This is a genomic window from Lactobacillus sp. ESL0791 (assembly GCF_029433255.1).
Classification (GTDB): domain Bacteria; phylum Bacillota; class Bacilli; order Lactobacillales; family Lactobacillaceae; genus Lactobacillus.
In genome coordinates this window covers 2,305,410-2,363,080 of sequence record NZ_JAQTHU010000001.1, presented here as the reverse complement: position 1 = coordinate 2,363,080, position 57,671 = coordinate 2,305,410, and the positions used below count along the sequence as shown (strand labels likewise).

The following is a 57,671-nucleotide window of genomic DNA, read 5'->3' as shown; positions in this document are numbered from 1 at the left end:
TAAAATTTATTGGGGAGAAAAATGGCTAAACTAATTTTTTCAGACATTGATGGTACTTTACTTAATTCGGATTTACAGGTTACGCCAAAAACACGCATCGCGCTTCGTCAGCAAATAATTGCTGGCAATGTCTTTATTCCCGTATCAGGACGAATGCCCCAGGCAATCATGACGGCTGCTGGGCAAGTAATGAAAACCTGTCCGATGATCGCATATAATGGTGCATTAGTCATAGATGAAATGGGTCGTCCGCTAAGTTCACAATTTATGACCGCAAAGCAGGCACTGGAAATTTGTCAGTATGTTGAAGAAAATGCTATTGAAAGCTGCTCGTGGAGTGTTTATAGTGGCAATGACTGGTATTGTTCAATTCATAAAAGTCAGTTGATTAGGCAGGAAGAAAAAATAGTTGCGGTTCAGGCTAGACCGAGCTCTATCGCTGAAATTAAAAATTTACGCGGTGTCCATAAGGTTTTGATATTGGGTAAGCCAGAAAAACTTGATCAGATGAAAGATGAATTACAGCCGCGTTATCCAAAACTTTGTTTGATTAAATCAGCACCTAATTTGCTTGAAGTTGTGCTTAAGGGAGTATCCAAAGGTGACGGTATCAGGGTAATGGCGCAGGAATTTAACGTCCCGCTTGAAGATTGCTGGGCTTTTGGCGATAACTATAATGATGAGGCAATGCTTAAAGTAGTGGGGCATCCGGTCTTGATGGCGAATGCTCCAAGCGAGTTAAAGAAAAAGTTTAGAGTGATAACTTCGGATAATAATCATGATGGAATGGCAGTAATACTAAATAAACTAAAATAATTGTTGCCCTCTAAAAATATTAAGAATGAGTGGATAGTTAATCCCGTTGATAATACCTTGTAGCGTTATGCTAACAGGGTGTTTTTTTCCTTTATATCAAAAAAAGACAGAATTTACTGCCTAAGCTTAAGTAATAAATTCTGTCATAATTATTTCTTTACGTTTAAAAATTGATCAACAATTTTTTGAATTTTATTCTTATTCTTTTTTAAAAAATCAATAAAATCAATAATTTCTGGTGAAAATTGTTGCTGGGAATCATAAACCAAATATACCTGCCGTGTATTTGGCGGCAGTGTTACTTTGATTTTATGGATATCAAAACCACTAAGATAAATGGTGTTAGCCACTATCCCTACGACATTATTTGTTAATACTTGACCTGTAATAGCTAGCTCATCATGCAAGCGATTGATAATGTTTAAGTCAGAGGCATTTGCCAAAAGTGCATTAGTAACGTCTTTACCAATTTGAATTTTTTGGGAATAGGTAATAACAGTCTCACCGTGTAATTCTTCAGGGGAGATTTCAGTGAGTTGAGCCAGATCATTGTCTTTAGAAACAATGGCAATAATTTCTTCAGTGTAAAGCGGAACATAGGTAAAGGAACTATATTCGGGAACAAAAGAGCAAATACCAATGTCATACCACCCATTTTTAATTCCTTCACAAATTTGGTATGAAGGATTGTCATGATAAATAAAATGAGGGGCAACAGTACTTTCTTGTTGAAATTCTTTAGTTAGATACGGTAATAATGTCCCGATAGCTGTGGGAATAGCAGCGATATTAATATTACCCTGATCTTGACTAACTTTTTGCTTGATTTCTTTTTTTCCATTGTCCAGAACATTTAATGAGTTAATAACAGTATTGTAAAAAATACGACCATATTTCGTTAATTGAACATATCGGCCAGAATGTTTAAATAATTTACAATGTAATTCCGTTTCTAGCTGTTTTATTGAAACGGATAAAGTAGGCTGGCTAATGAACAAACTGTCTGCTGCCTTGGTGTATTGTCTTTGTTCGGCTAGTTCACGAAAATAATAGAGTTGATTCAAATTCATAATTTTAACCTCAGAAGCAATAATTGCTTAAATAGCTCACGGTTAAATACTATTTCTTCTTTCAAAAAAGCGCTTTCGTTTTTATTTATAAACATATAGCTGAATTTTATAGCACTTTTAAACTGTATGGTTATTAAGTTATGAGCGATAGTCAACTATGAGCTTTTCGATATTTAAGTGATAAAAACATTGTGATTTGCAAAAATATTGTTATTTAGATTTATAAATATTAAAAAAAATAATAGTTACGACTTTGTTATCAATTTTACAAACTTAATTTTTGCTTAGATAATGAATCTTGTCAAGATGAAATACGCAAAAATTTGCGTAATAACACTAAATTATTAAAAGGAGACTATTATGTCTGAGCAAAAAAAGTTGCACACAATGCCACCGTATGAAGAAACACCGATTATGCATAAGGCAAAGCCGGGTGAGTCGATGTCTGATGAAGATTTTCAAAATTATTTGAAAGAGATTAGACACCTGGCACAAAACGAATTTGATCGCATGACGCCATACATTGAAGAAAACCGGAAGTTTCCTAAAGATTATTTTCCGATTGCGATTAAGCATGACCTGTATCGTTTTGCTTTACCTAAGCAATATGGTGGTTGGGGATTAAGTGAAAAACAGATCTTGCAAGTTCAGGAAGAATTTTCTAGGACGCAAGGTGGTATTAGAATGCATTTGCATCATGCTTCTGATATGAATTGGCGAATCTTGGATAACTTTGGTAGCAAAGAACTTAAAGATAAGTATATGAATAAATTTCAAGATAAGACAATTTTTGCCAATTTTGCTTTAACTGAAAAAAGCGGCGGTACCGGCGCTGATTTGCATACTTTAGCAGTTAAAGATGGTGATGATTGGGTAATTAATGGTGAAAAAACGTTGATTTCTCACGCCGATGTTGCCGACTTTACATACTTAATTGTTGTTACCGATCCAGATAAGGTTGGTGATGAACGGTTATCTGCATTTTGGGTACCAACCAATACGCCAGGATTTGAAGCAAACGAAATGCCTTTAATGATGGGGTGCCGTGGTGCCGGACACGCTGATCTTAAATTTACTAATATGCGTATTCCTGACAAATATATGTTAGGGAAACGTGGTGAAGGGATGAAAGTGGCTATTTCATCACTGTCACTTTCACGCGCTCATATTGCTGATTCCAATTTAGGAATGGCACAAAGAATGTTAGAGATGTCAATTGCATATGCAAAAGACCGTGTGACTTTTGGCAAACCGCTATGTAAACGGCAATCAATTATTTTTGAAATAGCTGATATGGGTTCACGTATTCATGCATTGCGCCTAATGCTTTGGGATATAGCAAAAGATTATGACGAAGGTAAGGACATTACTAAGAAAGCATCGATGGCAAAATTAGAAAGTATCAATACCGTTAAGCTTGTTTCTGATTACATGATGGAAATATTCGGCGGAATTAGCTACTTCCAAGACAACCCTTACGGTCCAGCTGAACGTTTGTACCGTGACTGTCGTGCTATGTGGCTTGAAGAGGGACCACGTTCAGTTCAACGGTTAACTGTGGGACGCTTGTTAATTAAAGATGGTGGTCATACGCCAATTACTAGTCTTTAATTTTAAGTAATTAAGATTGATATAGTAAAAGGAGGTTGAATTCAAAGACAAGAAGTTTTTTGATTTGACCTTCTTTTTAATTAAATATAGATAAATTTGGAGATAAATATTATGGCTAATGAAATTTTAAAAGGTATAAAAGTTATTGATCTGACACAATTTTTAGCAGCACCAACTGTTGGTCGAGTATTAGGCGAATGGGGGGCCGATGTTATTAAAGTTGAAGCTCCTAAGGGTGATGCTGGCCGTACACAAGGCGCAGTATTTGGAATGAAGTATGAGGATGACGAAAACCTGGGCTTTGATGTTTCAAACATGAACAAGCGCTTTGTGACACTAAACATGAAAACTGAGGAAGGAATGCAGGCATTTAAAGACTTGCTCAAGACCGCGAATGTGTTTTTAACTTCAGTTAGAACCAAAAGTTTGGAACACATGGGGATTACTTGGGAAGAATTGCATAAAGAATTTCCTAAATTAGTTTTTGCTCAAGACCGTGGCTACGGAGAATTTGGTCCTAAAAGGGATGCTGCCGGTTATGACGCTACTGCTTACCAAGCTCGAGGTGGTGTTCAAGGAACCACTGTAGATAAAGGCGGCAACCCATATAATCCGGTAAATGGCTATGGCGATTTTCAAGTATCGATGACGCTAGCTGCAGGGATCTGTGCTGCCTTACTTCAAGCACAGCGGACCGGTCAGGGTGATAAGGTTACTGTTAATTTGAATCATGCGGCAATCTTTATGCAAAATATTGCGATGGTTTCTGCGCAGTATGGTAATGAATATCCTAAGAGCCGTAAAGAAGTAACCAATCCGTTCAATGATACTTACAAAACTGCAGATGATCGCTGGTTTGTACTTTGTGTTCCTGAATATGACCGTGACTTTGACAAAGTTATGCACGACATTGGTCGGGATGATGTTAAAGGTGATGCGCGTTATAACAAAATGGACACGCTAAATGCCAATGGTACAAGCAACGAAGTAATTGCGATTTTGGAAGATGCATTTAAGAAAAAGCCATTAAAATATTGGATCGATTTATTTGGCAAAGAAGATTTACCACTTGAAGCATGTCAAGTTCCGGAAGAAATTTATCAGGATCCGGAAGCATTAGATAATGACGAAATTAGATTGATGGAATTCCCGTCTGGTGCCAAACGGTTTATTCCGACTAATCCAGTTCGTTTTAGTTCTCAAGGTAAGCCTAAGCTAACTCCTTCGCGTGCTCAGGGCTCTGATACCTGTGAAGTTTTAAAGGATGATTTGGGCTACAGTGAAGAAAAAATTGCGCAAATGCTAGCTGATGGAGCTGCATACGGAGTTCATCATCTCGGTGAGCCAATTAAGTAAAGGATAAGGATAGATGGCATTACAGTATACAGAAAAAGAACGAGAATACATTCACTTAGCCCAAGAATTTGGCGATCGCTTTTTAAATCCCGAATTCGTAAAAAAATGTGATCAAGCAGGTGATTGTCCTAAAGAATCATTTGTACCTGCCATGAAATTAGGACTTCACATGTTAGAGATACCTAAAGAATATGGCGGAGCAGGTCTGTCTTTTGAAGATTCAGCCTTAGTTTTTGAAAAATTGGCAGAATACGATGCAGGCTATGCGTTAACGTTAATTACCTCATTTGTCGCCTTAAGATGTGTGATGCTTGCTGGGACAAAGCAGCAGGCACAAAAACTAGCGGATATTCTAAAACCCGGCCGTTTTGCGGCATTTACAATGTCAGAAGCTGATGCCGGTTCTGATGCCGGTTCTGTGAAGGCTACCGCCCGCCGTCAAGGCGATGAGTATATTTTAAATGGAAATAAAGCTTTTGCAACTAATGGTGGAATAGCAGACGTTTATATTGGCATTTTTAGAACGTCGAATAATGGCAATCGCGGCTTGTCTGCTTTTATGATTGATCGGAATACGCCCGGAATTTGGGTTGGCAAACATGAAGATAAGATGGGATTGAGACTGTCAAATACGGTGCCTTTAGGTTTTAAAGACGTTCATGTTCCTGCGCAAAATTTACTTGGGCAGGAAGGCCGCGGAATTAATATTGCATTAAGTAGTTTGAATTTATCACGGGCCTATGTGTCTACGCTTACTGTTGGAATCATGCAGCGAGCACTAAATGAAGCAGGCAAGTATGCTAATGAGCGTATGCAATTTGGACAAGCAATTGGGCAGTTTGAGTCAGTGCAAAATATGTTAGCAAATATGGCTACTGCGGTTGAAACCTCACGTTTGCTAGTTAACAACACGATGAAAATGATGGATAGAAACCAGTCAGTTCGAATGGAAGGCGCAATGACTAAACTTTATGTGACGGATGTCGCACAAAAAGTTACATCTGATGCTGTTCAAATTTTGGGCGGCTATGGCTATACAAAGGCTTACCCTGTTGAAAAACTGATGAGAGATGTCAAGGGATTTCAAATTTTGGAAGGAACAAATGAAATTCAGAGAATGACGATCGCTCGAGAAGTTCAGAAACATTATCAGGATTAAGAAATTGAGGTGATGAAATTGAAAATTGCGGTTATTGTGAAAACTGATGTGGCAGATAATAGCGCATACACAACTCACAAAAATAAGGTGACTTTTCATTCGGAAAATTTGTTTTTAAGTTCAAGTGATAAAAGTTCACTTGAGTATGGTTTGCGGTTGACAGAAGCAAATAATGGTCAAATTGATGCTTATTCTTTTGAAAAGGGTATTCTGGCTGACCGCTGCTTGCACGAAGCACTGGCATTAGGAGCAAAGCAAGCCACTAAGTTTACTGGATTGGACGTTAATGATCCTTTGCAGGCAAATGAAATGGCCACTGAATTTGTGGAGTATTTGAAGAGGCAACATAAGAAGTATGATTTAATTCTGACAGGCGATACTAAAAATATGATAGATATTTCTGCGTTAATTGCACAAAAATTAAATTATAACTATTATGATAATATTATGAAAGTAGAAACAAGTTTTGACTTTGAAGCCGAATTTGATAAGGGTAAAGTCAACGGCAAGTTTAACTTACCTGCAGTGATTTCATTATCAAGTGCAGTGAATACCCCCCGTTTGCCGAATTTCTTTTCTTTGGAAACAGCTTTAGATACACCGATTGAGGAAATTAACTTAAAAAACGCTGCAAAAGAGCATAGTGAAATTAAGGCTAATCAGGATAAAAATCAAAAAGTGCTCTTTGATTTAAATAATGATAAACAAGCTGTTGAAAAATTAATTTCTGTTTTACAAGAAAACGGTGTTCTTAAGTGAGGTTAAAAATGACTCCTATATATTATATTCAAATAGAAGATAAGAATATTGATGAAGGGCATAATACTAATACTTTAGCCGGATTAAGCAGTAATTTTGCTAATCCTGTGAAAGTTTTAGTTTTTAGTAATCATGCGGCGGATATCAAAGACAAATATGCAAAGGCAGGTATTCCAGCAACTATTTATAACAATGAACAATATTGTCTGACAGATTTCAAGGCCATGCTTGCAACTTTAAAGAATATTTTTATGGATAAAGAAGAATATTTTTTAATTACCGATGATAATAAGCTGGGTAATAGTGTTGGGCAAAGGCTGGCCGCGGTTCTTGAAACGGCTTTTGTGCCGCATGTGAAAAAAATCAATCAAAAGCCTAATGAAACAAGTGTTGACCGCATAATTAATCAAGGCAAGGTGCTTTGTGAAACTCCTTTGAATAAAAAAGCCATTATTTCTGTTGCACTCAATGGCTTGACGCGCAATGGCAAAACTGCGGATGTGAATGTGGTTGATTGGCAGGTAAATCATAACGCTGGGGCAGTTTATACTGCTAATAATAATTCTAATAATGACTTAGCTTATGCAAAAGTAATCGTTGCTGGGGGTAAAGGCTTGGGTGCAGCCAGCAAGTTTGATGCGTTAAAGGTGCTGGCCCAAAAACTTAATGCCAGCGTTGGTGCAACTAAGGCTGTTACCGATCAGGGCTGGGTAAATTCTAGCAAAATGATCGGAATATCTAACCTGACTGTTAAGCCGGATGTTTATTATGCCTTTGGTATTTCTGGTGCAATCCAGCATACAATTGGCATGAATAAAGCAAAATGTGTAGTTGCGGTTAACACTGATAAAACAGCGCCAATCTTTAAATTAGCTGATTACGGAATAATTGGCGATGCTAATGAAGTAATAGAAAAATTAATTGCTCTTTTATAGGTATAAAAATGAATGGTGAGAATTATGTAAAAACTGTTGCTGCTTTATGGGATAAGAGAATAGAAGCAAGTGCGGGAAATACATTTTTAATAAATGAAGCTCGGAGTTATTCTTATGGCGAAATTGCTCAGTTAGTTGATGAGCAAATGAAATTTTTACTTAGTTTAGGTATTAAGGCAGGCAGCTTGGTCGCTTTACAATTTGAGTTGGATGTAGAAAATATTGTAATGATCATTGCCTGTATAAAATTAAAAGTGATAATTAACCCGTTGAACCCACATTTTGATGTCGAAGAAATAAAAAATTTGGTCAAGCGGTTTAATCCCTTTGCAATTATTGCCCAAAAATCAATTCGCGGCCGTGATACATTATGTAACCTCAACGAAATACCCCACTATCAAACTTGTGAGTCTGGTGATCTGAAAATATTTGTTAAAGACAATCAGTCTCTTTCTGCCATTAATGATAATTCTAGTGATGAGGATGCAGCGCTTGTAATTCTAAATACTTCAGGAACAAGCGGGGCACCTAAAGGGGTTGTATTAACTAACAAAAATGTTTTAGAGGCAGAATATGGCTATAACAAAGCTTTTGCCATTAAAAGTAGTGATATGATTTTAATGCCGTCGGGAATGTATCATGCGATTGGCTTTCATCATGGCTTGATCTCTACAATAATTGCGGGCAGTACGATAGTGATTATGAAACACTATCAAGTTGACAAATTAGCGCAATTAATTGCTAAGTATCCGATCACGTATATTGATAGTTTACCTACGATTATGTATGACATCTTGTTTAAAGTTAAAAATTTGGGTAAATTAAAGCAGTTAATCTGTGGTGGTGATAAAATTAAGCCTAAACTTTTGTTGAAAGCTAAGGAAAGGCAAATTCCTTTGTATAATTGCTACGGTCTGACTGAAGCTGTTCCATTTAGTTACACACCAGCAGAATATTTTGTAAGTCAAGGACAGATGACAACGGCTGTCAAACCAATTGAGAAGGTTAAAACAAGATTAGTTGCATCTGGCAAATTAATTACCGAAAGCAATGCTCAAGGCATAATCGAAGTAGCTGGGCCGGTTATTTTTAAAGAGTATTTTTTGGATTTAGAAAAAACAAAGCAGTCATTTGATGGCGAATGGTTTGTCACCGGGGATGTGGGCCATTACAATCAGCAAGGACTGTTAGAAATTGATGGTCGCAATAGTGATAAAATTATTCGTGGCGGTGAAAACATTTCTGCACAAGTAGTTGAAGATAAGATAAAAAAATGCAAAAATATTAAAGAAGTGGCAGTATTGGGGGTTCCTGATGAACGCCTGGGTCAAAGAATAGGTGCTTTTATTGTCTTGTTGGATGCTAACATCACGTTAACTAAAGAAGACTTACTGGTTGAATTAGCAAATCATAATGTAGATAAAAAATTTTGGCCGGAAAAATTATGGGTACTTGCTTCTCTGCCTAGAACAGCAAATGGTAAAATAAAAAAGTACATTTTAAAAGAAATGGCTGAAAGGTAGGCAGTGCACATAATGAGTAATAAATTTTTTAAACGACAAATGGGAGATTATTTTGTGACAGCAAAGATGCTGAACCATATGAATATTACTCATGGAGGAACAATCTTAGACCAAGTTGATTCAGCAATGGGATTGTTTGCTAATTCGTATTGTCATACACGAATTTTAACTGGACGAATTGATAAATTTGTTTTTTTGAAAAAAAGTTATGCTGGCGATCACCTTAATTTTTGTATTTCGCTTATAAAAACAACCCCCAAAACGATGACGATTTATGCGGCTGTTAATCGGGTAAATCTTACGGAAGATAAAACTGAGCTAATTGGTGAGGCTGTATTTACTTATGTGGCTGTTGATGAAAATCTGCGTCCGATTTCAGGAACAATAAAGCAGTTTAAAATTACCGATCCCGCTCAGAAAGAATATGTTGATTTGATCATTGAGAGATTTAATTTAAAATAAGAAATTTGAAAAATGCGACTCTGATAATAATTGCCGGTGAAGATATTGTTTCTTCACCGGTATTTTTATGCTGCCTAAACCTGCCGCTTATTGTTCGCTCCCAGTTTTATCATTTAAGTATCAAGAAAAATTATAATAGCTTAAACAAAAGCAATAAAGATAAGTAATAAAAAAGTGAAGTTGTACCATTCATGGCTAGTTAAGGAATAAATGAGTAAGGGTTAACCTCGTTTTCGCTTTAAGTTTGGCCTAATTTAACCTGTTTACTAACAATTGTAGTAACAATTTTTAATTTTTGGTTACATAAGTATTATTTAGTAAACCTGTTTAATTAAAATTTGGGAAATGGTTGTTCTTTTCTTTAGTTATTCAATAAAAGATTAAGTCAGAGCAAGAATGATGGCGCTTTTAAATATAGTTATAATATATATTTATTAAGGGATAATCAATTATTCTTATTATTGAAATTGGGGTATATTAACTTGTGTATGCGTTAACAAAGTTTTGATTTAAGAGGGTAGGTTTATGAAAGAACATAAAAGTTATATAGGTGCTGCAACGTCTGTGTATTTGAATTACGCAGCAGTTGGAGCAGCCACTATTTTTATTAGTCAGTACCGGCAAGTATTAGCTAAAGCTTGGAATGCCAGTGGAATGGCAATTTCGATTGTCATGGCGATGGTTGGACTTGGCCGGATTATCACAATTTTATTTGCTGGAGCAATTTCTGATAAGATTGGTCGTAGAAAAACGTTACTTATTGCACTAGGCTGCGATATCATATTTTTACTTGGTGCAGCTTATGCCAATAATGTTTGGATTGCTGGAATTGCTGCCATGTTTTTCGGCGCTACTAATTCTTTTGGCGATACTGCAGGCTATCCGGCTTTGGCAGATGCGTTTCCTGATAAAACTGCGACGATGAATTCATTTGTAAAGGCTGCAATGCAGATAATGCAAATGCTGTTTCCGTTTTGGGTAAAGCTAGTTAAAGATCCTAAGGTTACTGCTCTTGCTTTAACAGCACTTTTGGTTCTTGACGGCATAATTACGTTAAGAGCGGCTTTTGCACCGCAGGCTGAAACAGCAAAGGAAACTGCTGCAAGTACTGCTGAACAAAGTGGCAAGCAGCCTAAATTAGCAGTTGATGGCGCAATGATTATTACACTTGGTTTTACTCTGTGCTTTACTTTTTATATTTTTTCATTGTATGCACCGTATTATGGCCAATATGTGTTAAAGGAATCGGCCATTAATGCTAATCAATTAGTTTCTTGGTATTCAATTGCATCATTAATTTCAGTATTTGTGACCTCGGCCTTGGTTACAAAAATTAAACGCTTGTACTTAATTGCAATTTATTCTACTATTTCCGCTCTAGGATTACTGTTTATGGTATTAAAACCTTCACTGCTTGCAGGTGAAATTGGGGCGCTGCTAGTTGGCTTTTTTGCGGCAGGTGGAGTTTGGCAAGTTGGTCTATCAGTGTTAACGTCGTACTTTCCACAAGGACACGGGAAGATCACTTCTTACTACAGTTTTGCACCCGCAGTTGTTTATTTTGTGGCACCATTAGTGGCAGCCTTTGTGTTAAAAGCTAATGCAGTCAGTACATTACTTGTATTTTGGATTACTGCAATTATTACACTTATTTCAGTAATTTTGGCAGTTGTTTTAATTAGCCGTAGCCGTCAGTTTAATATTGAAGGATAGATAAAAATTTTGTAAAAAAGGAGCTTCTTTAATATGACAGATAAAAAAATAAAGGCGCAAGCAACTGGACGTAATGGCCAAATAGACTTTGAAATTGATGTTACTAAGCAGCATATTGATGATCTTAAGGTGACTAAAAGTTCAGAAACACCGGCAATTTTTGATCAGGCATTTGCAAAATTAAAAAAAGAAGTTATTGCTAATCAAAGTTTTGACGTAGATGCCGTTTCTGGTGCATCAATTATGACTGAAGCGATAATTGATTCCGGTAAAAAAGCATTGGCTGAAAATCACTTTCAAGCAGCAACAAGTTCGAAGAATGCCGGTTATGAAGAAAAAACACTTACTGTTGATGTTGCGGTAATTGGATCGGGAATGGCTGGATTGATGGCTGCAGCACGTGCATTATCATTAGGTAAGAGTGTTGTAGTTTTAGAGAAGAATGGCTACCTTGGCGGTGCGACAATTTTAAATGGCTCGAACGTCGTGGCAACAGATTCGAAAATAGCAGAGCAGTTGTTTAAAGAAGATGCTAAAAAAGATTCACCTGAACTTTTGCTTGCAGATATCACGCGTGAGAGCCGGGGAACTAATTATCCAGAATTATCTAAATTACTGGTTAATAATATTGGCAAGGCGATTGACTTCATTTCTGAATTTGCCAATTTAAAGTATCAAAAAGCCGAAACGCAAACGGTTGAACACACTGTTGACCGGCAAGTAGAAATGCCAACGCAAAGCTCTTATGAGATTGTGACCAAAGTAGCTAAGGCTTTTGAAGAAAAAGGCGGCAAAATTTTATTTGATGCAAGAGTGGAACAGTTAACTAAAGATAGCACGGGTAAATTGGTTTCGTTAGTTGCTAAAGGCAAGCACCAAACAACCACCATTAATTTTAAATCATTAATCATGGCTGCCGGTGGCTGGGGCGCAAGAGACTACAAGCAGCATAAGACAACGATTCCGTATTACGGTCCGATGACTTCAACGGGAGATTACTTTGATTTCGCTAAAAATATGAACCTGGCAACGCGTAATCTTGACTGGTATAAGATTTACCCGCATGGATTGGAAGTTACACCTGGAATTGCCAAGCTGACAACCTATTCAACAAAAGAAGCAACTGACATGGGTGCGATTTTTGTTAATCATGCAGGTAAGCGGATTGTCAATGAATCGGCGCCATATACGCATTTCAGGGACGCAATTGCCGCGCAAAAAGATCAAGTTGCCTTTATTGTGATGGATCAAAGAACGTGGGAGCGGTTTTACGAACTGCTGCTTAAGTATGGATTTACCGCAGATGAAGTAGAAGGGTTCTTTGCTTTAGAGGGACAAAAGAGTCCGGTACTGGTTAAGGGAAGCTTGAAAGAAGCTGCACAAAAGTCTGGTATTGATTATGCTGATTTGAAAACTACGCTGGATAATTATGAAAATTATGTTAAGACGGGAAAAGATCTGGAATTTGGGCGCCCTGCTCAGTTTATGCATACATTTGAAGGTGATACATATTATGTGATTGAACAAAAGTTACGTTTTTGTACTACTTTGGGCGGCTATGAAACAACCGAAAAAATGCAGTTACTCGATACTGCGTTTAAACCAGTTGCCAATTTTTATGCTGCTGGTGAAATTGTTGGTGGTGCTAATGGCCATGATTCGATGCCAAGCATGATGAATTCATGGAGTTACGCATCTGGTTTTGTTGCTGGAACTGAAGCAGCTGACAATACTAATTGTTATAGTGCAAAATAAAAAATAGTGCAGCGGCAGTTTCTGGTGTGTTGAGTAAGTAAGATTAAATTTATTAAGGAGAAAAATAATGACTAATAAAATTACAGGTGTAAATGGACCGATTACAGGCTGGTTAGATGGACATACTTATTTAATTGGGTTAATGGCATACCCTATTCGGCATTCAATGTCACCGACAATGCATAATAATGCTTTTGCAAAATTAGGATTGAATTTTGCCTATCTTTGTTTTGAAATTGGCAATGATAAGCTTAAAGGAGCTGTTGATGCAATTCGTACATTAGATATGCGGGGCTCAAATGTCTCAATGCCTAATAAAAAAGAGGTTATCAAATATTTGGATAAATTATCACCGGCTTCAGAAATGTGTGATGCTGTCAACACGATTGTTAATGATCATGGGATTTTAACTGGTTATACAACAGACGGCATTGGTTTTGTTCAATCACTTAAAGATGAAGGAATTGATATTAAAGATAAGGTCATGACTTTGGCTGGTGCAGGCGGTGCCGCAACGCCAATTGCTGTTCAATCAGCTTTAGACGGTGTTAAAGAAATTAAAATTTTTAATATTAAAGATGATAAATGGGCTCGGGCTGAGAAGACAGTCAAAATCATTAGAGAAAAAACAGACTGTAAAGTTTCTTTGACGGATTTAGCAGATCAAGCTGCCTTTAAGGAAGCAATCGCCAGCAGTGATATTTATTGTGATGCAACTGGTGTTGGTATGAAGCCGTTAGAAGATAAAACTTTGGTTGAAGATCCGTCATGGTTCCATAAGGATATGGTTGTCTTTGATACGGTTTATGCGCCAAGGACAACTAAGTTAATGAAAGTTGCCGAAAAAGCTGGTGTTGAACATATCTTTGATGGAATCGGCATGATGATTGACCAAGGTGCCGCTTCGTTTAAGTTGTGGACAGATAAGGACATGCCGACTGATTATATTCGTGAAATCATGTTCTCTGATGAAAATAAATAATTGAGGCTAAGATAATGTCAACAGTAAAAATTAGAAATATTGTCTTGGGTGAAGGCCAGCCGAAAATAGCAGTTCCTAATGTGGGTACTAATGAAGAAGAAATTCTTTCTTTCGCCAAAGAAATTGTTGCTGCCAAACCAGATCTGATGGAATGGCGGATTGATTATTATGCTGCAGGAATTAGCGACATCAATAAACTCATTTCTACTTCTAAAAAAATACGGCAAATTGTTGACAATTTACCTATTCTAGTGACTTTTAGAACTAAAAATGAAGGTGGTGTTTTAGAATTAAGCGATGATAATTATTTAAACTTATTACAAGCAATTATTGAAAATCGCTTGGGTGATGCAATTGATATTGAATTGTTTCATGAAGAAGAAAAAATAAAGTCGCTTGTTCAGTTGGCACATAACTATAATCTAGTTGTAATTATGAGTAATCATGATTTTGAAAAAGTTCCCCCTAAAGATGTTATTGTATTCCGCTTGAAGAAAATGTCGGAATTACAGGCAGATGTTGTGAAAATGGCCTGTATGCCGCACACTGCAAAAGATGTTTTGATTTTGCTTGAAGCAACTAATGAGGTTCATCAGGCAATAGAAAACCCATTGATTACAATGGCAATGGGTGACCTAGGCAAAGTAACACGCGTCTCTGGGCAGGTATTTGGTTCTAGTTTGTCATTTGGTGCAGTAGGAAAAACTTCTGCTCCAGGACAACTTTCGATTACAGACCTGCGAAACGCTGAAAATTATTTAGCACTTCATAATTGATTAGTATTACGAAAATAATAAGTGTCTAGGAAAAAAACTCAAATCAAAAAGGAATGTTAGAATAAAAAACTAACATTCCTTTTCTGATACAATTTTTTGTCTAGATTACACTATAAAAAGTTACAAAATTTAAAGATATTTATAATAATATTCGACTTTAATAATTGCTCTTAAATAATATTTTTTAAAAGCACAGTTTTCCCAGACACTTATATAAAAAATTATGATAAATATTATTCTCCATCAGTTGGGATTGACAAGGAATCAAAATAAGGAGAAGTAGTATTTAAAATTTTATCACTTTCTTCTTGATCAATTGTCATATTAAGTAATACAGTTTGCGCTTTATTTAATATTGAGCTTACGGTTTTAACTTCAAAAATAGTTGATGTAGTTGACTGATTAATGTTTTTTGCAAGTTTTAATGCAGCATCATACTGAAACGCATAAGAATCATAGAATGAGTTGGTATAGTTAGCATTTGCCTTAACTGTTTTTTCTTGATCAATCAATTTTTGTAATTCCTGTTTGTCTACCTTAGTTGCTACTGCAGCATCTGTTTTTGCTTGTTCAGTTGTATTAGTTGGTACCAAGTAGGGTCCTGAATAATATGTAACATCTGTTGCTTTGATATATATTAGACCGCCAAAGTCATTTCCTGCATAATTTGCAAAAAATCGAGGTGTACCCCATGAATCTTTTAATAAATAAAATAATTCAGCCTTATTTTCATTAGCAACCCATAGGTATACTTCATCTTCTACAGGATACAAGTCATTCTTTAAAAATGTTGAACGTGGACCAGTAACTTTTTGAGCAATGCCGTGACTATCATAAGTACCTGCATGTTTCTTAAAAGTAACATAGGTATAATTAGTATAGGCTCTTAGTCTTTGCCTAGGCTTATTTGTGACGATGGATGCTTGAAAAAGAGCATCTGTGGTACCGCTAATTTTATATTTAAGAATATTCGTCGGATCACTTATTGCTGAAGTAATGCCATCTATTTTGACAGATTCACCATTTTTTATAGTACGAGTGTCTTTGCCAGTACCAACAGTATACGGTTTAGTTGAACGGGTATTAGTAATTTTAACAGTAGCATTTGCCACGTAGAGCGGCTGACCATTAATTTTACTGACATTAGCAGCGTTAATGTAGCCGCCATGACCAATGCTGTAATAATATTTACCCTTGACTTTTCTATAAGGCAGCCATGACTGATTGTAATTATCATCATTCAAAAGATAGTATTGCTTACTATCACGCTTAATTGATTCAACTGTACCTGCATATTGCACATTAGCACCTTTACGCAAATGGGTTTTATATCGGCTGCCACGATATTTTTTAAGCCTTTTTCCATTTTTATTGTAAACATAAGCACCATGAGCTAGCTGCATCGTATTAGTACTTGAAGTAGCAGCCAATGCAGAAGTAGCAGAATGTTCAATTACTGGTACACTAACACCTAAGGCTAATATAGCAGCAGTTGTAGTAATTATTAGTTTCTTGTTCAGTTTCATAAAATTCACCTCAAATACAAATTAATTATTATGGTAATTTAATTGTAAGCTATTTATCAAAACCATGATTAAAGAATAATAAAATTAAAGATAAATTTATTATTTGATAACATATATTTGTATAAAAATAAGAAAATATGAGCTATGTTTATTTAGATCAAAAAGGAAGCCAAGAAATGTCGATAATTATGGGGAATATTGTTTTAATGGTTTATCTAGCGAGTTGCTTTTTTATTTTTTAATAATGGTGTATCAGCCTTGTTGCCGAACCATTTGTGGTTGATCTTGGCAAGTGTGCCATTTTGTGCGAGTTTTTCCAGTCCTTGGTTAATTTTTTTTCGTAGGGTGACATCACTTTTACGGATGCCGACACCGAATGCATCTCTTTTAAAAATTCCGGAAACTTCCGTATAATTTTCGGGGTGTTTTTGACGGGAAATATAATAATCGGCATATGTACTGTCAATTAGCAAGCCTTGAATTCGGCCAGCATTCAGATCGATAAAGGCATTTGTAAATGAATCGTAGAGGATAGGCTCATGGTCTTTGATCCGGTTTTTAAAAATTTGCGGATATTTCATAATATCGTTGTAACCAGAAGAACCGTTTTGTGCCCCTAAAGACTTGTCTTTCATTGCAGCGGGTGAGTTGATCTTATTTTTTTTCAGTGAGACAAGATTTTCACTGGCATAAAGGTAGGTTTTGCTGAAACTAACCTTGGCCTCACGTTCAGGAGTTTTGCTGAAACCGTTCCAAATTAAGTCAATTGTGCCATTGCGCAGTTCGGTTGTGTTCATGGACCAATCAATTGTCTGAAAACTGACCTTCATGCCGTATAATTTGAAAACTGCATTTGCCAAATCGACATCATAGCCGACCAATTGTCCGTTTTTTTGGCGAAAGCCCATTGGAATAAAAGTGTCATCAACACCGACGGTGACATAGCCCCGTTTTTTCAAGCGCGTCCAGTTGTCGGTTGCGCTTGCCCGCTTGCCAACGGAAATATCACGACAGCCGGCTAGACAAAACGTACAAAGTAAAATAAGTAAAAAGGATAAAAAACGTTTCGCTTTCAATTAATTTACCTCCTCATTGTCTAATGCTTTCACTGTAAAAATTTTATCGGCGACCTGACTGGCAAAATCCATATCGTGGGTGACGATAATCTGGGTCATGTTATTGTTTTTCTTTAGCTGCAGGATGATTTCACCAACTTTTACGCGCAGACTTGGGTCTAAGGCTGAAGTGGGCTCATCGTAACATAAAATTTGCGGCTGCATTGCTAAGGCGCGGGCAATCGCTACCCGCTGCTGCTGACCGCCAGAAAGCTGAAATGGGTACAGGTCTTCCTTGCCCTCTAGGTCAAGCTCTTTCAATAATTGTCTAGCTCTTTTCTGTGCTGCTGTTTTTGTTTCTTTTAAGACAAGAGTCGGCGCTAGGGTAATGTTGTTAATGACGGTTAAATTAGGGAAAAGTTGGTAACTTTGAAAGACCACACCAATGATTTGTTTGCTGCTGTCAGGATTTGCTGGATCGAATTTTTCTTTGTTCCATAAAAACTCACCAGAATCAATTTTTTCGAGGCCGCTTAAGCAGCGCAGCAGGGTGGTTTTGCCAGCACCTGATGGCCCCACAATTGCAAGGATTTGTCCATCGGGGATGACAAGGTTGAGCTTATTTAAAATTATCCGTGAACCAAATTTTTTTGTGATTTCTTTTAATTCAAGCATATTTTTCTCCTTAATTATTTCCACTTGGAATAACTGCTTTCAATTTTACGCAATAAGTATGAAGCGATCCCCGTCATCATTAGGTAAACAATACCGACTAAAACTAGCGGAATTAATGTAACATCACGCGCCGTTGCAACATTTCCTGCACGGAGCAGATCGCCCAAGCCGATAACATAAACAAGTGAGGTGTCTTTTACTAGGTTAATAACTTCGTTGCCGATTGACGGGATAACAATTTTTATTACCTGGGGAATAATAATGTGGGTTAGTGTCTGCCAGCGATTAAGCCTTAAGACCCGTGCACTTTCGTATTGCCCGACCGGAACAGATTGAAACCCGCCCCGGAAGATCTCTGCGAAATAAGCGGTATAGTTTAAAATGAAGGCAAAGAGAGCAGCGTTGTAACGCTGAAAGATAATGCCGATAATTGGCAGACCATAGAAGATAAAAATCAACTGTAAAAGTAATGGCGTGCCGCGCATGATCCAGATATAGAACTTCAAGATCACTTGTAACGGCTTGAAATGTGAAATTAGCCCTAGACTGACAATTATTCCGAGCGGAATTGAAATGATTAATGTCCAGAAGAATAAAACTAACGTTAATTTTGCTCCTGAAAGCAGTGCAGGCATGATTGAATTGATATAATTCATATTTTTCTCCTTAATAAGTAAAAAACGCCCTCTAGGTTAATACCTAGAGGGCGCTATAACGTGGTTCCACCTCAATTTACTGTCTACTCGCGTAAAACAGCCTTAAGCGGTTTTAGAAAACAAAATGCAAATGCTAAAATCGCAGCGATAACGGGACTACCGGAATTTCTATAATTTATTGAAATAAAAAAGCCGCCTTCTTAGACAATTTGTCTAAGAGGACGACATAGCGTGATTCCACCTCAGCTTCGTTACTTGCTCACACAAGTAACCTCAGCCAGTCAAAAACTAAAAAACTAATCTTTAACTGAAGTGATAACGGGACCACCGGTATTTCTTACTAAATTCAGAAAAACGGTTCGCAGGTGTGATTCATATTGTGAGATTGATGCCTTTTCAGCAACCGGCACTCTCTGTCAATCCAAGTAATATTACTAGTCTGCTCATAACCTTTTAATTTAACTATAATTATAGACGCTAAAAAATATATGTCAAGTAAAAATAAAAATAATATTAAAACTAAATTTGAACCCTGGTGGACTTATCCCAGCTTGCGGGAAGTTTGCCAACTTCTTTTAATTTGGCAACAATTTGTTTCAAGACCACTTGCCGGTCGTCTTCGTTAGCGATGAAGTCGTACTTGTCACCGTCAATCTGCATTTTAGGTGAATAATCGTATTTTTTGTACCATGGCTTGTAATAACGCAGCAAACGTTTGTAATAATCTTCCAGGGTGGCATCATAGCTCAACTGTTCGTACGGCCGGCCTCGTTTTTGAATACGCTTGATCATTGTTTCGTATGAAACGTTGATGTGCACCAGTAAATCTGGATTCTTTTTTGGCATATGTTCAAGTTCACGCATCATACTATTGAGCAATTCATAATAGGTATCGACTTCTTCGGACGTTGCCCGCCCGATATCGGCATTCATTTGGAAGAAAAGCGCATCTTCATAGATCGACCGATCCAAAACATTGTTGTCCTCGGTTAAAGCATCTTTGATGCTGCGAAAACGCGTGTTTAGGAAGAACACCTGCAACAAAAAGGCATATTTTTTGGGATCAGCGTAGAAAAGCGGCAAAACGGGATTGTTATCAACGCTTTCGTAGAATGGTTTTGTTCCTAAATACTTTGCTAAAATACTGGTTAGACTGGATTTACCGGCTCCAATTGGCCCGCTTAAAACAATAACTGTCATCACGTTCCTTCTTAAATTATAACTTCCCTAGTTCTTGCAGTTTATTATCAACTGCGGCTAAAACTTCTTTTTTCGCATCTTCATCAATAATAAAATCATACTTGTCACCATCAATTGCCATCTTGGGTGAAGCATGATAGCTTTCGTACCACGGTTCATAATAGCTGATTAACCGTGCATAATAATCTTTCAAACTTGGATCGGTACTGATTTGTTCAAAAGAACGGCCGCGCTTCTTGATGCGTTTAAGCATTGTTGCAAGTGAAACGTGAATGTAGATTAAGAGATCTGGCTTTTTACTCTGGTTACCAGGGGTATCTTCCATCATGTTTTCAAGTAAACTATCGTAAATTTTAAATTCTGTTGGATCAGCTACCTTGTTGTCAGCATTCATTTGGAAAAAGAGTGCATCCTCATAGATTGATCTGTCTGAAACACTATTTTTTTCCTGAACGGCTTGGTTGATTTGTGCCATTCGGTGGTTGAGTAAATAAATGTTCAGCAAAAAGGTATACCGCTTCATGTCTTTGTAATACAGAGGAAGAACAGGATTATTATCAACACCCTCGTAGAAGGCCTGTGTTCCCAAATGCTCGGCTAAAATACTGGTTAAACTGGATTTACCGGCTCCAATTGGCCCACTTAAAACAATAACTTGAATCACGCTCTTTCATAAAATACAACATCTTGACACTTAACTAGTTTAATACGACATCTAGGGGTAATACAAGAAAAAAGTTAATTAGCTTTTTAAAATAAAAGTCAAGTGCTTTTGTATGATACAGAATAAATTTATGAGAAATTGAGTCCTGCTTAATGTGAAAAATAGTAATAAAATTATATTATGAGGGTGAATAATACTTTAGATATTTGTAAATTTAATAATAAAATTAGCTCCTTTAATAATGGCAGCGCTGAATACACTAACTTTGAATTGACAAAAATACAAATGAAGTATTAATAAAAATTATTTGATATGTAATTTTAAAATGCAATGAATACATTGTTAGCTGCTTTTCTTGTATTGTTCATATAAAAAATTATCTTTGCTAACAATATCAAGAGCCGTAATTCTACGGATTTCAAGCGGTTTGTTTTGGCTGGGGAAATCGTAATCTAGATCTTTGTCATGCGTCATTTCATCAAGGGAAACAAAATTATCGCTGACAGCAATGACTTTACCGCTGTTAGGATAATCGTAGCCGGCAATACTAAGTGTAATAACATTACCATGTTGGCAATAATAATTAAGCAGGCTGGCAGGAGTAAAATTTGTTTTTTGCAAGATATGGTTATACTTTTCTTTTAAATTAAATGGATCAAAGGCGTTGAATTGTTGATAAGTCTTGATATTACTTTCGAAAATTTTAGTGTAGCTTGTATTAGTAAGAATTTTGGCGATATCTGCTTTAGCATAGAGGCTATAACCATCGAGAGCACCGTATTCATCAATACTTTCAAAAATGCAAAAATTGCCTGCATCTTTTACCAGATAGCCGAGTAAAAACCTATCTGGATCACTTGTTTTGGAATAGACTTCTAATAAAATATTTTGTTTCAGATATTTATTTAAAATTTCTTGTTTCATTTTAGTTTCTCCTTGAATTGTCTTTTATTCGAAATATATTAAAAATTTTTATTTTACTTCTTAGTTTTCCTAATCAATAATACTACTTATATTGTATAGGAGTATAGAATGAAAACAAACAAAGAATTGTCGGCACATCAGCGTTTACGTTTAACTACAAGTTTATATTTAAATTATTTGGTTCATGGCTTTAGCTTAATTATTATTGCGCAAAACATGTCCAACTTAAGTCATACATTTAATACAACCATTGCCCAGATTTCTTTTATCATGTCTGGCACAGGAATTGGGCGACTACTAGGTTATCTTTTAACTGCTTATCTTTCAGATCGTTATTCGCGTAAAACAACGATTGTAAGTGGCATGATCTGTTATTTGCTCTTTGCCTGGGGAGTAATTCTTTCACCTAACTTAACCGTTCTATATTTGATAACGGCTTTAGCAGGACTAGGGAATTCGCTGCTTGATGCAGGAACGTATACCACGTTAGTTGAAATTAATCATGGTGAGGGCTATGCGACAATTTTAATAAAAGGCTTTGCATCAATCGGTGAATTTATCTTACCTCTGCTGGTTTCTGTTCTGCAGCAAAACAGACTTTGGTATGGCTGGTCATTTGTAATAATGGGAATTTTAATTTTGATCAATATGCTTTTATTAGTGCCAATTAAGTTTCCTAATATGCAGGTTGAAATTCAAGAAGAAGCCCAAAAAGCTTCCAGGATCACAAAAACCAAAAATATCGTTTTAACTGTTTTACTCAGTATTTATGGCTATATTTCAATGGCTCTTATGATTTGGTTTACTCAGTGGATTACAATTTATGGTAAAGAGACTTTACATTATTCTAATATTATTAGTCATGGCTTAATGTCGGCTTACAGTTTAGGCTCAATGCTTGGAGTAATCAGTTTATATATTTTATCACGTAAAAAGGTTAGTAACACTAAACTGCTGATTAGCTGTAATGGCATTGCTCTAATTGCAATGACCGTTGTTTTAATCAGCAAACAATCTGCTATTGTTAATCTTGCCAGTTTAATATTTGGCTTTAGCTCTGCTGGCGGAGTTATGCAGATCGGCTTAACTGTATTAATGAATTTACATCCTGCACATCGCGGTTTAATGACTAGTCTTTTCTATTTGTTTGGTAGTTTCGCTTCAATTTCTGTACCAATAATTTCTGGTCAATTTTCTAAAGTTAGTTTGCATTTAGCATTAGGTGCAGACTGGGGCATAGCGCTTTTAGCTACAATTATAAGCTGCTTAATTGCTCTTATTTTAAGACAAAAACAATCTAAATAATAAGCGTCCAAAACTCTGATAACATAGTTAGTAAAATAGCTCAGTTAGCAGGGCTTTTTTATTTTCTGCTTGATCTTTTTTCTAATTGAGGCAATATTAGATTAAAGTGCTGGTAAATTCGTTATCATAATTATTGCCTGGAAAATATTTTTAGATTTGAGGAATGGAAATGACAATCGGCGAATTATTGAAAAAGTACCGCATTGATAATGCAAAAACTCAGAAAGAGTGGGTTAACGGGATTGTCAGTCCCTCATATTATGCAAAAGTCGAAAAGGATCTGCACCGAATTACTGCTGAGGATTTAGCGGCTATTTTAACCGCAAATAATATTTCGATTGCTGATTTTTTTAATCAGTTAGGCAATAAAAAGCAGACAGAAGAGGATATGGAAGCTGCAATTACTCGTCTTATTACCCAAGCTTTCTATCATAATTCAGTTGCTGAATTAGAAAAAATCAAGCAGTTGGTAAATGAAAATAAGTTGTCTCATAGAGAAGATTGGCTGCTTTACATTGATGCTTTCATTGCTTTGCTTGATGATAAAGAGCTAGCTGAGTCTAAAAAAGCTGCATTAAAGGAAAAGATTTTTAATTTAGCTGATTATAATGATTTGAAGCTCGTTTTGTACTGCAATTTTCTCCCTATTTACGATTTTGACAGTAATTTATTGATTTCTGAGAGAATCATTGCGCAGCATAAAGACGATAAAGATTTACGAACGCAAGAAGAATTATTGGTAATTATTGGCAACATGACAATTGTTTGCATTGAAAATAATCGGTATGAAGAAGCACAGTATTACGTGAAAGTTGCTGATCAGCTGCCGGTATGGGCAGAATCGTTTTTCTATAAAAATCTTATCGTAATCATTAAAAACCTGCTTAAATATCATGATGAGAAAAAGCCAGAGTATTTGGATACCTGCAAGTTAGTGATTAAGGATATTGAGTTGGTGGGAATGCCCGCTTATGCTAATGAAATTAAAAAATTCATTTTCAAGAATAAAAGGTAGAAAAAATGAAAAGCAAAGTTATTGTCGTTAGCGGTGTCACCGCGAGTGGAAAAACAACGTTGGTTAAGTGTTTGCATCAGAATTATTCAGATAGTAAAATTATTTCGTTTGATAATTATGATATTGATCAGTTGCCAACCACACCGAGTATTGATGTACCTTTAAAAGAAGCCGTTAATCAATATGATATTACCGCTTTGATGAAAGATCTGCGCAAGATTTATGGAACGGTGCCGTTAATTTTGGTGGACTTTCCTTTTGGTTACCAGCACCAAATTTTGCGTCCGCTGATTGACCGGGTGGTTTATTTAAAAACGCCGCTAGATGTTGCTTTTGCAAGACAGATCATCCGTGATGATGCAGATAAATCTGTTGAAGAAATAATTTCTTGGGCCAAAACTTATTTGCGGATCGCCCGGCCATATTTTGTCGCCAATCAGGAATATATTGCTGAAAATGCTGATCTGGTTTTGGATGGAACTTTGCCGCTTGCTGAAATGGTCGAAAAAGTGCAAGCCATAATTTGATTTTCAAAAATATTCTTGCAAAAAACAAAAAAGGTGTTAAAGTTAATTTCGTAAATAAGTAATTATTAGTCGAAAAGGAGTTTCATCGTGCGTAAAGTATTTCTAAATTTGAATATTAAAACTTTACGAATAGAAACTCCCAAAATGGCGACGTTAGTCTAAATGACTTCGTCTTGTCGTTTGACGATCAATAACGAATAACTAAAAGCAAAAATTTATTGAAGAAGAGAATTCTATGCGGAATTCTCTTCTTTTTTTGTGCTTTAAAGGAGGTCAAGGATGGGAAAATACAGCATTATTAGTAATTTGCGGTGGCTAATAAGCTACATGGGAAAAGAAAAGAAATGGCTTTGTTCCTGGCCGGTTGCTGTTACTGTGATTAAAGTGGTCAATACCTTGCTGACAGCAACCTTGCCGGCATTCGTGGTTTGGGCTTTTACAGATAAGAGCAGATATAAAATAACGCTGCCTTTATTGGTTTTAGTCAGCCTGCTCAGTGGCTTCTTATCGTGGTTCAGCAACTGGTATAACCGAAAAATGTTTTGGGAAAATACTAAACTGCGCTGGCATCTGAGCCTAAAAGACGATGAGCTTTATTTGCAGCAGCCATTTGCCGACAGTTTGTCACACGTGAAACAAGATGAACGTTTTGCGGCAACGCAGTATGCTTTTTCCGATGAAAATACAGGAGTAAGTAATTTTATTTCTTCATTAGCGAACTTTACAGCAACATTAGTGACATTAATCGTTATTTCGCTTTTAACGATTAAGATTAGCTGGCTAGTATTTTGCTTAATTTGGCTTAGCATGCTTCTCACTGATTATCTTCTGCAGCAATTAGCAGTCAAAAGACGCCATTTTAGGAAGAAGATTGACGAACAACAATATGCAAGGGAATATTACAACAAGATCTGCTTTGCGGAAAACGCGAGTGCCGACATCCGGCTGTATAACTTGGCGCCAGGAATTACTGCCAAAATAGAGGCGATTCAGGCACAAGTTGAAAGTAGTGAACAGCAGATTTCCCAAGTGAAAGTTAATTATCAAAATTTAATTCAGGTTATTAGTTTTTTACGGTTCGCAGTGAGTTTTTGTTGTTTGTTGCTTGCCTTGAAAAATGGTCGCTTAAACATTACCGAATTTACCTTTTATTTTGGCTTGCTGAGCAGTGTAGAACTGCTGCTGCGTAATAATTGCCAAAACTTTATGGATTTAACGGCGGCAAACAGTGACATTAATTCTGGGCGTAAATATTTTTCCAAGGTTGAGCAAACAATAACGAAGCAAAATGAACAGATGCGGGCATTACCAACCAAATTTAATATCAAGTTTGATCATGTTAATTTTGGTTACCAGCCGGATAAGTTAATTATTAAAGATTTTACGCTGGAGATTAAACAGGGCCAGCAGTTGGCACTGGTTGGCCTAAATGGCGCAGGGAAAACAACGCTGACTTTACTTTTAATGGGCTATCTGCAGCCCCTTAGTGGTGAAATTTATGTTGGCAATTGCCCCTTAAGCGAGCTGAGTAATAAGCAGCGCCTAAGTTTTTTTTCGGCAATGTTTCAAGAAAACACAGTGCTGGCAACGGATGTTTTGCATAATATTACGGTTAATAGAGCTGCTTCTGCCACCAAAGTAGAGCAATTACTTGTTCAAACCAAATTTGCTGAAAAAGTTGCCCACTTAAAGGCGGGTCTTAAGACGCAATTAACCCATTATGTCAGTGATGATGGGCAAAACTTTTCTGGTGGTGAATTAGAAAAGCTCATGCTGACACGGGCACTTTATAAAAACGCACCGATTATGATTTTAGATGAACCAACAGCGGCACTTGATGCACTTGCTGAAAAAGATTTGTACCAACAGATTGCTAGTTTGACTAAGGGCAAAACGACAATCTTTATTTCACATCGTTTGGCGTCCACGGCAACCAGTGACCAAGTTTGCTTCATGAAAGCTGGGCAGATTATTGGCTTAGGAAGTCATGAAGAACTGCTGCGCACAAATCAAGCTTATCGCAATCTCTATGATAGCCAAGCTAAATATTATCGGGAGGAACAGCATGAAAGATAAACAAGAAGTAAAGTTACTTTTGCATGAAACCAATAAATTGTATCCCCATGTGCTGGCCGTTCAGGTTATCCGGGCGGTAATTAACAGCTTAATTGACATCTTAAACGTTTTATTTTTGGGACTTGAAGTAAATATTTTAGTAACCAAGCAGAATTGGAGTTTAGCGTTAAAAGTGGGTTTGTTATTTTTAACTATTAAATTTATATTGAATATCGCGGATAATTATTTTAGCGAGCTGGCAGATCGGCACAGCCGCCTGCTCAATCAGCGGGCCCAAGCTCAGATTTCGCGGCATCTTGTTCAAGTTGATTATGAAACTTTTATGTCGCCTAAATTCCGCCAGTTGTATAGCGATATCAGTGAGGGGATGCAATTTACCGGTGGCTTTCAACAGTTTATTGCCAATGTTGTTAATGATTTTGCCAGTTTTGTGGTGACACTGCTGACTTCTGGTACGATTGTCTGCTATATTTTAGTTAAAGGCTGGCAACAAGCGGCAGTTAACGGTCAAGGCCCAATTTTCCTTGTCTTTTTATTAATGGCAGTTATCTTGCCGCTCTATCTTTCGGAGAAAGTTGGAAATTGGTCTGGGAAAATTTTTCAGCAGTTTTTCGCAGTAAATATTAAATTTAACCGGCTGTTGTCCTATTATTTGGAGTATGCTTTTACCGAAATCAGTGTTAACAAGCTGCTGCGCTTGTTTGACCCTGAGAATACTTATTTGCAGCACGCCAAAAAGCAAATAATCAATGGCACTGATCGAGATGAAAAAATTCAGAGTAAAGCATTGGGTGTTTATGTTGTGTCTGATTTGGCAACGAGCCTAGCAATTGGTTTGCTGTATGTTGTTATCGGTTTGTTCATTGTTCAAGGCGGGCTTAGCATCGGTAATCTGATTTCAGCGGTTGGTACGCTTGAGTTGTTGATTACTAGTTTAGGTAATTTGTTCAGTTCATGGGGCAAACGTGCGGGTTCATTTAAAACAATGGAACAATTTAGTGAATTTATGCAAATGGGTGAGGAAAAATCTGCGGATAAGCCGAAACTATTAAAAACGACAGATTTTACGGTTGAGTTTGTTCACGTTTCTTATCGTTATCCAGGACAGGAAACTTATGCGCTGCAGGATGTAAGTTTAACTTTGAAGAGTGGTGTTAAGACGGCTTTGGTGGGGCAAAATGGCAGCGGTAAAACAACTTTGGTAAAGCTACTATTGCGACTAGTCAGGCCGACAGCTGGGAAAATTTTATTTAATGGTCAGGACATTGCCGACTTAGATTTAAAAAATTACCAGGACTTTTTTGCGGTGGTTTCACAACACTTTTTCTTAACAGCAGAATCACTGGCTAAAAATGTGGCAGCTGATCGAAAAATTATTTCTGCCAAGGTGCAGAATGCACTAACAGAGGTAGGCTTAGATAAAAAAGTTGCCGGGTTAGAGCTAGGAATAGAGACACCGGTGTCAAATGTCTTGAGTGAGCAAGGAGTCAATTTTTCCGGTGGCGAGCAGCAAAAGCTGGCCATTGCTAGAGCGGTTTATCGTGACAGCAAATTTTATGTTTTAGATGAGCCAACCGCAGCACTTGATCCCTTGGCTGAAGCCGAAGTGTTTGATCAGTTTGCTGACTTAACGCATAAACAGACGGCGCTCTTTATTTCGCACCGCATGAGTTCGACGCGAGCAAGCGACTATATTTATGTGCTGGATAAGGGGCAGTTGGTTCAGCAGGGGACGCACGCGCAGCTAATGAAAAAACCGGGAATTTACTCTAATCTGTACAAAGCACAGGCAGAATTTTTTAAGAAGTAAAATATCTGTGATAACTATAGTATTCATTAGTAAATACATTGAATTATGCATAAATTTTTCTAAAATACTAAGCCAACCATAATTGCTGGTTAAATTTAGTCTAATTTTGTTAGTTATAATGTTATTTATGCTGTTAGATCAGCCACCAATCCCAATTTTTGCTAAATTGCTAATACTTCTTACCTAACCTATAATTATCATAATTTAATTGTTCAGCTGCAAGAAATGAGGTTTAGTTAATGACTTACATAAAAAGCTGCGTAATTTTATATATTGAAGATAATGAGGACATTGGTAAGTGGGTCAAGGATGAATTAACCCAGCGCGGCTATCAAGTTTATTGGCTTTTATCGGGTCAAGATGCGCAAAAATATTTTGATTTGGCTGATATTGTTGTACTAGATATTATGCTGCCTGGTCTTGATGGTTTTACTCTTGGAAAAAGATTTAAAAAATTGCGGCCACAGGTACCAATTCTTTTGTTGTCTGCACGAACAGCACTTGAAGATAAAGTTACCGGATTAAAATTTGCGGATGATTATTTGACTAAACCATTTGCCCCAGAAGAATTGGCAGCAAGAATAGAAGTCCTGTTACGCCGCAATAATTTTATAGAAACTAACAAAATTAAGTTTGGTAACCATCTTATAATAGATTTTTCTGCCCATACTGTCATGAATGAAGAAACTAAGCAAGAAATTGTGCTGACGGGCAAAGAATACCAGATTTTGGCATATTTGGTGAAACATGCAAATCAAATAATGACCAAAGAGCAGATTTTTGAAGATGTATGGGAGGAACCCTATATTGATGGTGATAAAACATTGTCAGTTCATTTGCGTCATTTGCGGATAAAATTGGAACAAGATCCAGATAAACCGACGGTGATTCAGACAATTCGTGGTATTGGGTATCGGGTGAAACAATGAAAAAACGATCTTTACGGCGTTATTTGTACTTTCATTTTTTAATATTGATTTTTTTGCTACTGGGACTGTTCCTAATGTTGGTCGGAATTTATCCGGTTGAAAAAACGCAAACTGCTTATTCAGCAACCCGTTATCAAGCCGTTTTATTGCTCCTATTTTGTGTGGTGATTCTTTTTGTAATGATTTCTGGGCTCTTTTTTTATCGTTTGCATAAACGCTTACTTCCTTTGCAAAAGGCAATGGAAGTCGCCACGAAAAATTCTACTATTCCGCAAAAAATTTCTATTAAAAAAGGCAAAATAGATGAAATTGCCCAATTAGAGTTTGCATTTAATCAAATGTCGCAGCAATTGAAAGAAAGTTATCAAAAAGAGAAAGAAGAAGAGAAACTAAGACAAAAATTGATTGCAGATATTTCGCATGATATTCGGACACCTTTAACGGTTTTACGGGGGCAAACGGCACAGCTTGAGCGCGAGAACCTCAGTGAGAAAGGCAAGTTAACACTTACCTCGCTTAATCAAACTATTTCGTATATAGGAGAACTAGTCAATAATTTGCTAGATTACTCACTATTACAGGCAGGAAAATACCCGTATCATCCGCAAGTAGTCAATATCGTGAGATTAGTTAGAGTAGCAGTTGCCTCTTGGTATCCGACCTTTGAGCAAAAGGATTTTCGGATAGATGTTTGTTTACCGGAAAATCATTCTTTTACGTGGGAAGTGGATCCACAGTGGTTCAATAGAGTGCTGAATAATATTTTTCAAAATGTTTTACGGCACGCTAGCGCAGGGAAATATCTTGCCATCTTCTTAGATTTTAAAACAGAGCAGTTAACTATTAAGGATCATGGTCCAGGGATGGGGCATCTTTCTGCTAATCAAGGTTTAGGAATTGGGTTAACCGTTTCGCGTTATATGCTGGAGCAGATGTCATTGGAAATTAATTTTGTTTCATCTAAGCATGGAACAAGTGTGCAAATTTCTAAAAAATTAGACTGAATTTAACCAGAAACTAATTTTAGTTTTGACTGAAAATACTAAGATAGGCACATAAATAAAAGAAAGGTGTGTTATCGATGATTTCAGTCAATAATCTAACTAAAAAACGGGGCTCTGCAACAATCTTACAGAATCTAAGTTTTCAGGTAAAAAGTGGTAGGGTTACAGGATTTTTAGGTCCTAATGGTGCAGGTAAAAGTTCCACTATCAGGATTTTACTAGGATTGGATCAAGCAACTTCGGGAAATGCATTAATTAATGGCATTCCATATATCAAACTTAAAAACCCGCTTTATACGGTAGGAGCTGTATTAGATGGTTCCGGTGCGCATCCCGCACGTACTGGGAGAAATCATTTAAAATGGATTGCTCAGGCTGCAGGGATTTCTACCAGCAGGGTAGACGAAGTATTGGAAATTGTTGGGTTAACTCAGGCTGCTAGCAAGCGTGTTAAACAGTATTCTCTTGGGATGTCGCGTAGGTTAGCTCTTGGAGCAGCACTACTTGGGGATCCAGATATTCTTATTTTGGATGAACCAACGAATGGTTTGGATCCAGAAGGCATCCGGTGGCTGCGAAATTTTTTACATAAACGTGCTCAATCCGGGAAAACAGTATTGTTGTCTAGTCATTTGATGGGTGAGACAGCGGAAACAGTAGATGACGTGATTATTATTAATCATGGCCAAATTATTGCTAACGGAACATTAAGAGAAGTAATCGGTGCTCATTCTTGTTTAGAAGATGCATTTTTTACGCTTATTAAACATGATGGAGGGAAGCAGTAATGAACGACATTAATTCAGAGTTTTGTAAACTTTTTTCTCTTCCGTCAGCCTGGCTGGCTTTTCTTGTAAGTATTCTAATCGCACCAGTAATTACTGCGATTAATTCGTACTACGCACTTTCTGATTTAAGAAAAGGCATATTAACGAAGATTGATCCAGGGCTTGGCTTTCAAGAATTAGCATTTGGGGTTGCGGGTATAATTATTTTGGGCGTTATTATGATTAGCAGCGAATATTTTACTGAAAATGCAGAGTCTGGGAACAGTAGGCAGATTACAACTAGTTTATTGAGTGTGCCTGCACGTCTACGGTTATTACTTTCTAAGTGTGTGGTTACTACACTTGTAAGTGCATTTTTAGCAATTATTGCGAGTGTTATTACTTTTTTGACAATTAAGTTAGTTCTTGGTTCGTATGCTCCTGCAATTAAATTTAAAGAAATTGGTAAATTTTTAGGAGTTATTTATTATTGGGTATTAACTGCATTGTTGGCTTTAGCAATTACTGTTTTCACGCGTAACGGTATAATTCCATTGACATTTTTGATTCTCAATAGTTCAGTTGTGACTGTTTCTTATTTATTAGCAAAAACTACTATATTGGCTAATTATTTACCGGATATGGCGGGGCTTAGGATGTTTACCAAAGTTAGCGGCACTGGTGTTAGCTTTTCGCCGCTTTTGGCAGGAACTATTATGACAGCTTGGATTACTGGGCTATTTCTGCTGGCTGCTATTGTGTTTTGCAGAAGGGATGTGTGACAATTTTGCAAAAGAGTAGATTCTTGCGTGCCCTTGCTGCTGAATGGCGGAAATTATGGACATTGTCTTTAGTCTGGTGGACAATTTGCAGTACACTGGCAGCAAATATTGTTTTAACTTTAGCTTTTGCCAATAATGCTGCACGAGAAAAGGTGATAACGTTAAATATACTTGATGTTGGGCTGTCTCCAGTCAGTTATATTCAAGCTGGTTTTATGATTTTGGGGATTCTAGCTATTTGTTCAGAGTATAATAGTGGTCAAATCCGGGCGACATTAGCTGCCATGCCTTGGAGAAGGATACAACTATTTGCCAAGCTTTTAGCGCTTCTATTGCTGCTGATTCCGTTTGCCTTTATTATTCCGGGGATGGGGGTCTTAATTGTTAAACTTTTTTATAGCAGTGCCGTGATAAAGGCATCATCTTGGGCGATAATTAAAAAGTTATTGACGGTAACCGCCTATCTTACTTTGACAGCCTTACTTACTGCAGGTATCAGTATTCTTGTCCGGCGTACTACCTCGTCTTTAGTTGGGATACTGACATATTATTTCATTTTTGGGCCAATTCTAAGAAAATATATTGAACTGGCTAAATATTTACCCGATGCTGCAGGGCTAGCGATGTGGGGTTCGCACCATAGCGGCAATATGATATTAACGCCAGCTTTAGGAAGCTTATCTTTAATTATTTGGGTTATAGCTATCTTATTTGTAGCAGTCATTAAATACCAGCACTATGATGCGTAGGCACTGAATTATAAAGAATAAAGGGAATAGCGATGGCACTCAGGTAAACGCAGAATTTTTTAAGAAGTAAAATATTTGCAAGTTATTTAGGAGAAAAGTTTGCAGTTAAAAAAGCAAACTAACCGTTTAGCTAGCTTGCTTTTATTCATAATGTGACCAGCAGGATAAAATGGCTGTACAATTTATTCTGTTTATTTATCTTATAAATTATTCTGTGTTGACTGTTTAAACGTCTTGAATAATAATTTTTACCAGATGGTTCAAGCTTTTCAAACGATTGAATGGGATTATAAGGATTCTGCTCGATAGTTTCTACTATTTCCTTAAATCGGTTACGTAAATTACTCTGCATGAGTTTCTTTAGATCGTTCTTAGCAGATGGTTTAATTTTAATTTGCCACTTAGTCATTTGGCGTCAATTTCTGCAATCATTGTCTCTAAGTCAATGGCTTCAGCTTTTTCATTATCGCGTTTGATCGCATCTTGTAGTTGACCATTGCTAATTAATGCTAAAGTTTCTTGTAATTCGTCATATTCACGTTTACTAATTAAAACGGCACTTTTTTCGTCGGTTGCTCCTGCAATAATTACAGGCTTGGCATCACGGTTAGTTTTATTGATTAAACTATATAAATTTGTTCGTGCTTTAGTTGGGGTTACAATATCTGCCATAATTATACCTCCTAATTATATTTAAAATAAGTATAGCGTCCGTTATTAAGTACGTCAATTATGCGGAATTTTTTGTTAGTGTCAACTTTTTGTGGGTACTTGTTTACAAAGACCCGTCTGATAAGATTCTGTTATTTAGTATTATTTTTTATATTATGCACTCGCTTTGACCGATTTTTTGTCCACCATGTTTTAAACCTTCTAAGAAATAATGGTGTTTTTGACTTTCTCCGAAACTACTCTGCCATATTTCATAATAATTATCTTTAAGCCCCTTACGCTGCAATTTAATTCGTTTATCTACACGGCTGACACGTTCCTGCTTGAAAGATTTGTCTGCTTGTTCTTGCAAGCATTTAGCTACATTCCCGCCATTCATTTGAAAAATTCTCACGCGAGCAACACTTTGGGCACCAACTAGGCTCCAGCCCTTAGGCCTTGAACTTAAGCGCTCAGACAAATAATGACTGATATGACCTCACTGATAATCTTGCTCGCTGGCCCGCACTATTGCCTCCAGGTTACCTAAGATATAAGTTTGTGCCTTTTTAATTTGTTTACGCGCACTTTTACTCAAATCTGGGTCAGACAACTTAGTGGAAAAATATAATTTTAATTTTTCCTGCTTGCCGCTCAATGCCCATGCATACAATTTTTCTGCTGTACCTTGTTTTGCTTTGGTACTTGCTAAATGACAGTATTTAGACAGATGAAAACGGTCAAGAACGAACTTACAATGCGGGAAATAAGCCGTTCCAGCCTTAATCCAAGCGGCGCCATCACCAGCTAAATAAATTTTTTCTACCTGTGGATACATTGCTTTAACATACTGCCAAACTTCGTCCCACAATAAGTCATTGTCACTGCCTAAATAATTACCAGTAAAGTAAACCGCATGCTTAATAAAATGGCGCTTCGCACTTGTATTGTAGCCTTCATGAACATAAACCAATTTCATAAAGCGATTACTGCTGTCTTGATAAGCAACATGATCTTCATCAGCTTCAATATAAAGTACTTTGTTGGTGCGCGGCTTTATCTTTCCTTCTGCTACCAAGTTGGGAATTAGCTTTCCCTCATGGTGAACAATATTCATCACTGTAGCTTTAGAATGAATTGCATTGTACTTAGTCATGTCAATAGCTTCTTGATAAGCATGCCTGCCGGTATTAATTAAAACTGCTGCTTTAAAGCCTAAGGTCATTCGGCTATATTTAGCTAAACGCAATTGTTCATCCAACCAATAAAAATATTTGCCAGAACTTTTGTCTTGGTAATAAGTTCGTTTAAACGCAATTTGACCGTAAACTGTTTGCTTAATACAGGTACGAAGGGCCTTAACTGCATACCGCTTTTTCCTAATTGCCAGCTGCTTGTAATCCTTATCTAACTGTTCTAACTGCTGGGTAATAACTTCTAATCCCCAAGTTCTTAAGTTTTGCATGAACTGGTCAATTAATTCATCTAAGGTTACTTTTCCCTGTAAGAGATTGGCACTTTCATCATAAAACTTATCCAAGACATTTATAAATTGTTGTTGTAAACTATTCAAAGTAGTAAAAAGTAATGAGTTAAATTTAATCTAAAATAGAAAGGAAATGACAATGGAACTCAAGCAAACGTTGAATGAAAAGCTCAGGGCGTCTTTAACACCGACAAATCATAAGTCGTTAAATAGTACCTTTGTTGGTGACAGCCAAATTTATCAGCAGCGCATTTTTGTAAAAGTATTCGCACAGGCCAGAAAATTATATGCTGAAAAAATGGTCAATCAGGAGTTAAACGACCGTGTGCTGACTGATTTTGCTTTGCCTAGGGAAAAGTTGCTTGTCTTGGTGATGACAGATTTGGCGCCGCAAGATGTGACAAGTACTATGACGCCGCAGTTAGCCAAGGAAATGGGACAGGTTTTGGCAAAATTTCATACCGAGGTTAAGCCTTTTGCACACATTCGGCGCGTAGATTATCCGCTTGATCAAGTAGCTGAAAAAATAAATAATTTGCAAAATATACAGGCGCGGACAACTTTGGCTGAGTTACGAAAATATTTTCTACCTTACAGGGATGTAATTGCTGCAGATTTGGCCGCTCATAGTAAGATTGTCCAGCACGGGGATGTCGGCTTGCGCAATTATAAAATAGTTGGCGGCAAGTTAACCTTAATTGATTATGAAAAAGCCCGCTTAGGCACGGCGTTTGAGGACTTTATTAAATTATTTTATCAAGATCTTAGCTGTGATCAGAAACTAATTGACGCGTTTTTGCAAGGCTACGGCATTGAGAAAAGTCAGTGGCAGTTAAAACCGGTGACGGAAGTTTATCTAATCTATATTGTGGCTTTGGGGATCATGAACTATACGGAAAAAATTCCTGATGATGTTTTCAGAGCGGAGGGTAAAAAGATGCTGCAAACGGTAGCGGAGTTTTTTAGAGAAACAAATTAAAGATTTACTTTTACTTTGAATGACGTTACAATAACATAAATTAAAATATTTTGAGAAGTCTTCTCGGGGTCATCCTGGGAGGACTTTTTTTGTTTAAAAAGGAGGTAGCTATGCACGTTTCACTTAAACAGCAGCTGAAAAATGTGTTAGAGCTAATGAAATATTTGCGCTGGCAGGTGGTGGCGACCCTGTTAGTAACAAGGTTAATCCTTGCAGGCTTTAATGTATATATTTCTTTTTGGCTGCAGCAGGGAATTGATGTTGCAACTAATGGTCGATATTTTATGCTTAAAACCATTTTACTGTTGATGCTGCTAGGAATTGTCATTTATACAGTGGTTGACTATTTTTCGGCGCGCTTGCAGCAGCAGATTAAAGTTACGCTTAGTCAGAAAATCAGTACGCAAGTGTTGCAAGGATTTCTACAGCAAAAAGACCAACGACTAACAGCTGGTAAAATGCTGAATATCATCAACAGTGACATTCAGGTGCTGTCGTCAACGCTGCTTGATGGCTTAATGCCGTTACTGGACTTTGCCTTAACCGTTTTGTGCGGCATCATTTACCTGCTGTTTTTCTCAGTGGCTTTTACCAGTATTTTTATGGTAATCAGTCTGCTTTTATTTCTGATTGTCCGCAAATTTTTAAAATTACAGACAGCTGCAAATCTAGAATTTATGACAAAAGATGATCAGCATAAAGCCTTTTTGGAAGAGTTGTATAAAGGCTTGCCGGTGTTTCGCACGCTTGGCACATTTAAGTGGGTCATGAACCGGCATGATGCTTATTATCAAGGCAAGCGGCCGGCTTATTTAAAATTTGCTAATTACGTTGCCGAAAATAACGCGGTGCTTACCGGCGGTGTTTATTTGGCGCAAGTGGGCACGATTTTGCTTGGTCTGCTCTTAGTGCGCATTAACCAACTAAGCATGGGTGCGATGCTAGGTTTATGGAATGCCGGCGTGGGTTCAGTTCTTTATCCCTTTATTTCGCTGCCGCAGACATTGGAATATTTAGCAAGGCAGCAGGCTTCATTTACTCGTGTTTTTTCTAATCTTGATCAAAGTGCTCCGCAAATTTCGGCAACAAACCAGCAAAATAGTGATGAAATAGTTTTTACCAATGTCTCGTTTAATTATCCTAAACAGGAACGAAAAATTTTTGATCGCATCAATTTGCGGCTGCATAATCACGGTCTTTATTTCTTATTAGGTGAAAATGGTGCTGGTAAAACCACTTTGCTGCGGCTAGCGGCGGGGAATTTGCAGCCAACAAGCGGAACGGTTAGTTTCAAAGCTGATGGTAAAAATTTATCAGGCAAGCTGGCAGCACAAATTTCTTATGTGCCGCAGAAAAGTATCATTTATTCTGCTAGTTTGCTTGAAAATCTGTGCTTGGGAAATAAGAATTATTCTGCAGAAGAATTGAGGCAGTTGCTGGAAGAACTGGGTTTGTGGACAAGGATAAAAGAATTGCCGCAAGGGTTGGCAACACAGATTAGCCCAGAGAGTGATTTTTCGGTGGGGCAGATGCGCCGCATTGCAATTATTAGGGCGTTGGTTCAAAAACGCCCATTTTTATTCTTAGATGAACCTTTTTCCGACTTAGATCAGGCTAGTCAAAAAAATGTCATGCAGGTTTTACGAAAGGCAGCGGTTAATCATGGGATTGTGATCATTACCCATACTTTCAACATGATTAATGATGCGGATACGGTAATTAGATTACAAGAGGGACAAGTTAATGAAACAAAATTTAATGACTAAAGTGCGACTAGGCATGGTCTGGCTGTTAGGTATTGTCGGTGCAGCGGCGGAATTTATTCTTGCACGACTTTTAGGAACACTCGATGTGAAAATGTCCGTTAAGCAGTTTGTTTTTTACGGCAGCCTGTTAATAGTTTCCTGCCTAGTAATTATTGCGGCCAAATATGGCACATCGTTTTTAACAAGAAAATTATTGTTTACAGAAGAAAAACAGCTTTCCGATAAAATTATTGGCAAAGTCCAAGAGGAATTAGCGGCCTTAAATAAGGGAAAGTGGCTGACCCTGATTTTAACGGACACTAATGTGGCAGGTGGACGCTATGCCAGCACGCTGACCAACTTACTGATTGGCGGCAGCTCGTTTATTGCAGCAATTATTTTTGGCTTGTTCACTTCTTGGCAACTGACCTTAATAATTCTATTTCTGTGTCTGCTGTCCTTAATTGGGCCCAAGTTTTTTAATAAGTTGATTATTAAATCACGGGCAAAACAGCAAATGCACCAGGAAAAATTGCAGGAAGTGCTGACGGAAATTATTAATTCACGCGAGTTTATCATGATTAATCAGCAGGAAAAGTTTACTGAAGATTTATTTCAGCGCCAGTATCGGCAATTTTTAAAGGCACAATACCGCAATGCAATGACCCAGCAATTGATGTTGATTACCAGCACCTTTTTTGGCTTGCTGTTTGATTGCCTCACGCTCGTGATTGAAATTTACATGATTAGTCAAAAAATGCTGACGGTTCCCCAATTTGTTAGTTTTTCAATTTTGACAAACAGTTTGACTTGGGTATTCTACGAAGCACCGTATTTTTACAGTGAATTCAATAACCAAAAAGTTTCGGAAGACAGAATCAGGAACTTCTTGAAGCAAGGTAGCGTTAAAAATCAGCTTACCTATAATCGAAATAATGAATTTGGGTTGGAAAATATTACTTTTGGATACGATAATACGGAGCTGCCTTTTAAAAATCTCTCTTTTAAAGTTAATTTGAACAAGCACTCAAAATATTTAATCTATGGCAAGAGTGGCTGTGGGAAATCAACATTGCTGAATATTATGAGCGGAGCGCTGCAACTTAAAAGCGGCAGCATTTCAATCCCGCAGGAAATTTCGTCTTTGCGCCAGCTGGTGACACTTGTGCCCCAAGTAAATTCAGTTTTCAGCGGAACGATTAAAGAAAATATTATTTTAGGAAGAGATATTGCAACTGAAAGGATTAATACAATTAGTGATGAAATTGGGTTGACCAACTTGATTAAAAATTTCAAGGGTGGGTTGGATTATCAATTGACTACCGGGGATGAAAATATTTCTGCAGGGCAAAAACAATTAATTGGCATTGCGCGGGCACTTGTGGCAAGTCATGAGCTTCTTTTACTGGATGAACCCTTGGCAAATTTGGATACAAGGCAGACGGTCCAACTAACAGACTATCTTGCCAGAACTGCCCAAACAGTGATCATGGTGTCGCACCGCTTGCCTGATAAGGATAAATTTACTGAAATTGAGTTAAAAGGCGGGAAGCTGGGTAAAAATTAATGCAGAATTGTTTCTTCATAAAATAGTTAAGAAAATTTAGTTATTGAAAATAATTGCATTAGTATTTAAAAAGTGCAATTTGTTAAATGTGAAATAATTAACTTTACCAAAATCTCATTTATGATAAAATAACGGTGTTTATTTTTTAAGGAGATGCTATGAAAAAACTAGAGAAGATACAATATCAAAAATTCATACTGCCTGTGGTAGTTGGCTTGATTATTTGGCTGACGACAGCAGTTCGTCCCGCTGGCGTGAGTGTTCAAGCTTGGCAGATGTTAGCAATTTTTGTTGCAACTATTTTGGGATGTATTACGCAACCGTTGCCGATTGCTGGTGTGACTCTATTAGGTTTTACATTAACAATTTGTCTTGGGTTAGCACCGCTGGCCGATCAAGTTGTTAATGGCAAGGTCGTTGCTAAAGGTGCGATTGATGCTTTCAGCAATTCTTCTGCCTGGCTGATTGCGATGGCCTTTATGATTTCCCGGGGAATAGTTAAGACCGGTTTGGGTCGGCGGATTGCCCTGTTTTTTATTAAATGGTTTGGCAAAAAATCCTTGGGCTTGGGTTATGCAATTGGTGCCATTGATTTGATTGTTTCACCAGCTACCCCTTCAAACGGTGCGCGTGCTGGTGGAATTGTTTATCCGCTGATTCAGTCTTTAGCCGACACGTTTGATTCAAAGCCAAATGATCCTTCAAGAAAAAAGATGGGTGCATATTTAACATTTACTGAATTTCAGGTTAATGTCATTACTTCTTCATTATTTATGACGGCTTGTGCGCCAAACTTGATTGCGGTAGCTTTGGCTGCCAAGGCGGGCGTTACCTTAAGCTGGATGGAATGGCTGCTTGCCAGCATTGTTCCGGCAGCAATTTGTTTGGCTGTTATCCCTTACTTTGTTTACAAAATGTACCCGCCAACGATCAAAGAAACCCCCAATGCAAAAGAGTGGGCTAACGGTCAGTTGGAAGAAATGGGTAAACTTACAGTCCCAGAAATCACTATGAGTATCATTTTTGTGATCACACTAGTTTTATGGATGCTTTCAAGCACACTGCACATTGATGCCACTCTGATTGCTTTTATTTCGGTATCATTACTACTTTTAACCGGTGTTTTGGCTCCGAAAGATCTTTTACGAGAAACTGGTGCCTGGAATATTTTGATTTGGCTGTCGATTTTAGTATTTATGGCTGAAAAATTGACCCAATTTGGTTTCATCGGTTGGATTTCAACCAGTATTTCTGCTGGGTTAAAGGGTGTCAACTGGCTAACAGTTTTGATCATTTTAGCCTTAGTGCTGTTTTACACACACTACCTGTTTGCGAGCGCAACGGCGCACAACTCAGCAATGTACCTGCCGCTTCTGACGGTGGCTATTGCCGCTGGTGCACCGAAAGTAATGGCTGCACAATTCTTAGCTTTGTTCTCAGCGATTATGGGTTCAACCACGCACTACTCAAGCCCGGCTTCATCTGTTTTAGCCGCTTCTGGTTACGTTAAGCAGAGTGAGTGGTGGAAGATGAGTTTTGTTTTTGGAATTTTCTACATTTTAGTTTACGGTATCATTGGCTTAGGCTGGATGAAAGTAATCGGTATGTGGTAATTAGCACTGATTAATTTAGTTAAGAGAAAAGGTGTTTCAAAAATTTGGAACACCTTTTTTAATGATCATTTTTTCCATAAATATGAAAATATAATTGCATACAGCATTATACTTGTCATGGCTAAACCAATCCAGATAAAGTTTTTAATTGCATAAAACCAGATTGCGGCGATGGCTAAAATTGTTGGCAAAAGAAGCAGCCACTTTAGTCCTTTTTTACTGAATAAAATTTGTTGCCACTTGTATTTTAAGCCAAGAGAATTAGAATCACTAAATTGGTCTAATTCTATTAAAGTTCGGACAGTTAACCAGATTGAAAAAAATTCAATCAGAGTAAAAATAAATGATGTTTTTGCTGATGTGTGCCAACTTTTTGGAGAATAAATAAAGATTACCCATAAGATAACTATAATAAGTAGTTTAAGTTTTATCGGTTTAAGTTCTTTTGTAACTTCCTTTTTTTCTAAATATTCGCGCATTCCTGTATCCTCCTTGAGTAAAGTATCCAATGAAAGATGGTAATAATCGCTCAACTTGATTAGCATGGTCATATCGGGATAAGTTTTTTCATTTTCCCAATTCGAAATTGCCTGTCTAGTGATAAAGAAATCTTCTGCGACTTGTTCTTGAGTTAGCTTCTTGTTAATTCGTGCCTGTTTTAGGCGTTCACCAAATTTCATTGTTGTCTTCCTTGTTTTAAGAATTATTATGTTTGGCTTTATTGAAAAAGCAAACAACGATTTATTGCCTGCTTAGTACTAAAGAAATCAAAAGTTCTTACTGTCATTCCTTTTTCTGAGTTTTATAAAATGTTTTTCAATAATTATAAAAATAATTCCAAGCGTCCAACCAACACTTACTGAAATGACGGTGCTGCTGTATTTCCATTTGAGTAAAGTTAAAATCAATCCTGCAATGACACATAAAATTGGTGGAACAATTGCGATTGTCAGACCTTTTTCACCGGTAAGATATTTTTGCCAAGTATATTCGAGCTGAAGTGAGTGTTTTTGGTCAAATTTATTTAGTCGTGTCATGGTAAAGCTGACAATTAAAATGGCTAATATTAATAAATACCAAGTAATACTGCCAACTGGAATAGTGTGCTTATAAATGTTATAGATAAAAATACCAAAAAGAAGCAAATCAATTAGAGTTAAGCTACCTCTTATTGGTCGTACCCCTTTAACTACTTCTTTTTTCTCTAAATATTCGCGCATTCCTGTATCCTCCTTGAGTAAAGTATCCAATGAAAGATGGTAATAATCGCTCAACTTGATTAGCATGGTCATATCGGGATAAGTTTTTTCATTTTCCCAATTCGAAATTGCCTGTCTAGTGATAAAGAAATCTTCTGCGACTTGTTCTTGAGTTAGCTTCTTGTTAATTCGTGCCTGTTTTAGGCGTTCACCAAATTTCATTGGTTTCCTCCTTGTTTTAGAAATTATTATGGATAGTTTTAGCAAAAAGAACAAGCAACGCTTCATTGCGTGCTTGCTGCTAAAGGGATTAGAGCGTTAAATGATTTATAGACGCTATTTGTACGTCTCATAAAATTGCGTTAACGTTTGACCGTATTCTGGCATCCCCAACACCGTGAAATTTTTTAGTGCCAATTGGCAGTTTGCCAAGTGTTCCTTTTGCCCATCCAGATGATAGGCAATTAGATTGGCCATTAATAGCAGAGCATTTTTATAGAAAAATAATTCCGGCCGCGTTGTAATTTCGTTAGCACTTTTAATGAAAAATTGGGCCTCCTTGTCGCGTTTAGCTTCAATACAATTGGCTAGCAGGTTGCAGATAATACCCAAAAGTAATTCCTGGATGGAAACGTCCGTACTGTCTTGGAACTTTTGCACGATTTTTTTAACCAGTTTGAGATTATCGTCTAGGTCATAAAGGGTAAAGAAGTTGCAGTATAACTCCAATTTAGTTTTATCCAACTCAGGAATGTTAAAAATTTTCTCTCTTAAGGCAGTTTTATCTGCCGTACTTAAATCTTTGTGCATAATGCTAGCAATAAAGGCTCTGATTGTTAACAGCAGATCGGCTTTATCTGGCAAATCAGAAGCGGCTATGACTTGCTGTAATTGTTGCAATTCTTTGGTTGAATTATGATAAAACGCATGAATAATAATATTGTCAATTTCATCTGTCTGCTCTTGCTGACTTTCACTATCAGTGTCTAGTTCATCAAAAAATTTTACTAATGGCACCTTATTTTTGCGCAATAAAGCAATTAAATCATGGGCAGAAATATGGTTAAGGTCTTTTTCAACTTTTGAATAAAAAGAAGGGCTAATCACATTCTCTGACCATTCTTTTTGCGTTTTCACCTGTTCGATGCGGTATTTTTTGAGTAATTGACCAATTGACATTTTGCTTTCACCTTGAGCTGACTTTCAAATATGACATTTTTATAGTTCTTATTATAGCCGAAATATACTAAAGGCACGTTAAGAAATATAGGAGTGACCATTATGAGTGTCTTTTTCAAAAATAAAAATTATCGTTGGTTTTCGGTTGCTGGTTTTCTGTCAAGTGCAGGTAATATTCTGTTTTACTTGGCGCTATTAACTTATGCCAGCAGACTGCAGAATTATTCTTTAGCCATGTCGCTGATTGCAATCACTGAAGCGATACCCGATCTTTTGCAGAGCATCGGCGGCTACCTTGCTGACCGAACCAAAAATAAATTTAAAGTGATTACTTGGCTGGGAGTTATCCGTTTTGTTTTGTACATGATTGTCGGCCTGCTTTTTACCCGCAGTATTGCGGGCTGGAACCTGGTATTAATGGTGATCGCGCTCAATTTTATTTCAGATGTTGCCGGTGTTTATTCTAGCGGCTTGGAAACACCTTTAATTGTTAAACTGGTTAAAGAAAATGATGTGGCTGAAGCTGAAGGCTTTACCAATGGTGTTTCGGCAGCTTTTCAAATGTGTGCGCAATTTATCGGTTCAGGCTTGCTGCTGTTCATGTCATATTCAGAAATAGCAGTGATTAATGCACTAACCTTTTTGGTTGCGGGTTTAATTTTTGCCAAAATTGGGCACGATTATCGTAAAGAACACCAAGATGAAGTAGAAGAAACAATCAATGACCAAAACTTTTTTGCAACACTTGCTTCTTCTTTTAAACAACTTAGAAAAAACACGGGAACATTTACGGTTATCTTAGTGATTGCTTTATTAAATGGTGTTTTAGGGACATTGCAACCACTGATTTCGATTGTGATTGCTGCTAATAGGAGCATCATGGTCATCGGGACTTTTTCATTTACAATTGCCCTTGTTGGAGCTATTGGATCAATTGGTGCTGCTGCCGGCAGTATTTTAGGGACAACAATTTTTAAGAAAATGTCACTGTTAACGATTGCTTTGCTTGATACAGCTTTTGCAGCCGCGATGATTGGGGCGATTTTCAGTAAAAGCATTATTCTGTGTTTAATCTTGATATTTTTCTTGGCTTTCTTTGCCGGTACGGCCAGTCCGAAATTAGAGCAATGGATTGTTACGACAGTAGATCGGACGATTTTAGCATCAACGATTGGTGCAATTAATACCATTTTGATTGTAGCCAGTCCGCTTGTAACTTCAATTTCGACCACTATTTCGGCGGCCACGAATGTAAATTGGGCCCTGGGAATGCTGCTAATTGTGAGTGTTTGCGTCTTTTTCATTACACTGTACGTGATGAAAAAATCTAAGAAAACTGCAACCAAGGTAGAAAGCGAAACTAACTAATTAAATAACATAAATTTTCTATTCTACTTTGATTTGTTAAGTGGTAAAATCATTAATATAACAAACTATTAGATGATTTAAAGGAGGTAATACCTTGAAGTTTAAAAAAGTTTTAGCTGGTGCAATCACTGGCCTTAGTTTAATCGCTGGCACTGGAGTTGCCGCAAGTATTGCAAGTCAGCCGGTAGAAGCTGCTGCCGTCACTCATACGGTGCCTAAGCAGTTTCGTGGCAAGTGGTATTCAAAGGGTTATGGTCAATATTACATGATGCAGTACACTAAGAATACTTATGCAGAATTTACCGATCACACTAAGAAAAATATAATTGCTGGGATGCGCGAACCGGTTTCTGTTAAGAAAACAGGCAAAAATAAGTGTATTATTTGGACCAAGTCTGATCTTTATAAGCCGCATCTAACTATTAGTAATATCAAATATAATGGTAGAACCTACAAGATGTTAAGTTTTAAGCGGGGCAAGAACCCGGCTCTGTATTACTTCAACCATAAGATTAATCGCTTCTACTCTGCTAGACGCGGTTTTATCAAGTAAATAATAACTAAGGACAGTTTTGGCTGTCCTTTTTATTTGTGTTCGGTGATAAATTTTTCAATTTGATCAGCATACTCTTGTAACCCAGTTCGTTTCATATTTTTGATAGTGTCAGTACAAATTACTAAGTGTGAAGCTTGTTTGTCAAAATGATATTCAATTAGATTTTCTAAAAGTAGCAGCATATTTTTAACGAAAAACAATTCCGGTTTGGTAGTAATTTGATCGGCGGCTTTAATAAAGAAGCCAGTTTCTTCATATCGATTTTGTTCAATACTATCAATCAAGATGTTGTCAATAATTCCGAGTATTATTTCCTGAGTTCGATAATTATTTGTGTTTTGAAACTGGTTGATAATTCTTTTGGCAATAACAATATTACTGTCGAAATCATAAATATGCATTAGATTGCAATATAATTCCAAAGTTAATTTGTCAAAACTGGGCATGTTAAATAGCTTATCTTTGAGTGCAAGTGCTTCTTTTTTATCTAATTGTTGGTTAGTAACCTCTGAAATTTCTGCATCGGTATAAAGCAACCACTCTTCTTTGTGTGATAAATTAAAATTTTTGTTGCTAAGTAATTTTTTGATTTTACGTAAGTCTTTTTCTGAATTATTGTATGTTGCTTCATAAAGTAGATTGCTTATTCTATTTTTCTGATCTATTTCGAGTTTTTCCCGCGCTAATTTTTTGTGATTTAATTCTTTAGCAAAATTAGAAAAAGAAACATTATTACGTGTCAATATTTTAATCAAATCTGCCGCTGAAATCCGGTGGATATTTTTTTCAACTTTTGCGTAATAGGATTGACTGACAATGTCGCCAATCCATTCTTTTTGTGTTTTTTCTTGCTGGAGCCGCTCTTGTTTTAGTAATTCGCCGATTGTCATGTATATGCTCCTTTGAACTTAAAAGTCGAATAGGACTATTTTTCTATTTCTTAATTATAACGAAAATATACTAAGGATAACGTTAAAAGGAATGAGAGAAATATCATGGACATTTTTTTAAAGAATAAAAACTATCGTAAAGTTACGTTTGCCAGTTGGCTATCAAGCGCAGGCGACACACTTTTTTATTTAGCATTAATGACTTATGCCAGTAATCTTAAAAATTATGCACTAGCGCTTTCGCTAATTTCTATTTCAGAATCTGTTCCGCGTCTAATCGAAAGTTTAAGCGGCTATTTTGCGGATAAAACACAAAATAAATTTAAAATGATTATTTGGCTAGCAGTTATCCGTTTTGTCTTGTATATGATTGTTGGCGGGCTATTTGCCAGCAATCTTGCTGGTTGGAATTTAGTCTTAATGGTGATTGGCATTAACTTTATTTCTGATATTTCGGGAATGTATTCTGGTGGATTGCAGACCCCGATTATTGTTGATCTAGTTGGTGAAAATGAAATTGCTGAAGCTGAAGGCTTTACGGGTGGAATTTCTTCAATGATTACTTTAGTTGCTCAATTTGCCGGTTCGGGTTTATTGCTAATTATGTCTTATTCAACTTTGGCAATTGTCAATGCATTAACTTTTTTAGCTGCAGGATTGCTTTTTGCTAATGTTGCTGTTAGTTATCGAAAGGAGCATTATGCACAAACATCACAGGAAACTAACGACAAGAATTTTGGGACAACAATTGCTTATGCTTTTAAGCAGGTGAAAAAAGCATCGGGTTTATTAACGATTGTGTTGGTAGTTGCACTCATGAATGGCATTCTTGATACGATTGAACCGTTGACCACAATTGTGATTGCCGGAAATAAGCAAACAATGGCACTTGGAAGCTATAGTTTCACGATTGCCTTGATTGGTGCTGTTGCTTCAATTGGGATAGCTCTTGGTAGCGCTGTAGGAACAAAAATTTTTAAAAAGACATCAATTTTTGCTATTTCTTTAGCTGATATAATTTTTGCGGCCGCAGCTTTGTTTGCAGTAATTTGTCGCAGTATTATTATGTTTATTGTATTTCTTGCTTTTCTCGGCTTTTTTGCCGGAACTGCTAGTCCTAAATTAACACAGTGGCTTGTAACTGCAGTTGATCGCAATATCTTAGCGTCTTCAATAGGACTTCTTAATACAATTTTAGCAATGGTTGGGCCATTGATGACGACGATTTTTACTAGTATTGCAGGAACGATCAATGTTGATTATGCCCTGTATGGGGTTTTGATTACTAGTGTAGCAGTTTTTGGAATAACTTTGATAACGATGATTAAGACAAAGAAGAATAATTAAGGTGGCAAAAGTTTTTTGCTGCAAAAAAGTGCTCCTAACTGCCAGTTCTATGTCTAACAATTATGGAGCACTTCAGAATAAGGATAGGTTTTTATATCAATTCATAATGATGATTTTTACAGCAATTGAACGAATGAGTCCTATGTCTATCTAACTTTCGTAAACACCGTCGGCTTTTTCAGTGCCGGTTCTGTCAAAATTGCTACTTGCTTCTCGCCTATGGTAATTGGCAGCAACTCGTGTTCGTACAATCTTTCTTCAATAAATTTTTGGCCATCGGCATTGACGACTACTGGGAAGCGCCACTTGCCGAGGGTAACCATTAGTTGTCCGTCCTCTTCACTCAAAGTTACCAAACCGTAGCCGGGATTTTCATAATCACCTAAAAGTTCCTTGCTTGCGGCTACTGGCTGAGCATTTTTACCCTTAAGGGCTGCCAGCTTAGCTTCTTTATTGGCAAGTTTCTTGTTCATTATTTTGCTGACCTTGTCTACCCAATCAGTTTCTCTGATTCCTAGGGCTTCATCAATTACTTGATAGGCATAGGCGAAGATTGCATCGGTGGAATCCATATTGGTTGTGCAGACAAAGGCAAGATCTAAGTCGGGCACAAATCCTAAGAAAGAGCAGTAACCGATATAGGAACCACTGTGGTAAAAGTACTTGTGACCACGATAATCTTCCATCATCATTCCGAAACCGTAGGCGGCAAAATTAGCTCCGCCGTATGCACGGTTAGGCTGCATGATTGATTGCGGCAGGTAACGCTGCCCTGTAATCTTGTCTGCGGCTTCTTTTTGTGTTTGCAATTGGAATTTTGCCCAGGTGAGCAGGTCGCTGATGGTTGCTAACATGCTGCTGGCCCCGCCGACCTTGCCCGGAGCAATAAACGGGACTTCCTTAGTGGTGCCCTTTTCCCTGATATATGGCTTAACAATGCGCTCTCGTGGTGCTTCATGATGATTGATGTAAGTGTTGTGCATGCCCAGTGGGTCAAGCAAATTTTCTTGCTCATAGGTACCATAGCTTTCATTGATAACCTGTTCCATCACATAGGTAGAAACCGCATAAATCAGATTGCTATACTGCATTTTGTAGCGCAATTCGTGATTGGGCTGCAGATAGCCAACGTGTTCGGCCTTTTCCTTTAAAGTTAAGTCATGCTTGTTCATGTTGGTAAACCGCATTAAATCATGCGCAGGCAGGCCGCTTTGGTGGCTTAAGGCGTCCCGCCAAGTTAGATGATCTTGTGCATAAGTATCAACAAGTTTAAAATCAGGCCAATACTTTTTTAACGGTTCATCCAGATCAATCTTGCCTTCATCTGCAAGTTTACAAATTGAAGTTGCCAAAAATGACTTGGAAATTGAGGCTAGGGGATACAGGCTGTTTTCGCTGGCATCACCGTAGACCTTGCTGAAGTTGCTGCCGAAGTGGTAAATACCTACACCTAAACTAGGCAAAGAAAAAGTCTGCATTACTTTGCTGGCAAAATCATCAATTAATTTGTTGTCCATCTTATTCTCCTCTTATTTTTTATTATTAAAATTCAGATTATATGTTAGCCCCTTGCCGCCAATTGTTGCTGAGTTGGTAATGGGCGAACTTCCTCTTAACCATACTACACCAAGAATATTTTTAATAAAATATTATATTTAGGGGTTAAATGGTTTGATAAGAATAAATAAATTAAGAAAGTTGACTCGGTTGGCTTTCTTAAGTGCATAATTATTTTTTTCTTGTAAAAGTTGCAGTAATTTTGCCGCTCTGAATAATTTTATTCTGACAAACTTTTAAGAGCTTTTTCTTAGTTGTGTTGCTACTAAGTTTTAACCTGCAGTTTAATGCATAAACCGTGAATTGATAAGTATGGGTGTGATTTAAGGGAGGCTTGGGGCCCGCATATTTGTGCCATCCATACGCAATTCCTTGTTTAGCTTGCAAACTAGGGAGATGTTTTCCTGGTGTAATTTTTCCTTGGATTGTTTGAGTTGCGGGTAAATTCCAAATTAACCAATGGGTAAAGTTATGGATTAGCGGGTGTGATAAATCTTCTAGGATAATGGCGATGCTTTTGGCTTCAGGACATAAATTGCTAAAGGTAAAAGTTGGTGAAAAATTATCTCCGAGTTTAGTATTAATTGGATTAAAGGTATGGTTGGCCTGGATGGCCGAACAAGTAAAAATTAATTTTTTCATGATTGTTCCTTAGTGGTAATGAAACAAGTTAATATTAAAGCGGTGCCCGCAATGAACATCATACAAAGCCATGCTTTTAGGAGCTGAGTCCACAAACTACTCATGATAACTGGTAAAAATATTTTATTTTGTTTTTTGTTCATTAAATATTAGTCATTTTCTCAATGAAATTAAGTATAAGCTGATTTACAATTAAAAAATAAGCTTAATTTTTAATAGAGATTAATAAGTAAAACTAATATCGAGGTTAAAATGAAAATTACTCAATTACAACAGGTAGTGGCAATTGCAAGGTATGGTTCCTTCAACAAAGCTGCAGAGCATTTGTATGTTTCACAGTCTAATTTGTCACAGGCAATTAAGGAATTAGAAGGGGAAACTAACCATAAAATTTTTGTCAGAACAGGCAAAGGTGTTGAGTTAACAACTTTTGGCAGTGAATTTTTAGAACATGCTAAAGCAACATGTGATCAATTTCAGTTAACGACGGAATTTTATCAAAACTTTTCTGTTATGGGGCCGAAAAAACTGAAAATCGCCAGCCAATATCTGCGCTTTACGAATTTGGTATTTATTCAGTTGCTGAAGAGGTATCAAACAGAAGCAACCAAATTTTATTTTCTAGAATGTTCATCTTCAGAAATTGTGCAAAAAGTTGTCGATAACAATGTTGATCTGGGTTTGCTTGTGTTAGCAAAAAATCAAAGAAAACAATTACTTAGCTTATTTAAATTAAAAGGGCTAACATACCATTTCTTGACTAATTGTTCTTTGCAGGCAACCGTTAGTGCCAATAATCCAATTTTTGCCCAAAATTTAAAGTCAATCAGTTTGCCAGAAATGCAAAAATATCCTCTAGTGATGTATGAAGATAGCTTAGTCGATTTTTCTACTGAATTTTTAGAACATGATATTTCTGAGTATGCTAAATTGACTGTTGTGAATGATCGCAGTACGTTACATGAAATTCTAATGCAAACAAATGCTTATTCCGTTGGTATTATGACTAATGCCTACGATCAGGTTGAATATTATGCTCATTTACAAGCAATTCCGTTGCAAAAAACAGAAGACACTTTTGAAATTGGCTGGCTGCAAAAAGAAAATTATCAGTTATCAGGAATGGATCAGGAATATTTAAAGTTGCTAAAATCAGTCACTAAATAATAAAAAGGACCAATCCTCAATTGAATCTTGAAAATCAGTCCTTAACTTAATTTTATTTGTATTATTTTGCTTGTTCGGCGTAATCAGTAATGTTTAATTTCTGCTTAACTCCATTGTCAATTAAATCTAACTCCGTTCTGTCTTGGTTAAAGGTAACTTGAGGTATCTTGCCAATATATTTGCCTTGAATAGAAGTGTAAACTAAAGTAACAATTTTGTCGGCTTCTTGCGCAGTAATGTGTTGCAGATCCTGCACAACAACTTTAGCACCATTCAGTTTATTTTGTGCGTCTTGCAGGCCAGTTAAAGCTTGGCTAACATCTTCTGGGGTAGCAATATCGGAATCATAAACTTGTTTTGCCTGCTTTAAATAATAGTCATAACTTGAACGTTCATTGCTTAAACGATATTTGTCACTGGCTTCAATCGTCGGCGCTTGCGCGATTAAATCGCCCAAACTCTTTTTATCACTAGTGCTTGCTAAACCATTATTTGCTTCTTTAGCACTTGCAACAGTGTTTTCTGGCTTTAATTGGGGACCAAAATTGTTGTATTTAAAGTCGCTGGCTTTAATGAATAAACGTGTAATGTCACTGGCGTAATCATTATCGCGTAACTCGTAAAATAATTCGGCTTTTTGCTCGGCAGGAACCCAAAGATATAATTCTCTTGTGACAGCAACGTCTTCCCCCTGTTTGATTTGTGGTGTCTCGGTTTTGGCGACAGTTTGGGCTTGTGTAGCACTGCCAGCAGTCACAGTAGCACTAGGATTGCTATTGTTTGTGGTGCCTTGTTTAACTACTTCGTTAAAGTGACGAACAAAAATACGGCCTAAATTGTCATATTCATTAGCATCCTGGGTAGCTCTGACATGCATGAAGCGAGTGAATGGCAACAAATTACCACTTACTTCGTCAGTTTCTAAAATAACGAATTTGTTGGTGCCGCGAATCCGGTAAAAACAACTATCATCATCGCCATCTTCACTGTGACCCAATAGTTCAGGTGTGTCAGCATAACGGTCAAGTGTAATTTTTTGTCCTGATTTTAATACTTCTTTAGTTATTTTGCCGTGATCATCAAACACTGATTGATTTTTATCAGCTCGAGCAGTAACGCTATGAACGCATACCTGTAATTGATCAATCATGCCAACATTGCTTGCTTTAATGTAACCGCCGTGACCTAGAGAATAATAGTATTGTCCTTGAATCTTACGGTAAGGCAGGTAGCTAAAAGTATAATCCTTGTTTAATAAAAAGTATTTCTTGCCGTCAGCATTTTTCAGCGGCTTAACTTTGCCAGCATAATTAACGGGCATGCCTTTCTTTAAACTAGCACTTTGTCCAGCAAAATATGTTAGCTTTTTGCCATATTTGTTGTAGACTCTGGTGTTTTTTGAAAGATTTAAAGTTCCAAGGTTGTTAAGACTTACGACGTCAGAGATTGGCAGGTAGCCGCCTTTACCGATGCTATAGCAAAATTTATGATTAATTTTTTTGATTTTGCCATTAGTTGTGAAAGTCGCATTCTTTACATCAGTAGTACTTTCTACACCTGGATATGATTTTAAAAACTGTCCTTTGCTGTCATAAATGGAAGAGTAGTTGACATGAATAGTTTCTTTTTGCGCAGCTTGGGCATTATTGCTTGGTAACAACATACTTGAAGTAGTCAGTACAAGTGCAGCTGCTAAGCCTAAGATAAATTTATTTTTTTGCATTTTTCGTCCTTTCTAGTAAATTAGTTATATGCGCATTTTAGCACCAAAAAACAGACCTGTTAATTAAAAGCTAATGTTTATTTAACTTTTAACTTCTTAGACTTTCTAGATAACCGTTAAAAAAGTTGCGCATCTTATCTGCGTATGAAGGCATGCCCAGCAGTGTAAAATTATTGATGGCGATTTGACAGGTGCTTAAATATTTTTCTTGATGATCTGCGTGATAATAAATCATGTTTTCAAATAGCAACAGACCGTTTTTGTAGAAAAATGATTCGGGTGACGTTGTAATTCCATCCGCAAATTCAATAAAGAATTGTGTTTCATCGTAGCGTTCATACATGATACACAAAACAAGCAGGTTGAAAATGAGGGATAGTATGGTGATTTTTATGTTAATGTCTTTAGTGTTTTGATACCTAGTGATAATTTTTCTTACTAAGAGCAAATTGCTGTCAACTGAGTAAAACATCATGAAGGAGGAATAAACACCTAAATTATCACTTGTGAAATCTGAAATATTGAAAATTTTTTCTTTAAGCAATTTCTGTTCGTCTTCGGGGAAATTTTCTGCTTTTCCAGTGATTAGTGCTAAGTAGCCGTCGATGAAAGCCAATGGTTCTTCCTTGTTTGCAAGCTTGCTTTGAGCGATTGTCTGCCGGAGCTCACGTAATTCTGGCGCGGATTTATAATAGTAGGTTTCTGAGATTAGATTATTTAACTCATTTTCCGGTGTATTTTGTCTAATCTGCGGTGCGGTCAAGTCAGAAAAGAATTCCGGTGCGGAAATATTATTTTTGCTCAATAATTTAAGTAAGTCTTGAACCGCAATTTTGTTGCGGTCTTTTTCTACTTTGCCGTAAAAAGAGGGGCTGATCACATCTTGGCACCAATCTTTTTGCGTCTTTTTCTGGTTTGTCCGGTATTTTTTCAATAATTGCCCAAGTGTCATTTTCTGCCTCAAATGCATCAACTATCAAATATGATATTTTTATCTTTTTTATTATAGCTGATTTATACTAAAAACATTATTAAAACTTGCTAACAAAATTAATACAAGATAGAAAAAGATGATAAACAAAAAATTCATGTTAGCCAGCATTTTTATCCACTTAACTGCCTAAAACAGCCACTTAGCTGTATAAAGTAGATTTAATGCAAGCTTTTCATTATAACTAAATATATTTGATAAAACTGACAAGGAGAATGATTGATGCTATTAGATGTGAAAAATATTAGTAAAACATTTACGAAGGACGGTAAGAGCAAGAAGGCTGTGGCGGACGTTTCTTTTTCCTTAAAACAGGGAGAGATTACGGTTTTCTTGGGGCCAAACGGCGCAGGGAAAACAACCACGATTAAGTTGATTCTTGGTTTGATTATGCAGGACCAGGGGCATGTGCTTTTTCAAGGGCACGATTTAGCTGCATCAACTATTCCCTTGCTGCAGAAAACGGGCGCGCTTCTTGAAGGTACGCGCAATATTTACTGGAACTTATCAATTACTGAAAATTTTGCTTACTGGGGTCGTTACAAGGGTCTTAGTAAAAAGGCAGCAATTGAGCAGGGACTAGAACTGTTACGTCTATTTAATCTGGAAAATAAAAAAGACACGCCGGTTAAGGAATTAAGCTTGGGGATGCAGCAGACAGTTTCTATTTGCTGTGCCTGTCTAGGCGATCCTGAATTGTTAATTCTGGATGAGCCAACACTGGGACTTGATGTTAATGCCGTTGCCGTGATGGAAGATGTCTTGCGTAAGTTGGCGCGTGAACGCAAGATGGCGATTTTGATAACTACTCACGAAATGAAATTTGCTCAGGAAATTGCCGATAAAATGATTTTAATCAATCATGGTAAGCTGATTTTCAAGGGGTCACTAGCAGCAACATTAGCCAAATTTAACCAGCAAGTTGTTTACCGCCTTAATTTCAGCCGCGTACTGACTTCTGAGGAGCAGCGGAATTTAGCTGATTTAGGTAAATTATCGTTGGGAAAGCCAGACTACTTGTTAGAATTAGAAAAACAGGAAGACACACCGACACTGATGACCAAGCTGGGCCAGCTGCCGGTGACCGCGGTTAACCGTGAAAACAAAACTTTGACAGATTTATTTAGAACGTTTGTAGGTGAATAAAATGCGACTTTTTGCAGCAGAATTAGAAAATGAACTTGTTTGGATTAAAAGATATCCCCTAAATTATTTATCAAATATTGCCCTTTATTTAATTATGTTTTTTGGCATTTTTCTGGGCGGGAGTACCTTAACCGGAGCCAACATAATCGGACGCTCGTTTACTTCCGCAATTCTGGGTTTTAGCTTGTGGACATTGATTACCAGTACCTTGGATAATATGGGTTTTTCAATTAGTCAAGAAGCCGAAACAGGAACCTTAGAGCAGTTATATTTAATGCCGGTAAATCCAGTAAAAACCTTTTTGGTTAAAGGCTTTGTTAACTTAATTTATTCCGCAGTTTATTCGCTGGTGATTCTCTTTTTCCTGATGTTGTTTACCGGCAAGTGGCTTCACGCCGGAATAATTGTGGTGGTGCCGTTTTTGCTGGCATTGATTTCGGTGACTGGACTGGGATATCTGATTGCTGGATTAACGTTGCGGTATAAACGAATTGGTGCAACGTTGCAGATCGCTCAATTTATTTATTTAGGGTTGCTGTTGACAGATTTTCGCAGTTTCTCTGGTGGGTTAAGTTATGTCGGTAACATTTTACCAGTAGAGCCGATGGTTTATTGGATTCAGGACAGCGTGAATGATGCAGCCGTGAATGTACCGCTGAATTTACTGATATGCAGTTTGAATGCGGTGATTTGGTTGATTTTAGGGATGCTGTTCTTCAACCATGTGAATAATAAGGTGAAAAAAGACGGCACGGTAGCATTCTTCTAACTTACATAATTAAGCAAAAATAGTAAGCGCTAAGTTATAAAAAAATTGGGGGGTTAGTGATGAGCTTTAAGACTATTCTTAAATGGTTGCCTAAGTGGTTACTAGTAGCATTGTTAGTAGCTACTGTTATTTCATCTTTTGATGGTGTGATTTTAGCCACAGCTACGGCAACTATTGCTGACTTTAATAGAAACTCGACTGCTGGTCAGATAATCTTGTTTATTATGCTTAGTGTAGGAGCTTGGATCATAGTTTATGTGGCAATGGCTGTTAGGGAAGCGTTGCTTAATAATGCGATTAAGCGATTAAATACCAAGTTAAAAGAAAATTTTATTTATCAGCAGCTGCTTAGTGCACACCTTGCAACTGATGCGGCTGATAATGTATCGAAACTCTTTAATGATTTTAAGTTAGTGGAAACTAATTATTATCGGGCAGCTTTTAATTTGGTAGTGGATCTTGCAATGGCCGTGGTTTCAGCAGTTTATATTTTGTGGCAAAATTTTTCATTAGGACTGATTTTTATTGTTTTTTCAACTCTGCCAATGCTAACTCCTAAATTGTTTGGTAAAGTAAATATTAAGGCCTCTAGTAATTGGCAATCTGCTAGTAGTATTTTTACTGGTAAAGTCACAGATTTGTTTAGAGGGTTGCATACGGTTAAAACTTATTTAGCTGAAAAGACTGTTTATCAAGATACGGATCATTATCTTAAACGAATGGAAATTTCTTACCAAACGATGAATAATTGGCAGGCTGTTGCATTAGGCGTATCAGCAATTTTGTCTACTCTTAGTTTTATGATTCCAACAGGAATTGGCTTGTTAATGATGATTAAGGGACAAACAACTGTAAGTAGTGTACTGGCAATTTATATGGCGACTGATCGTGTAGTGGGGCCACTGAGAGGTTGTGCGCAATACCTCAATCAAATGAAAACCACAACCAATATTCGTATGAATTTGCATGACCAGATAATTAAATTTTCGCCGCAACCGGTAATTGTACAAACGAGTAAACCGCAAATTAATTTTGTAAATGTTAGTTTTACCTACCGTAATAACCGCAAAATTTTACAAAATCTGACATTAAAACTGCCTTATGGTAGTAAGGTGCTGATCACTGGTGCATCAGGAGTTGGCAAGTCAACCTTGTTGAATTTGATTCAAGGCTTTATCAGACCAACAACCGGTCAACTGTATTTGGAAGACAATTTCGGTAAAACGACGGAACTGTTAAAATCTGGGCTAATTGCTTATATTCAGCAAAGTCCATATCTCTTCAATGATACTTTGCGTTTTAATTTAACTTTGGGAGAAGAATTTACGGATGAAGCTTGTCAAAAGGTGTTAAAGCAAGTCGGTTTAAGTAATGAATTAGGGATTGGCGCTCTTGATAAGTCTTATGGTGAAGCTGGGAAAGAGCTGTCTGGTGGTCAAAGACAGCGAGTCGAAATTGCTAGAGCACTCTTATTTAATAAAAAGATTATTTTGTTGGATGAAGCTACTTCTAACTTAGACCTGCAAATGACGCAAAAAGTACGGATGGTAATCCATCAATTACCTTGTACTGTAATTGAGGTCGCGCATCATTATGATGAAGGTGAAGTACAGCAATTTGGTTTTAAGCATTATGAATTAGCAGGACAGCGATTGCAGAAAGTATAAAGCAGCTGTTAGCAGCTTACTAAGCTAATGATAGAGATTTAAATGAATTATTGAAAAGAGCTTATCGAATATTGGATAAGCGAGGATGAGTTTTAGGCTTTAGATAAGAATTATTTCTACACAAAAAGAGGAATCTGCGTAAACAGGTTCCTCTTTTAATGCTAATTTTGTTTTACAATCCTAAATCTTCTTTAGAAATCTCAATTGACGGGTAGTGGCCAAGATCTGGTAAATATGTATCTTGCGGACAGCTGTAAATCATATAGAATTCATCCACGGTTTTGTGTTCGTTTAGGTCTGCAAATTTTTTCGTGGCTGCGTCTACATCACTGGTGATGTAGACAACACTGACAACGCCAATCGTGTCTTGCTCTTTTTGTTCGGTGTTACCCTTGATAATTAATTTCAGGTTGCCATCAGGCTGTAGTGCCATGTTTACGAGTTCATTAAAGCTTGGCTCTTTTTTAGTTGTTGCTGTCATGATTTTACCTCCTTGATTTTCTGCAAATTTATCATTTGGCTATATTATTAGTTATGTTAATAACTGTGTATTTTTTATAATAGCACAGAGTCGCTTTATAAAAAGTCATGTTCCAAATTATAATTAAGGACCTGCTGATGACGTTTGCCCAGAACAATTATTAAGGTAATCACCACGTAAAAGATAACATAAACAAATGTCCCCAGCCATTGAACTGCTGTTGGATCTGCCATTCTTGACTTGAAAACACCATTATTGCTTGCTTCATTATGCATAATAAATAAAAGAAAGTCATAGACACCATGAAAGGTTATCGGCACCAACAATGAGCCAGTATATAAATAAGCTGCAGCAAGCAGTAACCCTA

General features: G+C 37.0%; 55 protein-coding genes and 1 other annotated feature (1 of these 56 only partly in view). Of the genes, 33 read left to right on the top strand and 22 right to left on the bottom strand.

Annotated features, from left to right (window positions below; translation table 11 throughout):
* Positions 1–21: 21 nt before the first annotated feature.
* Positions 22–816 (top strand): Cof-type HAD-IIB family hydrolase, encoded by a 795-nt coding sequence (locus PT285_RS10920; protein ID WP_277150508.1) that lies wholly within the window; start codon positions 22–24, stop codon positions 814–816.
* A 149-nt stretch (positions 817–965) separates the two neighbouring features.
* Here PT285_RS10920 and PT285_RS10915 read toward each other — a convergent pair whose 3' ends face one another.
* Positions 966–1,886 carry a LysR family transcriptional regulator gene (locus tag PT285_RS10915; RefSeq protein WP_277150506.1) on the bottom strand — a complete coding sequence of 307 codons (921 nt, stop codon included), beginning with the start codon at positions 1,884–1,886 and terminating at the stop codon, positions 966–968.
* Between the two features lie 360 nt (positions 1,887–2,246).
* On the opposite strand from PT285_RS10915, the gene PT285_RS10910 reads away from it, so the two are divergent.
* The 11 genes from PT285_RS10910 to aroD all read left to right on the top strand — a co-directional run bounded on the left by PT285_RS10910 (position 2,247) and on the right by aroD (position 14,917).
* On the top strand, positions 2,247–3,497 hold the full coding sequence (locus PT285_RS10910) for an acyl-CoA dehydrogenase family protein (protein WP_277150504.1): 1,251 nt from the start codon (positions 2,247–2,249) through the stop codon (positions 3,495–3,497).
* 111 nt (positions 3,498–3,608) lie between these two features.
* Positions 3,609–4,853 (top strand): CaiB/BaiF CoA-transferase family protein, encoded by a 1,245-nt coding sequence (locus PT285_RS10905; RefSeq protein ID WP_277150502.1) that lies wholly within the window; start codon positions 3,609–3,611, stop codon positions 4,851–4,853.
* Positions 4,854–4,866: 13 nt separating this feature from the next.
* Positions 4,867–6,012 (top strand): acyl-CoA dehydrogenase family protein, encoded by a 1,146-nt coding sequence (locus tag PT285_RS10900; protein WP_277150500.1) that lies wholly within the window; start codon positions 4,867–4,869, stop codon positions 6,010–6,012.
* 12 nt (positions 6,013–6,024) lie between these two features.
* Positions 6,025–6,771, top strand: a complete 747-nt coding sequence (locus tag PT285_RS10895; RefSeq protein WP_277150498.1) for a hypothetical protein — start codon at positions 6,025–6,027, stop codon at positions 6,769–6,771.
* Between the two features lie 8 nt (positions 6,772–6,779).
* A complete protein-coding gene (locus PT285_RS10890; RefSeq protein WP_277150497.1) occupies positions 6,780–7,706 on the top strand; it encodes an electron transfer flavoprotein subunit alpha/FixB family protein in 927 nt (308 codons plus the stop codon).
* 8 nt (positions 7,707–7,714) lie between these two features.
* The gene (locus tag PT285_RS10885; RefSeq protein WP_277150495.1) at positions 7,715–9,229 is read left to right on the top strand and encodes an AMP-binding protein; all 1,515 of its coding nucleotides are present in this window, start codon (positions 7,715–7,717) and stop codon (positions 9,227–9,229) included.
* A gap of 12 nt (positions 9,230–9,241) precedes the next feature.
* Entirely contained in the window at positions 9,242–9,691 is a 450-nt protein-coding gene (locus tag PT285_RS10880; protein WP_277150493.1) for an acyl-CoA thioesterase, read from the top strand.
* 525 nt (positions 9,692–10,216) lie between these two features.
* Positions 10,217–11,404 carry an MFS transporter gene (locus PT285_RS10875; RefSeq protein ID WP_277150491.1) on the top strand — a complete coding sequence of 396 codons (1,188 nt, stop codon included), beginning with the start codon at positions 10,217–10,219 and terminating at the stop codon, positions 11,402–11,404.
* A 33-nt stretch (positions 11,405–11,437) separates the two neighbouring features.
* Positions 11,438–13,159, top strand: a complete 1,722-nt coding sequence (locus tag PT285_RS10870) for an FAD-dependent oxidoreductase (protein ID WP_277150489.1) — start codon at positions 11,438–11,440, stop codon at positions 13,157–13,159.
* Between the two features lie 67 nt (positions 13,160–13,226).
* On the top strand, positions 13,227–14,141 hold the full coding sequence (locus tag PT285_RS10865) for a shikimate dehydrogenase (RefSeq protein WP_277150488.1): 915 nt from the start codon (positions 13,227–13,229) through the stop codon (positions 14,139–14,141).
* Between the two features lie 14 nt (positions 14,142–14,155).
* On the top strand, positions 14,156–14,917 hold the full coding sequence (aroD, locus tag PT285_RS10860) for a type I 3-dehydroquinate dehydratase (protein WP_277150486.1): 762 nt from the start codon (positions 14,156–14,158) through the stop codon (positions 14,915–14,917).
* 233 nt (positions 14,918–15,150) lie between these two features.
* Here the strand turns inward: aroD and PT285_RS10855 are convergent, their stop codons facing one another.
* The 7 genes from PT285_RS10855 to PT285_RS10825 form a co-directional block, all read right to left on the bottom strand.
* A complete protein-coding gene (locus tag PT285_RS10855) occupies positions 15,151–16,443 on the bottom strand; it encodes an SLAP domain-containing protein (RefSeq protein ID WP_277150484.1) in 1,293 nt (430 codons plus the stop codon).
* Between the two features lie 215 nt (positions 16,444–16,658).
* Entirely contained in the window at positions 16,659–17,519 is an 861-nt protein-coding gene (locus tag PT285_RS10850; RefSeq protein ID WP_277150482.1) for an amino acid ABC transporter substrate-binding protein, read from the bottom strand.
* Positions 17,520–18,173, bottom strand: a complete 654-nt coding sequence (locus PT285_RS10845) for an amino acid ABC transporter ATP-binding protein (RefSeq protein WP_277150480.1) — start codon at positions 18,171–18,173, stop codon at positions 17,520–17,522.
* Between the two features lie 14 nt (positions 18,174–18,187).
* Complete coding sequence (locus PT285_RS10840) at positions 18,188–18,829, bottom strand: amino acid ABC transporter permease (RefSeq protein ID WP_277150478.1); 642 nt, start codon at positions 18,827–18,829, stop codon at positions 18,188–18,190.
* A 214-nt stretch (positions 18,830–19,043) separates the two neighbouring features.
* Positions 19,044–19,285: a binding site (T-box leader), on the bottom strand.
* 63 nt (positions 19,286–19,348) lie between these two features.
* Positions 19,349–20,029 (bottom strand): deoxynucleoside kinase, encoded by a 681-nt coding sequence (locus PT285_RS10835; RefSeq protein ID WP_277150476.1) that lies wholly within the window; start codon positions 20,027–20,029, stop codon positions 19,349–19,351.
* A gap of 16 nt (positions 20,030–20,045) precedes the next feature.
* Positions 20,046–20,693, bottom strand: coding sequence for a deoxynucleoside kinase (locus tag PT285_RS10830; RefSeq protein ID WP_277150474.1), 648 nt, complete (start codon positions 20,691–20,693; stop codon positions 20,046–20,048).
* Positions 20,694–21,035: 342 nt separating this feature from the next.
* Positions 21,036–21,617, bottom strand: coding sequence for a hypothetical protein (locus PT285_RS10825; RefSeq protein ID WP_277150472.1), 582 nt, complete (start codon positions 21,615–21,617; stop codon positions 21,036–21,038).
* 108 nt (positions 21,618–21,725) lie between these two features.
* Between PT285_RS10825 and PT285_RS10820 the strand changes: the two genes are divergently transcribed.
* The 10 genes from PT285_RS10820 (at position 21,726) to PT285_RS10775 (ending at position 32,581) form a co-directional block, all read left to right on the top strand.
* Complete coding sequence (locus tag PT285_RS10820) at positions 21,726–22,922, top strand: MFS transporter (RefSeq protein WP_277150470.1); 1,197 nt, start codon at positions 21,726–21,728, stop codon at positions 22,920–22,922.
* Between the two features lie 169 nt (positions 22,923–23,091).
* A complete protein-coding gene (locus PT285_RS10815; protein WP_277150468.1) occupies positions 23,092–23,937 on the top strand; it encodes a helix-turn-helix domain-containing protein in 846 nt (281 codons plus the stop codon).
* Between the two features lie 5 nt (positions 23,938–23,942).
* Positions 23,943–24,464 carry an adenylylsulfate kinase gene (locus tag PT285_RS10810; RefSeq protein WP_277150466.1) on the top strand — a complete coding sequence of 174 codons (522 nt, stop codon included), beginning with the start codon at positions 23,943–23,945 and terminating at the stop codon, positions 24,462–24,464.
* 279 nt (positions 24,465–24,743) lie between these two features.
* Complete coding sequence (locus PT285_RS10805; protein ID WP_277150465.1) at positions 24,744–26,540, top strand: ABC transporter ATP-binding protein; 1,797 nt, start codon at positions 24,744–24,746, stop codon at positions 26,538–26,540.
* On the top strand, positions 26,530–28,350 hold the full coding sequence (locus tag PT285_RS10800; RefSeq protein WP_277150463.1) for an ABC transporter ATP-binding protein: 1,821 nt from the start codon (positions 26,530–26,532) through the stop codon (positions 28,348–28,350). Before PT285_RS10805 ends, PT285_RS10800 begins: the two co-directional genes overlap by 11 nt.
* Before the next feature lie 239 nt (positions 28,351–28,589).
* Positions 28,590–29,279: a response regulator transcription factor gene (locus PT285_RS10795; RefSeq protein ID WP_277150461.1), complete on the top strand. Its 690-nt coding sequence runs from the start codon at positions 28,590–28,592 to the stop codon at positions 29,277–29,279.
* Positions 29,276–30,283: a HAMP domain-containing sensor histidine kinase gene (locus tag PT285_RS10790; protein ID WP_277150458.1), complete on the top strand. Its 1,008-nt coding sequence runs from the start codon at positions 29,276–29,278 to the stop codon at positions 30,281–30,283. The genes PT285_RS10795 and PT285_RS10790 overlap by 4 nt, the downstream gene beginning before the upstream one ends.
* A gap of 77 nt (positions 30,284–30,360) precedes the next feature.
* Positions 30,361–31,071 (top strand): ATP-binding cassette domain-containing protein, encoded by a 711-nt coding sequence (locus PT285_RS10785; protein ID WP_280928009.1) that lies wholly within the window; start codon positions 30,361–30,363, stop codon positions 31,069–31,071.
* A complete protein-coding gene (locus PT285_RS10780; protein ID WP_277150454.1) occupies positions 31,071–31,832 on the top strand; it encodes an ABC transporter permease in 762 nt (253 codons plus the stop codon). The genes PT285_RS10785 and PT285_RS10780 overlap by 1 nt, the downstream gene beginning before the upstream one ends.
* On the top strand, positions 31,829–32,581 hold the full coding sequence (locus tag PT285_RS10775) for a hypothetical protein (protein ID WP_277150452.1): 753 nt from the start codon (positions 31,829–31,831) through the stop codon (positions 32,579–32,581). Before PT285_RS10780 ends, PT285_RS10775 begins: the two co-directional genes overlap by 4 nt.
* Before the next feature lie 145 nt (positions 32,582–32,726).
* On the opposite strand, the gene PT285_RS10770 is transcribed toward PT285_RS10775, so the two are convergent.
* The 4 genes from PT285_RS10770 to PT285_RS10760 form a co-directional block, all read right to left on the bottom strand.
* The gene (locus tag PT285_RS10770) at positions 32,727–32,933 is read right to left on the bottom strand and encodes a Txe/YoeB family addiction module toxin (protein WP_374211497.1); all 207 of its coding nucleotides are present in this window, start codon (positions 32,931–32,933) and stop codon (positions 32,727–32,729) included.
* A 53-nt stretch (positions 32,934–32,986) separates the two neighbouring features.
* Complete coding sequence (locus tag PT285_RS10765) at positions 32,987–33,253, bottom strand: type II toxin-antitoxin system Phd/YefM family antitoxin (RefSeq protein ID WP_277150450.1); 267 nt, start codon at positions 33,251–33,253, stop codon at positions 32,987–32,989.
* Between the two features lie 148 nt (positions 33,254–33,401).
* On the bottom strand, positions 33,402–33,632 hold the full coding sequence (locus tag PT285_RS11495; protein ID WP_374211480.1) for a hypothetical protein: 231 nt from the start codon (positions 33,630–33,632) through the stop codon (positions 33,402–33,404).
* 99 nt (positions 33,633–33,731) lie between these two features.
* Positions 33,732–34,772, bottom strand: coding sequence for a UPF0236 family transposase-like protein (locus PT285_RS10760; protein ID WP_374211479.1), 1,041 nt, complete (start codon positions 34,770–34,772; stop codon positions 33,732–33,734).
* Between the two features lie 85 nt (positions 34,773–34,857).
* On the opposite strand from PT285_RS10760, the gene PT285_RS10755 reads away from it, so the two are divergent.
* From PT285_RS10755 to PT285_RS10740, 4 genes are all read left to right on the top strand, one after another.
* The gene (locus PT285_RS10755; RefSeq protein ID WP_277150448.1) at positions 34,858–35,697 is read left to right on the top strand and encodes an aminoglycoside phosphotransferase family protein; all 840 of its coding nucleotides are present in this window, start codon (positions 34,858–34,860) and stop codon (positions 35,695–35,697) included.
* Between the two features lie 110 nt (positions 35,698–35,807).
* Positions 35,808–37,463 carry an ABC transporter ATP-binding protein gene (locus PT285_RS10750; RefSeq protein ID WP_277150446.1) on the top strand — a complete coding sequence of 552 codons (1,656 nt, stop codon included), beginning with the start codon at positions 35,808–35,810 and terminating at the stop codon, positions 37,461–37,463.
* Entirely contained in the window at positions 37,441–39,009 is a 1,569-nt protein-coding gene (locus PT285_RS10745; protein ID WP_277150444.1) for an ABC transporter ATP-binding protein, read from the top strand. Before PT285_RS10750 ends, PT285_RS10745 begins: the two co-directional genes overlap by 23 nt.
* A 158-nt stretch (positions 39,010–39,167) precedes the next feature.
* Entirely contained in the window at positions 39,168–40,622 is a 1,455-nt protein-coding gene (locus PT285_RS10740) for a DASS family sodium-coupled anion symporter (RefSeq protein WP_277150442.1), read from the top strand.
* A 65-nt stretch (positions 40,623–40,687) separates the two neighbouring features.
* Here PT285_RS10740 and PT285_RS10735 read toward each other — a convergent pair whose 3' ends face one another.
* From PT285_RS10735 to PT285_RS10725, 3 genes are all read right to left on the bottom strand, one after another.
* A complete protein-coding gene (locus PT285_RS10735; RefSeq protein WP_277150440.1) occupies positions 40,688–41,302 on the bottom strand; it encodes a helix-turn-helix domain-containing protein in 615 nt (204 codons plus the stop codon).
* An 87-nt stretch (positions 41,303–41,389) separates the two neighbouring features.
* Positions 41,390–42,043 (bottom strand): helix-turn-helix domain-containing protein, encoded by a 654-nt coding sequence (locus PT285_RS10730; RefSeq protein WP_277150438.1) that lies wholly within the window; start codon positions 42,041–42,043, stop codon positions 41,390–41,392.
* Between the two features lie 114 nt (positions 42,044–42,157).
* Positions 42,158–43,000: a helix-turn-helix domain-containing protein gene (locus PT285_RS10725; RefSeq protein WP_277150437.1), complete on the bottom strand. Its 843-nt coding sequence runs from the start codon at positions 42,998–43,000 to the stop codon at positions 42,158–42,160.
* 102 nt (positions 43,001–43,102) lie between these two features.
* Here PT285_RS10725 and PT285_RS10720 point away from each other — a divergent pair, with 102 nt between their 5' ends.
* The gene (locus PT285_RS10720) at positions 43,103–44,368 is read left to right on the top strand and encodes an MFS transporter (protein WP_277150435.1); all 1,266 of its coding nucleotides are present in this window, start codon (positions 43,103–43,105) and stop codon (positions 44,366–44,368) included.
* A 94-nt stretch (positions 44,369–44,462) separates the two neighbouring features.
* The gene (locus PT285_RS10715) at positions 44,463–44,921 is read left to right on the top strand and encodes a hypothetical protein (RefSeq protein ID WP_277150433.1); all 459 of its coding nucleotides are present in this window, start codon (positions 44,463–44,465) and stop codon (positions 44,919–44,921) included.
* Positions 44,922–44,953: 32 nt separating this feature from the next.
* On the opposite strand, the gene PT285_RS10710 is transcribed toward PT285_RS10715, so the two are convergent.
* Complete coding sequence (locus tag PT285_RS10710) at positions 44,954–45,814, bottom strand: helix-turn-helix domain-containing protein (RefSeq protein ID WP_277150432.1); 861 nt, start codon at positions 45,812–45,814, stop codon at positions 44,954–44,956.
* 105 nt (positions 45,815–45,919) lie between these two features.
* On the opposite strand from PT285_RS10710, the gene PT285_RS10705 reads away from it, so the two are divergent.
* On the top strand, positions 45,920–47,161 hold the full coding sequence (locus PT285_RS10705) for an MFS transporter (protein ID WP_277150430.1): 1,242 nt from the start codon (positions 45,920–45,922) through the stop codon (positions 47,159–47,161).
* Positions 47,162–47,307: 146 nt separating this feature from the next.
* Here PT285_RS10705 and PT285_RS10700 read toward each other — a convergent pair whose 3' ends face one another.
* Together PT285_RS10700 and PT285_RS10695 are read right to left on the bottom strand one after the other, a co-directional pair.
* Positions 47,308–48,678, bottom strand: coding sequence for a serine hydrolase (locus tag PT285_RS10700; protein WP_277150429.1), 1,371 nt, complete (start codon positions 48,676–48,678; stop codon positions 47,308–47,310).
* 211 nt (positions 48,679–48,889) lie between these two features.
* Positions 48,890–49,363 (bottom strand): YbhB/YbcL family Raf kinase inhibitor-like protein, encoded by a 474-nt coding sequence (locus PT285_RS10695; RefSeq protein ID WP_374211496.1) that lies wholly within the window; start codon positions 49,361–49,363, stop codon positions 48,890–48,892.
* A 249-nt stretch (positions 49,364–49,612) separates the two neighbouring features.
* Here PT285_RS10695 and PT285_RS10690 point away from each other — a divergent pair, with 249 nt between their 5' ends.
* Positions 49,613–50,527: a LysR family transcriptional regulator gene (locus tag PT285_RS10690; RefSeq protein WP_277150425.1), complete on the top strand. Its 915-nt coding sequence runs from the start codon at positions 49,613–49,615 to the stop codon at positions 50,525–50,527.
* A 61-nt stretch (positions 50,528–50,588) separates the two neighbouring features.
* Here the strand turns inward: PT285_RS10690 and PT285_RS10685 are convergent, their stop codons facing one another.
* Entirely contained in the window at positions 50,589–52,250 is a 1,662-nt protein-coding gene (locus PT285_RS10685; protein WP_277150423.1) for an SLAP domain-containing protein, read from the bottom strand.
* Positions 52,251–52,338: 88 nt separating this feature from the next.
* A complete protein-coding gene (locus PT285_RS10680) occupies positions 52,339–53,202 on the bottom strand; it encodes a helix-turn-helix domain-containing protein (RefSeq protein ID WP_277150421.1) in 864 nt (287 codons plus the stop codon).
* Positions 53,203–53,463: 261 nt separating this feature from the next.
* Here PT285_RS10680 and PT285_RS10675 point away from each other — a divergent pair, with 261 nt between their 5' ends.
* From PT285_RS10675 to PT285_RS10665, 3 genes are read left to right on the top strand one after another with little or no spacing between them, the layout of a single operon-like run.
* Positions 53,464–54,387: an ABC transporter ATP-binding protein gene (locus tag PT285_RS10675; protein ID WP_277150419.1), complete on the top strand. Its 924-nt coding sequence runs from the start codon at positions 53,464–53,466 to the stop codon at positions 54,385–54,387.
* Position 54,388: 1 nt separating this feature from the next.
* Entirely contained in the window at positions 54,389–55,156 is a 768-nt protein-coding gene (locus tag PT285_RS10670; protein WP_277150417.1) for an ABC transporter permease, read from the top strand.
* 59 nt (positions 55,157–55,215) lie between these two features.
* Complete coding sequence (locus PT285_RS10665) at positions 55,216–56,823, top strand: ABC transporter ATP-binding protein (RefSeq protein WP_277150416.1); 1,608 nt, start codon at positions 55,216–55,218, stop codon at positions 56,821–56,823.
* Between the two features lie 172 nt (positions 56,824–56,995).
* Here PT285_RS10665 and PT285_RS10660 read toward each other — a convergent pair whose 3' ends face one another.
* On the bottom strand, positions 56,996–57,304 hold the full coding sequence (locus PT285_RS10660) for a hypothetical protein (protein WP_277150414.1): 309 nt from the start codon (positions 57,302–57,304) through the stop codon (positions 56,996–56,998).
* A gap of 95 nt (positions 57,305–57,399) precedes the next feature.
* On the bottom strand, positions 57,400–57,671 hold the 3' portion of the coding sequence (locus PT285_RS10655) for a type II CAAX prenyl endopeptidase Rce1 family protein (RefSeq protein WP_277150412.1). 931 nt of this gene lie beyond the right edge of the window; only the last 272 of its 1,203 coding nucleotides appear in the window; the start codon falls outside the window, past its right edge — the gene reads right to left on this strand; it ends in the stop codon at positions 57,400–57,402.

What these genes read in the sequence shown, in the direction of transcription:
- PT285_RS10920 (WP_277150508.1), top strand. Translation starts at nt 22, where the DNA reads ATGGCTAAACTAATTTTTTCAGACATTGATGGTACTTTACTTAATTCG.
- PT285_RS10915 (WP_277150506.1), bottom strand. Translation starts at nt 1,886, where the DNA reads ATGAATTTGAATCAACTCTATTATTTTCGTGAACTAGCCGAACAAAGA.
- PT285_RS10910 (WP_277150504.1), top strand. Translation starts at nt 2,247, where the DNA reads ATGTCTGAGCAAAAAAAGTTGCACACAATGCCACCGTATGAAGAAACA.
- PT285_RS10905 (WP_277150502.1), top strand. Translation starts at nt 3,609, where the DNA reads ATGGCTAATGAAATTTTAAAAGGTATAAAAGTTATTGATCTGACACAA.
- PT285_RS10900 (WP_277150500.1), top strand. Translation starts at nt 4,867, where the DNA reads ATGGCATTACAGTATACAGAAAAAGAACGAGAATACATTCACTTAGCC.
- PT285_RS10895 (WP_277150498.1), top strand. Translation starts at nt 6,025, where the DNA reads ATGAAATTGAAAATTGCGGTTATTGTGAAAACTGATGTGGCAGATAAT.
- PT285_RS10890 (WP_277150497.1), top strand. Translation starts at nt 6,780, where the DNA reads ATGACTCCTATATATTATATTCAAATAGAAGATAAGAATATTGATGAA.
- PT285_RS10885 (WP_277150495.1), top strand. Translation starts at nt 7,715, where the DNA reads ATGAATGGTGAGAATTATGTAAAAACTGTTGCTGCTTTATGGGATAAG.
- PT285_RS10880 (WP_277150493.1), top strand. Translation starts at nt 9,242, where the DNA reads ATGAGTAATAAATTTTTTAAACGACAAATGGGAGATTATTTTGTGACA.
- PT285_RS10875 (WP_277150491.1), top strand. Translation starts at nt 10,217, where the DNA reads ATGAAAGAACATAAAAGTTATATAGGTGCTGCAACGTCTGTGTATTTG.
- PT285_RS10870 (WP_277150489.1), top strand. Translation starts at nt 11,438, where the DNA reads ATGACAGATAAAAAAATAAAGGCGCAAGCAACTGGACGTAATGGCCAA.
- PT285_RS10865 (WP_277150488.1), top strand. Translation starts at nt 13,227, where the DNA reads ATGACTAATAAAATTACAGGTGTAAATGGACCGATTACAGGCTGGTTA.
- aroD (WP_277150486.1), top strand. Translation starts at nt 14,156, where the DNA reads ATGTCAACAGTAAAAATTAGAAATATTGTCTTGGGTGAAGGCCAGCCG.
- PT285_RS10855 (WP_277150484.1), bottom strand. Translation starts at nt 16,443, where the DNA reads ATGAAACTGAACAAGAAACTAATAATTACTACAACTGCTGCTATATTA.
- PT285_RS10845 (WP_277150480.1), bottom strand. Translation starts at nt 18,173, where the DNA reads ATGCTTGAATTAAAAGAAATCACAAAAAAATTTGGTTCACGGATAATT.
- PT285_RS10840 (WP_277150478.1), bottom strand. Translation starts at nt 18,829, where the DNA reads ATGAATTATATCAATTCAATCATGCCTGCACTGCTTTCAGGAGCAAAA.
- PT285_RS10835 (WP_277150476.1), bottom strand. Translation starts at nt 20,029, where the DNA reads ATGACAGTTATTGTTTTAAGCGGGCCAATTGGAGCCGGTAAATCCAGT.
- PT285_RS10825 (WP_277150472.1), bottom strand. Translation starts at nt 21,617, where the DNA reads ATGAAACAAGAAATTTTAAATAAATATCTGAAACAAAATATTTTATTA.
- PT285_RS10820 (WP_277150470.1), top strand. Translation starts at nt 21,726, where the DNA reads ATGAAAACAAACAAAGAATTGTCGGCACATCAGCGTTTACGTTTAACT.
- PT285_RS10815 (WP_277150468.1), top strand. Translation starts at nt 23,092, where the DNA reads ATGACAATCGGCGAATTATTGAAAAAGTACCGCATTGATAATGCAAAA.
- PT285_RS10810 (WP_277150466.1), top strand. Translation starts at nt 23,943, where the DNA reads ATGAAAAGCAAAGTTATTGTCGTTAGCGGTGTCACCGCGAGTGGAAAA.
- PT285_RS10805 (WP_277150465.1), top strand. Translation starts at nt 24,744, where the DNA reads ATGGGAAAATACAGCATTATTAGTAATTTGCGGTGGCTAATAAGCTAC.
- PT285_RS10800 (WP_277150463.1), top strand. Translation starts at nt 26,530, where the DNA reads ATGAAAGATAAACAAGAAGTAAAGTTACTTTTGCATGAAACCAATAAA.
- PT285_RS10795 (WP_277150461.1), top strand. Translation starts at nt 28,590, where the DNA reads ATGACTTACATAAAAAGCTGCGTAATTTTATATATTGAAGATAATGAG.
- PT285_RS10790 (WP_277150458.1), top strand. Translation starts at nt 29,276, where the DNA reads ATGAAAAAACGATCTTTACGGCGTTATTTGTACTTTCATTTTTTAATA.
- PT285_RS10785 (WP_280928009.1), top strand. Translation starts at nt 30,361, where the DNA reads ATGATTTCAGTCAATAATCTAACTAAAAAACGGGGCTCTGCAACAATC.
- PT285_RS10780 (WP_277150454.1), top strand. Translation starts at nt 31,071, where the DNA reads ATGAACGACATTAATTCAGAGTTTTGTAAACTTTTTTCTCTTCCGTCA.
- PT285_RS10770 (WP_374211497.1), bottom strand. Translation starts at nt 32,933, where the DNA reads ATGCAGAGTAATTTACGTAACCGATTTAAGGAAATAGTAGAAACTATC.
- PT285_RS10765 (WP_277150450.1), bottom strand. Translation starts at nt 33,253, where the DNA reads ATGGCAGATATTGTAACCCCAACTAAAGCACGAACAAATTTATATAGT.
- PT285_RS11495 (WP_374211480.1), bottom strand. Translation starts at nt 33,632, where the DNA reads ATGAATGGCGGGAATGTAGCTAAATGCTTGCAAGAACAAGCAGACAAA.
- PT285_RS10755 (WP_277150448.1), top strand. Translation starts at nt 34,858, where the DNA reads ATGGAACTCAAGCAAACGTTGAATGAAAAGCTCAGGGCGTCTTTAACA.
- PT285_RS10750 (WP_277150446.1), top strand. Translation starts at nt 35,808, where the DNA reads ATGCACGTTTCACTTAAACAGCAGCTGAAAAATGTGTTAGAGCTAATG.
- PT285_RS10745 (WP_277150444.1), top strand. Translation starts at nt 37,441, where the DNA reads ATGAAACAAAATTTAATGACTAAAGTGCGACTAGGCATGGTCTGGCTG.
- PT285_RS10740 (WP_277150442.1), top strand. Translation starts at nt 39,168, where the DNA reads ATGAAAAAACTAGAGAAGATACAATATCAAAAATTCATACTGCCTGTG.
- PT285_RS10735 (WP_277150440.1), bottom strand. Translation starts at nt 41,302, where the DNA reads ATGAAATTTGGTGAACGCCTAAAACAGGCACGAATTAACAAGAAGCTA.
- PT285_RS10730 (WP_277150438.1), bottom strand. Translation starts at nt 42,043, where the DNA reads ATGAAATTTGGTGAACGCCTAAAACAGGCACGAATTAACAAGAAGCTA.
- PT285_RS10725 (WP_277150437.1), bottom strand. Translation starts at nt 43,000, where the DNA reads ATGTCAATTGGTCAATTACTCAAAAAATACCGCATCGAACAGGTGAAA.
- PT285_RS10720 (WP_277150435.1), top strand. Translation starts at nt 43,103, where the DNA reads ATGAGTGTCTTTTTCAAAAATAAAAATTATCGTTGGTTTTCGGTTGCT.
- PT285_RS10710 (WP_277150432.1), bottom strand. Translation starts at nt 45,814, where the DNA reads ATGACAATCGGCGAATTACTAAAACAAGAGCGGCTCCAGCAAGAAAAA.
- PT285_RS10705 (WP_277150430.1), top strand. Translation starts at nt 45,920, where the DNA reads ATGGACATTTTTTTAAAGAATAAAAACTATCGTAAAGTTACGTTTGCC.
- PT285_RS10700 (WP_277150429.1), bottom strand. Translation starts at nt 48,678, where the DNA reads ATGGACAACAAATTAATTGATGATTTTGCCAGCAAAGTAATGCAGACT.
- PT285_RS10690 (WP_277150425.1), top strand. Translation starts at nt 49,613, where the DNA reads ATGAAAATTACTCAATTACAACAGGTAGTGGCAATTGCAAGGTATGGT.
- PT285_RS10685 (WP_277150423.1), bottom strand. Translation starts at nt 52,250, where the DNA reads ATGCAAAAAAATAAATTTATCTTAGGCTTAGCAGCTGCACTTGTACTG.
- PT285_RS10680 (WP_277150421.1), bottom strand. Translation starts at nt 53,202, where the DNA reads ATGACACTTGGGCAATTATTGAAAAAATACCGGACAAACCAGAAAAAG.
- PT285_RS10675 (WP_277150419.1), top strand. Translation starts at nt 53,464, where the DNA reads ATGCTATTAGATGTGAAAAATATTAGTAAAACATTTACGAAGGACGGT.
- PT285_RS10670 (WP_277150417.1), top strand. Translation starts at nt 54,389, where the DNA reads ATGCGACTTTTTGCAGCAGAATTAGAAAATGAACTTGTTTGGATTAAA.
- PT285_RS10665 (WP_277150416.1), top strand. Translation starts at nt 55,216, where the DNA reads ATGAGCTTTAAGACTATTCTTAAATGGTTGCCTAAGTGGTTACTAGTA.
- PT285_RS10660 (WP_277150414.1), bottom strand. Translation starts at nt 57,304, where the DNA reads ATGACAGCAACAACTAAAAAAGAGCCAAGCTTTAATGAACTCGTAAAC.